Raw genomic sequence first — 57671 nt, forward strand, 5'->3', positions numbered from 1 at the left:
CTACTTTGAGCATTCCTGTTTCATTCTCTACACCCACTTATTCACAGTAATATGTTTTCTAGAAAAACTCCAGTTTTCAAGATGGATGAGGTTTATTAATACAACTCCAATTATTATGGTCATTGATAATTTGGACGATCGCTTCATGCTGACTGCTACCGGACTCTGAAATTTCTACTTGATGGCTCCCTAAGGATTCAAGTCATGCAAAAATCACTGAAGCTATTGTCATATAACAATCTGCAAAAAAAGTCGTAAATTCGGATTCTCAATAAACTTTGGGAAAATACCTGAACTTCCCAGCTTATTGCAAATAAAATTTAGACTAAACGACAAAGCCAATTTTGAAAGCCACTCTCTGACTAGGTTTGAAATACCTGAATTCTTACATGGCTCCATAAGTTAATGAGTAAAGTTCAGAATTCCATTTCATGGTTTTTTTGGTCTTATTTAGCGATAAGTCTAGTAATATTACTGTTTTTTTCAAGAAAAATTTAAGTTAGATATAGTACCTGTTACGTATTTATTTATAGTTTTTAAGTATTAAAAATTCAATCTGTAATTTCTTTCATTACAAATAATGATTAGAAAAACCTTGGTTAGAAATCAGCCAGAGGTCGGCAACTTCGTAGGCAAACTGAGGATTTTTGCTGAATTTATAACACTCAGCTTTGTAATAGCAGCAGTATTATGCAACTATCAGGATGCGATGTCTACGACGGGCTATGCCTACGCCCAGACTCCCAATCCTCAAACATTACCCCCAGGTCGGTTAGAGGTATTCCTGAAACTCCGTTACTGTTGGATGTGCTGCCCAAGCCACCAGACAAGAATCAATTGCTTCCATCCTCAAAACTACCAAATCAGCCGATTCTACAGCAAAATGACCTTAATGCCAGATTTCGGGTTGATCGCATTGACGTTGTTGGCAGTACAGTTTTCAAAGCAGAACAGTTTGCCGCCAGTCTTATGAATTGGGCTATCGACAACCTCTGGTACAAAAACCAAACCAAGAGTTAGCGGTAGGACTATCGTTCTCACGCCAGTCAAGTCAAACAGCGTTGGGTATTGATAATATTGGCCCATTTCAACTGTCACCTGGTGCAGATGCACAGGGAAGAACTAAAATTTCTGCTTTACGTTTTTTTCAGGAGTATACCCTGCAACTGACATCCTTCATTGATCTTGGCAAAGGCTGAAATATCAAGGGCGAAAATCCATCACCGAGTACGCTTGTTAGTACTGGGTTGGGGCTGTTGTGCAAACAGGGTGATCACTTCTTCGCCCGCCTAGATTGGGGCATTCCCCTGATCTCGATGGACGGTGAAAGGCGATCGCTTCAGGAAAATGGACTGTACTTCTCGGTGCGGTATTCACCGTTTTGAGGGAGGCGATTGCTCAGTTGGTGGTGTTCAAGTGAAACGCCATTTAGGGAACCCTATTTATATAAGTATTGAAGGAAACTTAGCGATGAAAGCACCCTCTGTTTACTGGGGTTTGATCAATGTAATGCTGACAGGCGGGATGTGCCTCTGGTGTGGCTTTGCCAACGCCCAAGTCACCGCAGATGGCACTGTCAATACCACTGTCTCCCAAAGTGGTAATAACTTCACCATTACTAACGGTAGTGCTGCAAATAGTAACCTTTTTCACAGTTTCCAGCAGTTTACTGTTCCCACAGGCACTTCAGCCATCTTTGATTTAGTCAACACACCTAATATATCCACCATATTCAGTCGGGTTACAGGAGGTAGTATTTCTCATATTGATGGCGTGATTCAAACCATCAACAGCAACAACCCCGTTAGCCTATTTTTGCTCAATCCTAGTGGCATTGTCTTTGGACCCAATGCCCAACTGAATATTGGTGGATCGTTTATTGGTACAACTGCAAATAGCATTAAGTTTGCTGATGGAGTAAAGTTTAGTGCTACCAACGCAACAGCAGCACCCCTGTTGACAATCAGTGTGCCAGTTGGCTTGCAGTTTGGGTACAACTCAGGCGCGTTGGCGCAGCCCGCCGTAGGCATCGCAGTACAGAACTCAATTAATGATATCTCCCAAACTCCATTAGGCTTACAGGTGAGTTCCGGAAAGACCCTTGCCTTGTTGGGAAATGGGATTGACATAGCAGGGGGCGTTCTCAAAAGTGTGAATGGCTCCATCGAACTCGGTAGTGTCCAGTCAGGACAAGTTAGCCTCAGTCCAACAGGTCAGGGTTGGGCGTTTGATTATTTCAATGTTCAGAGACTGAGCGATATTCAGTTAAGTCAACAAGCACTGATAAATGCAACTGGGTTTGGCAACAGTGCGATTCAACTACAAGGTAAAAATATTCGTCTTTTAAATGGTTCCACTGTTTCGACTAATAATTTAGGTGCCATGTCATCGGATCGAATTACAGTCAATGCCACTGAAACATTCCAACTTATCGGAACAACTCAGGATGGAACCACAAGCAGCCTATTGATCAGCAACGCGAGCAATCTGGGTAAGGGTGGAGATATTGTCATATCAGCAAGACAACTTTTGTTTCAGGATGGGGGAGATATTCTGACTCAAACCTTAGGCCCAGCAGCAAGTGGTAACATTACAGTGAATGCGTTAGAGTCCATTCAAATGAGTGGGTTTAACCCTGCCAGTCCGGGGGGAAATACAGCGATTTTAACGCTCTCTTATGGTTCGGGAAATACAGGTAATATCACGCTATCCACCCAAAAACTAAGTGTTACTAATGGTGCTGGCATTGCGTCATCCAGCTTCCAAAAAGGCAACAGTGGCAATGTTCAGATTAATGCCTCCGATTCCATTGATGTTGCTGGGATCAATAATGTCAACCTTTTGCCGAGCAATGTGAGTTCATCAACGATTGGTACTGGCAATGCAGGTAATGTGACTATTAAAACTTCACGATTAACCGTACGTGATGGAGCTAATGTTACCTCTTCAACTGCCGGAATCGGGAATGCTGGAAACCTAAAAATCAAGGCTTCAGACTTTATCGAGGTGAGCGGCGCGGCATCAAGTAGTACGTTGACTAGTGGAATTGGGGCTTATGCGCTCCGCCTTGATCCAGTCTCCCGCGCCGCTTATGGACTACCTGACATTCCCAGCGGTAATGCGGGTGGGGTAATTTTGATAACGCCGCAATTACGCATTTCGGATCGGGCACAAGTGGGGGTAAAAAATGATGGCACAGGCAATGCAGGCAATTTTGAGGTCTATGCTGATTCAGTTACTTTGAAGAATCAGGGAGCAATTACTGCCGCGACGCAATCTGGAAACGGAGGAAACCTAGTTCTCAATGTTAAAGAATTGTTGCTCATGCGCGGTAACAGCAAAATTTCTGCTGAAGCCAAGAGCATAGGTAACGGTGGTAACATCTCAATCAATGCACCCGTCATCGCCGGATTAGAAAACAGTGACATTATCGCTAATGCCATCAAAGGTCGGGGGGGCAATATCCAAATTAGCACCCAAGGAATTTTTGGATTGCAGTTTCGTCCCCAATTGACACCTGAGAATGACATCACTGCCAGTTCCCAATTTGGGTTGAGTGGCACAGTTCAAGTTAATACTATCGGTGTCGATCCAAATTCCGGTTTAGTAGAACTACCAGCAAATGTCACCGACCCATCGCAGCAAATCGCTACAGGCTGCGCGGGCAGTGAAGGTAGTCGCTTTGTGGCAACGGGACGGGGTGGTGTGCCGCAAAATCCCAATCAACAAGTGATCAGCGATCGCACCTGGGACGATGTGCGAGATTTATCTGCTTACCGAAAAACTGGCAATGTCACTCCCCAAACGCATGTATCACCAAAGGTTCTCGTTGAAGCCACTTCTTGGTACCGTAACGCTGATGGCAAAGTTGATATTAATAGCGGCTCCATTTCCTACCCATGTGCAGCAACCATTAACCTGTGCTGCTTCAACTAAGAGTTAACCACAAATAAAGTTAGCAACAGTTCCATTTTGGGAAACCTAAGCACACAGGTCAAAATGGAGATGGGGTAGTGAAAGTAATTTCTGCTAGGTTTGGTTTCATCAGTGGAATTTTAATATGGGCGATTTGGAGTAGTTCTGCAAATGCTCAAATAGTTACCGATGGAACTCTCAACACCACAGTATCCCAAAGCGGCAATAACTTCACCATTACCAACGGCAATCGTGTCGGCAACAACCTGTTTCACAGCTTCAGCCAATTCTCTATTCCTAGCAAGGGTTCTGCATTCTTCAACAATGCCGCAGATGTGCAAAATATTTTTAGTCGTGTGACTGGGGGCAGTATTTCTCACATTGATGGTTTAATCAAAGCCAACGGTAGCGCCAATCTTTTTTTACTCAACCCGAATGGGATTATTTTTGGTGCTAATGCCCAATTAAATATAGGCGGTTCGTTTATTAGCACGACAGCTAATAGCATCAAATTTGCTGATGGAAGTGAATTTAGCGCCATTAATCCCCAAGCTAACGCATTATTAAGTATTAATGTTCCCATTGGACTGCAACTAGGTCATAATCCTTCAGCGATACAAGTCCAAGGTACAGGACACTTAGATAGCCAGAGAGATTTTCCTCCTGTGATTCGCAATCCTAGCCCAACAAGATTGCAAGTACAGGCAAGAAAAACTTTGGCGTTGGTGGGTGGTAATCTGAATCTGAATGGCGCTACCCTGACTGCCGAAACAGGGCATATAGAATTAGGTAGCCTGGGAGATGCAGGATTAGTTAGTTTAGTGCCAACCACTCAGGGCTATAAATTGGAGTATGACAACGGGCAAAGCTTTGGTAACATTCAACTAGCACAAAAGTCACTATTAGATGTCAGTGGAGTAAATGCGGGTTCAGTTCAGCTTCAGGGACGAAATATTCGCTTGAGCGATGGTTCGTTAGTTTTAGCGCAGAATTATGGAAGTCTTCCTGGCGGAGACATTCGTTTTCAAGCATCAGAAGCCATTGATATCATTGGCGGAACATCTGCTACCACAATTACGGGTGGGATTAGCAGTGACACCTTCAGTACTGGAACTGGTGGAAATATAAGTATCATTACTCCCCGGTTAACACTCCAACAGGGTTCGACGATAGGTAACATTGCATACGGAATAGCTGACAGTGGCAACATTCAGATTGAAGCGGCAGCAATAGAGATATCCGGCTTTTCACCCGTGAAGTCCATTGTGACAAGCATTGTCACTGGCACATACGGTACTGGGTCAGCAGGTAATATCTTCGTTAATGGAGATAGATTAGTAATATCTAGTGGAGGTACATTGGCTTCATATACGTATAGCAGTGGCTCTAGTGGTAAAGTGGCAATTCGCAATCAAAATACCACAGTCACTGGGAAAAGCCCTTTTGAAATTCCTAGTAACATTAATATCACTAGCTTCGCGACCGGAAATACCAAAGATTTAATACTAGATACTGGGAAGTTACAAATCTTAGATGGGGGAACAGTTGGTTCATTGGTATTTTATGCTGGGAATGGAGGAAATGTCAGCATCAATGCTACCGAAGCGATCGCAATTAGTGGTAGCAGTTCCAACACCCACAGTAGCCTCGCCTCATCTGCCATCCGTTTAAGTCCACAATTGCGTCAATTCTTAGGCTTACAGGATATACTGACGGGAAATGCAGGTAGTGTTAGTGTTACTACACCCAACCTAATACTGAAGGATGGCGGTAGTGTGAGCGTGACTAGTCAAGGCAGTGGCAATGCTGGCAATCTCAACATCACCGCAGATCGCATCCAATTAAAAAATCAAGGCTCAATCCAAGCACAGACAGAATCTGGTAATGGTGGCAACATCGGCTTACAAGTGGGAAATTTGTTGCTGATGCGCGATCGCAGCAATATTAGTGCTACAGCAGGCGGCAACGGTAATGGAGGTAATATCAATATCAATGCACCGATCATCGCCGGATTAGAAAACAGCGACATTATCGCTAATGCGGTGAAAGGTCGGGGGGGTAATATTCAAATCAGCACACAAGGGCTTTTCGGACTGAAGTTTCGTCCCCAACTGACACCAGAGAATGACATCACTGCTAGTTCCCAATTTGGGGTTAGTGGCACGGTTCAAGTCAATACCATTGGCGTTGATCCAAATTCTGGCTTAGTCGAACTGCCAGCAAATGTAATTGATCCATCTCAGCAAATTGCCACAGGCTGCGGGGACAGTGAAGGCAGTAGCTTTGTGGCAACGGGACGGGGTGGTGTGCCGCAAAATCCCAATCAACAAGTAACGAGCGATAGCACTTGGAACGATGTACGCGATATCTCTACATACCGCAAAACCCAAAAGGTACAAGCACAAATATCATCATCCCCAGAGGTTTTTGTCCAAGCTGCTTCTTGGCGACGTAATGCCCAAGGAAAAATCGAGTTAGTTGCAGATAAATCTCCTAACTATGTGCAGCAACCATTAACCTGTGCTGCTGTTCCCAGGAGTTAATTGTCCGTTAAATATCATCAATAATTATTTATGATTTTCCTAATTAAGCAACGTCGTTGGCTGTATATCAGTCTTACTATCTTGAGCTTATGTTTAGCAGTTAGTATGACACCTGCAAAAGCATCTGACTTTTCACGGGATCTGAAAAACCTTTCTCCAAACCTCTCTTTTGCAAAGACAGAGGCTTTAAATTCTCCGCCTTCCCTACAAGGGTTGGGGGCTGGGGGATTAGGTTTAGCGTTAACTTTTCCACATGACGTGAAAAGTCAGGCAAAAGCATCTGTGCAAAATCTGCCACCGTCCACTTCTGTCTCATCTTCTCAACCTACCAACTGGCTAGAACAAGGACGGAACCTCTATCGTTCAGGACGCTTTAGCGAAGCAGTGACGATTTGGCAAAAGGCAACCCAGCAGTACCATACCCAAGGCGATCGCCTCAACGAAGCTCTAAGTTTAAGTTACCTCTCACTAACACAACAGGAACTTAATCAATGGCAAGCAGCCCAACAATCTATTGAGCAAAGTCTGAAACTATTGCAAACAGCTAAACCCTCTGCTGATGCAATTCTTTGGGCACAAGCACTTAATACGCAGGCAAATTTGCAATTGCATACTGGCAAAGCTGAAACTGCCCTGGAAAGTTGGCAACAAGCGCAAAAGTTTTATGAGCAAGCAGGCGATAAAATGGGCAGCCTGGGTAGTCAGATCAACCAGGCACAAGCTTTACAAACTTTGGGATTTTACCGCCGCTCCAAACAACAGTTAGAGGTGCTGACTCAAAAACTCCAAGAAATGCCGGATAATGAAATCAAAGTTATCGGATTGCGATCGCTTGGTTCAGCTTTGCAAATAATTGGCGATGGCAAAAGTCAACAGGTGTTAGAGCAAAGTTTAGTGATCGCCGACAAAATTGCAGCCAAACCCCAATTAAGTTCTATCCTTATAAGTCTGGGCAAAACTGCCGTTGACTTGCAAGATCCGGAAGCAGCATTGGATCACTTTGAACAGGCTCAACAGGAAGCCACCAACCCAAGCGATCAGTTAGAAGCGCGTTTAGCTAAGTTCAAACTTTTCCTCGATTACGACAAACCTGAGCTTGCTATCCCACTCGCACCTCAACTACTCCAACAACTTAGGGAACTGCCCCCCAGTCACACCTCCCTCTACGCAGCGATCAATTTTGTTGCCACCTTGGATCGCCAGTCAAATCCTGACCAAATCCTACCGCTCAAAGATTTGGCGCAACTGATGGCAGTCATAGTCCAGTCTGCACAGCAAATCCAGGATGCACCAGCCCAAGCTTATGCACTGCATCAGTGGGGAAAACTCTATCGTCGTAGACAGCAGATATCTCAAGCACAGGAATTAGCTCAGAAATCTCTCGATATTGCCCGTCAACTCCAAGCTAACGATATCATTGCTCAATCTGCCTGGCAGGTGGGACAGTTGTATAAGCAACAAGGCGATCGCGCAAAAGCAATTACTGCCTATACAGAAGCGGTCAATGCTTTAAAGGCACTGCGGGGGGATTTGGTGGCTATCAACCCTGATGTCCAGTTCTCTTTTCGCACCAGTGTAGAGCCTGTCTACCGGGAACTGGTTGATTTACTTTTAGATAATCAACCGAGTCAAGCAGCACTGATACAAGCTCGTGAATTGATTGAGGCACTCCAAATTGCCGAACTCGATAACTTTTTTCGGGAAGCCTGTTTAGATAGAACTCAACAGATTGATCAGGTTGATCCCACTGCAACCGTCCTTTATCCGATCATCCTGCCAGATCGTTTAACAGTAATCCTCTCAAAAGCAGGGCAACCACTCCGTTCCTATGTTACTCACAAATCTCAAGCTGAAATTGAACAGACTCTAGACAATTTTCTGGTTGCTCTTAACCCTGTCTCGGATTCCAAAGACCGGGATCGAGTGTCCCAACAGATTTATGATTGGTTGATTCGTCCAGCAGAAGTAGATCAAGCATTCATTGATACCAAGACATTGGTGTTTGTTTTGGATGGTCGGTTGCGGAATATCCCCATAGCAGCTCTTTCTAACGGTAAGCAATATCTGATCGACAAGTATGCTGTGGCGCTCTCACCAGGATTGCAACTGATGGCTATGCGATCGCGTCATCAAAACCACATTACTGTGATCGTGGGTGGCATTAGCCAATCTCGCCCTGGCTTTAGTGCTTTGCCCGCTGTGGAATCAGAAGTGAAACAAATCTCTAAGGCGGTATCGTCTTCTCTGTTGCTCAACCAAGAATTCACCAGTCAAGCCCTTGCTAAACGAGTAAAATCCAGTAGCGCAGGTGTTGTCCACCTAGCAACCCACGGACAGTTTAGTTCCCGCCTCGAAGATACCTTCTTGCTCACTTGGGATGGAGAAGTCAACGTTAAGGAGTTATCTGAACTTCTGAAAAATCGGGGTAGTGATCCATCGAAAGCCATTGAATTACTGGTACTAAGTGCCTGTGATACAGCAACAGGAGACGATCGCGCCGTCCTGGGACTGGCGGGCTTGGCTGTCAAATCCGGCGCTCGCTCAACTATCGCCACCCTATGGCCCGTCAAAGATCAGGCAGCTGCGATGCTCATGACTCGCTTTTATGACCAACTGCGACAACCCAAAATCACTAAAGCTGAAGCACTAAGACAAGCACAAATTAGCCTAATTCGCCAAACTGATTTCCACGATCCGTTCTTTTGGTCTGGCTTTGTTTTGATCGGCAACTGGATTTAATTAAGTAATAATACTGATTTAGCTAAAAGATAATAAGGCTATTTTTTACAGTTTTTTCGCTAAATCTCGCCTATACTGCAAGTAGAAGTTACCGAATTTGACTGTTGGTTGGACTTATTCTCTGAGCTTCTGTCCATAGTCCAAGGAAACGTATTTTGTATCACATTTCAATTACATAAGGTAAAACATTATGAAACGTCGGTATTTAGCTAGTACATTGAGTGTCATCGCTCTGATCGCTAGCAGTGCCTGGACTAGTGCCCATGCTGTTACATTTACTCCGCCCACCAACAGTGGCTCTCCTAGTCAAGCAACGGGAGGAGCTTCTCGGGGTAATATGTTTACTCCTCCCGCCGGGAAAGGTGCGCCCAGACAAGCAACTGGAGGAGCTTCTCGTGGCAACCTTTTTACACCTGCCCCCGGTAAGGGTACGCCTCAACAAGCAACTGGAGGAGCTTCTCGCGTTGGTACTTACTACTTGAATCCATCGACTGTAAGTACAACAGAACCAGCAGCGCTAATCGCCCTCTTGCCCCAAAGCTTCTATGGCACAACAGTATCTGAACGTCCCACAATTCTGGTGTATCTACCGGCTTCCAATGCCCAAGAAGCCGTGTTCAGCCTCAAGGATGAAGCTGGCAACATGCAACATCAAATGAACATTCCAGTCGCGGGGAAAACTGGGGTAATCGCGATCAAATTACCAGCCAATGCACCCGCTTTAACAGTTGGCAAAAACTATCAATGGTTCCTAGCACTCAAAGTAGATGGACAACTCAGTCCGAGTACGCCTTACGTCAATGGTTGGGTTCAGCGTATCCAGCCTGGCGCTAAGTTGGCAACAGCAATGCAAGAGCAAGATGCTCTGAAGCGGGCCACTACTTTGGGTAAAAACGGTGTTTGGTATGACTGTGTGGCAACACTTGCAACGGTATACACCGCCCAACCTAGCAATGCAACCCTCCGCAAACAATGGGAAGAACTTCTGTCCTCAGTGAGTTTGAAGGAGATTGTAACAGCGAACTTATTAGCATCTACTAACTAATACCAGGTCAATCCTAGAAGGTGCAACGCAAAAAAATAGAATCATAATCAGAGAGCAGGGGAAGCAGGGGAGGCAAGATAATGACTAAATAAGCAATTAAAGACCATAAAAATTTAGGAATTTACAAAATTGTTTTTGAAGCAGCAATGAAAATTTTTCAGGTATCAAAGAAGTTTCCTGTAGAAGAAAGATATTCGTTAACTGACCAAATTCGGCGCTAAGACGCTCCTGGGGTCGCTACCGCTTACCTAACACGTTTTGTGTGTGCCAACATGGCAGAAGCTTGGCGAAAACGCCATGAATCTGGAAACAAGACGAGAACTTTACAGTAATTACAACCAAGTTTTATCAGGTTCTAGTAAGTATGATTAATAATCCATCACCTTGATTGATGAATCATTAATCTCCCCCTGCTTCCCACTTTTTCGCGTTCCTTTATCAACGTTGACCAAGATCAATGAACTGTATGGCACAAATATGTGGCGCAGATTTCAGGCTTTTATCCAACGCACTCGCAGCGTTTTGATTATTACTCCCAGTGTTGCTTTGACGATTATGGTTGGGCAATCATTGGGACTTTTCAATTTACCGGAATGGAAAATTCGCGACGAATGGGTTCGTCAGCGATGCCAAGGGCGGGCTACGCCAACGCCACAGGCGATCGCTGATGAGATTGTGATTGTCACAATCGATGAGCGCGATATCCAATCGGTGCGTAAATGGCCAGTTCCAGACTGGGCGCTGGCACGATTACTAGAAAAAATCCGGGCGCAGCAGCCCCGCGCCATTGGATTGGATCTCTATCGAGATTTACCGGAAGGAAACGGACATGAGCAACTTGTTCAAGTCTTTCGCAACACTCCCAATTTAATTGGAGTTGAGAAAATTACCGGTGAACGCGTCAATCCCCCACCGGAATTGAAAAAAAAGGATCAAGTAGGATTAGCAGATTTGGTGTTGGATGGCGATCGATTCGTGCGTCGTGCGCTCCTGACAGCTGAAGATGCTAAAGAGAAAAACACCATTAAACCCGGACTAGCAACCCTTGTAGCCCTTAAATATCTCGAAGTTGAAGGAATTAGCTTAGAAAGCATTGACCCCAAGCAGCAAAAGTTTCAGTTGGGCAAGGAAATTTACCTGCCACTGCAAAATCAACAAGCAGGTTATACCGATGCCGACTTCGGAGGCTATCAAATTCTGCTCAACTGGTATGGAACCGATACAGCATTTCGTACAGTTGCTATGCGCGATGTCTTAGCAGGGCGAATTCCAGCAGATTTAATGCGCGAGCGCATCGTATTTATTGGATCAATCGCCTCCAGTACCAATGATTTCTTCAGCACACCCTTCTCTTCCTGGGTATCTGCTCAAAAACCGACTCCAGGTGTCGTTGTTCATGCCAATATTGCTCATCAACTAGTACGAGGGGCAAAAACAGGAAAAGCCAGCCTGCATGGCGTTTCTGGCATTTCTCTATCACTTTGGATTGTTTTTTGGTCTGTCATCGGTTCTACGGGCAGTTGGTGGTTAGCTAGTGCGCGTACCGGGCGACGGATTCCTGGTGGTAAAATTCTTTGGGCAACTGTAGCCATCAGTGGAGCTTACATCGGGGGTGGCTATGGAATGTTTTTGCATGGTGTTTTAATTCCGGTAACACCTGCCTTAGCAGCGTTTATCGGTAGTGTGATTACAACAACGAATGCCTATAAACAGCAGAAATTAGAAGAAACAAATCGCCAACTAGAAATTGCCAACAGTCAACTATTAGATTATTCCAAAACCCTGGAGACAAAAGTTGAAGAACGAACTCATGAATTGGTTGAGGCAAAGCAAACTGCCGATGCTGCCAATCAGGCCAAGAGTGAGTTTCTCGCCAATATGAGCCACGAACTACGCACACCTCTCAATGGCATCCTTGGTTTTGCCCAGGTATTAGAAGGAGCGCCAAACATGACAGTTAAAAACCTCGAACGAGTCAGCATTATCTCCCAATGTGGATCACACCTCCTAATGCTGATCAATGACATTCTCGATCTCTCGAAGATAGAAGCGAGGAAATTGGAATTAGTTGTCACCAGTGTGCATCTGCCCAATTTCTTACATGGTGTGACAGAGGTTTGTGGTATCCGGGCTGAACAGAAAGGGATTGCATTTAATGTCTTAATTAGCGATCGCCTACCACTTGTCATTGAAGTTGATGAAAAACGGCTGCGGCAAGTGTTAATTAACTTGCTGGGCAACGCGATCAAATTTACAGACAGCGGTGGCGTCATGTTAAAAGTAGAGTTATTAGAGACTGGGCAAGAGTCTTCCCAATCTCCAATCGCCAAGATTCGTTTTCAGATTGAAGATACGGGTATTGGGATGTCACCAGACCAACTCAAGAAAATCTTTTTGCCCTTTGAGCAAGTGGGTGAAGCAGGGCAGCGATCTGAAGGTACTGGCTTGGGATTGGCGATTAGCCAAAGAATTGCGGCATTGATGGAGAGCCAAATTCAGGTGCAGAGTCACCTGGGCGAAGGAAGTCTATTTTGGCTGGATTTGACAGTACCACTACCACTTGCTCATGATTGGCATGGAAAAGTGATGTCTACGACGGACGTAGATGCAACCCCAACTCCCCAGAAAATTACCGGGATTCGGGGTAGTGCGCCTCAGATTCTGATTGTCGATGATGATCGCAACCACCGTTCCATGTTGACCAGTTTGCTGCAAGAAATTGGCTGTCGAACCCTAGAAGCGACCGATGGCAAACATGGGTTACAGGTGGCAGGTGAACACAATCCAGATGTAATTCTGCTCGATTTAGCCATGCCCAATATGGATGGTTTTGAGCTAATGGTTCACCTACAAGCGAATCCGCAAACCCGTTCTATTCCGATTATCGTCTCTAGTGCCAGCGTCTTCGAGTCAAATCGCCAGCGGAGTTTAGAGGCAGGGGCAACAGCATTTTTGCCCAAACCCCTCCAGCTCGACGAACTACTCAATAAACTGCGATCGCTGTTGGGAGTGGAGTGGATGTATGCCCAATCTTCGCCTCCCAAAGGTGAGCAAGTAACTACTAGTGAATGGGTTCTACCATCTCAGGATGTTTTGCAACAACTCTATCATCTGGCAATGATGGGGGATATTTCGGCGATCGAGGGAATGTTAGGAGAGCTAATTGAGCAAAACAGTCAGCTAGCTCCCTTCGCGGCAGAGTTAAGCAAACTCACTGCTAATTTCCAAACCGGAAAAATCCGTAAGTTCCTCAAATCATTTGTCGCAACGGAGTTACATCCATGATCGTCGATTCTCTCTCGAAACCCATACATATTCTATTCGTGGATGACAATCCAAACAATCTCAAGCTGCTATCTGAAGCGATTCAGGGGTGTGGCTGGAAAGCCTTGATGGCAACAGATGGAGAGTCAGCGATCGAACAAACAGAATATGCTCATCCCGATCTCATTCTCTTGGATGTGATGATGGCAGGTATTGATGGATTTGAAACTTGTCGCAGGCTGAAAACTAATCCCATCACTCAGAATATTCCGGTGATTTTCATGACTGCCCTGTCTGATTCTACAGACAAGGTGGCAGGACTGGAAATTGGTGCAGTTGACTACATTACCAAACCCTTCCAACAGGAAGAAGTCATTGCCCGTTTAAAGTTACACCTGAAAATTTCCCATCTCACTCGCACATTAGAAGAACGTGTGCAAGAGCGCACCGCAAAATTAACTCAATCTTTACAACAGTTACAACAAACCCAACTACAACTGATCCAGAGTGAGAAAATGTCCACTCTCGGACAGTTGGTTGCAGGTATTGGTCATGAGATTAATAATCCGGTTGGTTTTGTTGGCGGAAATTTATCCTATATTGAAGAATATGTAAATAATCTGCTTCGCCTGGTCAACCTCCAACAGCAGAAGCTACCGCAGCCAGACCCGGAAATTCAAGAGCTTGTTAAAGAAATCGACTTGGAGTATTTGGCAGAGGATCTACCGAAACTACTGGCATCAATGCACCAGGGAATTACCCGTCTTCAAGATATCAGCCTCTCTTTGAGAACTTTTGCTCGCGCAGATATGTCATCTCAGGTGGAGTTTCAGATTCACGAAGGAATCGATAGCACTTTAATGCTGTTGAAACATCGACTCAAAGACAAGGGAAACCGCCCTCAAATCCAGGTTGTAACACAATATGGTAAGTTACCTGCAATCAGCTGCTATCCCGGACAACTGAACCAGGTGTTCATGAATATCATCGCCAATGCCATTGATGCATTTGATGAACTCAATCAAAACCATTCTGATCAAAAGATTGCTGCTTGCCCGAACATCATCACCATTACTACATCAGTTGAACCTCAGCAACAAACCGTCACAATTTGCATCCAAGATAATGGCCCCGGTATGCTTGCTGAAGTGCAAGCTCGAATTTTTGAGCAATCTTTCACAACCAAGCCCGTGGGCAAGGGAACCGGGCTGGGATTAGCGATTAGCTACCAAATTATTGTTGATAAACACAATGGACAAATCAACTGCTTATCAATGCCTGGTGAGGGGACAAAGTTTATTATTACTCTGCCCATATGACATCTCCATACACTGATTTGTATTACCCCAGAATAGTGAGTAATGGCTTTGCCAAAACTTACCCTTTGAATTCTCCTTTAGAGTACAGCGATCGCTCCTTCTACATGGCTAAAATCATCTATTTTGCCTGAAAGTATTGTGTAGCGAGGATTATTGTTTTTTCTCTGGGGAGAGTGATAAAAGAGCGATAAATAGGACTTACGCATTGTACAAATTAACTCTAATGGATTGGGAACGTGGCTACACAAGCCTTTGGGCTTTTCTTGGTGCCATTCGATTCTTAGTTTTAGGTTTTGTTCCTCAACCCGAACTTCCCTTAATTCATAAAGCCAATGAAAATCAAGGTTTATGATTTTTATTTTATGAGAGTAATAGAAGAGGATTAACCAATATCGTGGTCTAAGCAAAAATTATCAGTGTCTTCCTGAAATGAGTAAGGCGATCATCTAGGATGTTATGACTTGGATCATACTGTGTGGTCTATCTGTTTAAAGATTTAATGTATAAACGGTTTATAACTGTATTTTTTTTGCAAAGAATTATCTATTCTGTAATATTTCAGAAACTTTACACTAAAAAAGGAATAAACTCTTCAAATTTTAAGTTGTTCAGTGTAAGCTAATTATGTAAATATATTTCTCATGTTTCTCACAAAAGTCTTTTAACCACTCGCACTGATTACGCTAGAGGAGGTGTAGCATAAATTACAAATTTTTTTGGTATTACTTGAAAGACACTAAACACGCCTGGAAAAAGATTGACTTTAGTATTTTTCAAGCAAGCTCAAGCAATATTCTTTAACAATACCTTCGTCAAAAATAGAGCTAGTATAGCTTTTGCCGAAATAGCCCAATATAAAAGCGTGCAATACTTTTAGGCAAAACGTAAAATCCTAGTCTAGACAGATAGGACAATATAAAGTCCTGACATAAAAACATACAGGATTTTACTGGCTCAGTTTTTTGCCTTATGGTAAAAACAAGTCTGTATTATCTAGATTTGCTATATGCCAATAGTTGTAAATTGGCCAAGGTATTGTTTAAGTGAGATTTTCATTAACTAGTTAAATCTCAAAAAATTTTAATGTGCTTTATACTTTTTGTTGTCTCTTGACTGTACTCTGGGCGAAGCCAGCTTTTTAATGCTGGAGGTTACGCACTGTAGACTGAAGTTTGGACGCTAAATGCACATTGTGTAAACCTTTGATTAACCTTATAGAGTTAATCTAGTATCGCAGTTGTAATCTTTTTGCTCTCAGGCTTTGATCACACAACTGTTACGGATTAGTTTGCCTATAATTTCCGACTTAGTGGAACTACATACAATTATGTCACACCATTTTACAAACGACAAGGCTGTTGAAAAACTAGGAACTAGAAATGTCTGAAATATTGTGTTCTGATGCCTTGGAAAAGCCGTAAACGCTCCTTACCAAATAAAAATACCTGTTTATATAAACAAATATGCGTTTGAAAAAGTTCTTTTCACCTAAAAAGCTTAAGGTTTCACAGCAGAAGATAACAGTATCAAATAATACTTTTTGTATTTTTTAATTTAGATCGATAACTAAATTCTGTGTTGGAGGTTAGAAAATGCCACCAGTGCTTTCTGGGCAACATGTAGGCGAAAGGCTCTTATACATTTTGAGTGCAACGCTTTCAGAAAAAGAATTACAAAACTTATTGGCAGAAATGGAGATTGTGGAGCCACCAGTGGCGAAGCAGTTCTGGCAATCTGCACAGACGAATCCTGGTATCTACATTATCCTTACAGGTAAAGTCCGACTGTTGGATAGCTCTGAGAATTTAATTACTAGCTTTGGTGCATGGTCTGTTTTCGGCGAATTGACTCTGTTTCCTGAAGCTAACTTTAGTCCTTATGTAGTCAGAGCTTCGACAAGCTTAAAACTTGGCTATTTCAGACAAGACGCATTGCAAATATTGATAGAGAAGTATCCTAACATAGGCGATCGTCTACGCGCCCGTGCAGAACTTTGGGATTTGCTGTTGTTATGTCGCCAAATCTCACAACTTCCGTGCCATACATCACAAGTTTCAGGAATGCTCAGAGCTTTATCTCTGTTTGAGCGACACCAGCTAGAAACTGGCACTATAAGTCCACAAATATCCCAAGATTCGCAGTTGTGGCTATTGTACAGAGGTCAACTGCGGCATTCTGAAGGCCATTCTTTGACACCAGGCACAATCTTTGCCCAACCAAAACAAGGAGATTGGCAAGCAACGCAATCGACAATTGCTTACATCCTGAAAAACGACCATAGGCAAATAGCACTAGAATACTTCCCGGAATTAGGGAACTGGGGATTAGAGATTGAGGATTTGAGACTGGAGACTAAAAATAGATCTTCCCAATCTCCAAAATCTAAAATCATTCCTTTTCCCCAACGAGAGAAGCAGTCACAACAACAGCCAAAAAAGTCACGTTTTTACTTTCCTAGTCCAAAGGTGCAAGTGGGGCATTGGTGGAAACGCCTCACCAAGAGCTATCCCTTCTATGCCCAACAAAGCGCTGCCGATTGTGGCTCTGCTTGCTTGGTGATGATTGGTAACTATTGGGGCAAGCATTTTAGTATCAATCGTCTGCGAGAGATGACCAACGTCAGCCGCAATGGTGCATCTCTCAAGGCCATGGCAGCAACAGCAGAAAACCTGGGTTTTGCCACCCGTCCGGTGAAAGCCACTTTTGATAAATTAGCAGAACAACCTTTACCTGCAATTCTCCATTGGAAAGGCAATCACTTCATTGTTGTCTATGAAATCACGAAAAAGCGGGTGATTGTGTGTGACCCTGCTCTTGGTCAACGCAGCCTGACAAAAGCTGAATTTCAAGCAGGTTGGAGTGGTTATGCATTGTTAGTGCAACCTACAGCCCGATTAAAAAATACTAAAGACGAAAGTACAAGCTTCTGGAAATTTTTTGAGTTAATCAAACCTCACTATCGGACACTATTAGAAATCTTTATAGCTTCTGTATTAATCCAATTATTTGGACTGGTAACGCCAGTATTCACCCAGTTGTTGCTTGATAGAGTACTTGTGCAACGCAGTGTTACAACCTTAAACGCCATTGGTTTGGGGATGATTATTTTTGGGTTGTTTGGTGTCGCTGTCAATGCTCTACGGCAATATCTCCTATTTCATACTGCTAACCGCGTTAGCATCTCCCTACTTGTAGGTTTTATTAAACATACCTTCCGCTTACCACTTTCCTATTTCGAGTCGCGTTACGTTGGGGATATAGTCTCACGCATCCAAGAAAACCAGAAAATTCAGCAATTCCTGACTGGTCAGACACTCTCCATCTTGCTGGATATGCTGACATTAGTAGTTTATCTGGGCTTGATGTTCTCCTATAGCTGGCGGATGTCATTATTCGTGCTGTTTACTGTACCGCCATTTTTTATCTTGGCGTTGGCTAGCACAAGTATTTTGCGCCGCATCTCTAGAGAGATTTTTAATGCAGGTGCCAAAGAACAAAGTTATCTCATAGAATCCTTAAGCGGAATTCGTACCGTCCGCTCATTAGCAATTGAACAGACTGTGCGCTGGCGTTGGGAGGAACTGCTGAATGATTTGATCAAAAAAGCTTTTAATGCCCAGATAATTGGTAATCACCTGCAAATTATCAGTGGCGTTATCCAAACCTTTGTGAATACTGCATTGTTGTGGTATGGAGCAACCCAAGTAATTAATGGCGAACTCACTATTGGACAATTAGTTGCTTTCAATATGTTGGTGGGTAACGTCTTGAGTCCTTTCCAGCGGCTGTCTATGCTGTGGAATCAATTGCAGGAAATCGTGATTTCCACCGAACGTATTAATGATGTGTTGGAAGCGGAACCAGAAGAAGACTTAGAAACTAAACCCCGGAAGTCATTGGGTAAACTCCACGGTAATATTCGCTTTGAGAATGTCACCTTTCGCTATCACTCGCAAAGTGAGACTAACGTACTAGAAAATCTCAACTTTGAAATCCAGCCGGAACAGATGGTAGCAGTAGTGGGGCGGAGCGGTTCTGGAAAAACAACCCTTAGTAAATTGATTTTAGGTTTATACCCACCGACAGATGGCAAAATACTCATTGATGGTCGCGACATCACTAGTGTTTCCTTGCGATCGCTCCGTTCTCAAATCGGCGTTGTAGACCAAGATACTTTTCTGTTTGGTGGGACTATTCGCGAAAACATCGCGATCGCTCATCCAAATGCCTCTTTTGAAGAAATTATCCAAGCTGCAAAATATGCCGGAGCCAATGATTTTATTCAAAAACTACCGATGGGTTACGAATCCGAAATTGGTGAAGGCGGCGGTATGCTCTCTGGTGGACAGCGCCAACGCCTAGCGATCGCTCGTGCTTTGCTCGGAAATCCTCGGTTATTACTATTTGATGAAGCCACCAGCCACCTAGATTCGGAATCAGAACGAATTATTCAAAACAACCTCAAAACAATTCTTCAAGGACGCACAAGTGTAATCATTGCCCATCGCCTCTCTACAGTCCGCAACGCTGACTTGATCCTGGTTTTAGACCAAGGTGTTTTGGTAGAAAACGGTACTCACGACGAATTAATCGCGAAAAAGGGTCATTATTACTACCTGAATCAACAACAACTGGCTCAAGTCAGTTGAGATTGAGTATGGAGCATTGCTCAATAATTAATAGTTTTTCTACCCTACTCCCTCATATATATATGTACCTTTATCAGAAATAAAACCATGCCAAATTCCAATAGATCATCTCCACTTCCTAAAGATGAGCCAGATGAGCATCAAAGTTATATACAGCAAGAGGAATCTGTAGAGTTTAACGAGCAGACAGAGGCAGAAAATCATAGTCAAGATTTGTACTATGGTACTGAAAAATTGCTCAATGCCTTACCTCGAATTTGGACTCGTGGTTTGTTGTATGTACTCATCGCCTTTGCGGGTCTGTTCTTACCTTGGGCAACTCTCTCGAAAATAGATGAGACTGGCAGCGCCAGAGGGCGTATAGAACCTAAAGGCGCAACTCAAAAATTAGACGCTCAAGTTGGTGGGAGTGTCAAAGCAGTTACGGTTAAAGAAGGAGATACAGTCAAAGCCGGGCAGGTTCTACTAGAACTGGAGTCTGATATTTTGCAAACGGAACTGCAAGAAGTTCAGAGCAAATTGCAAGGGTTACAAAATCGGCAATCCCAACTGGAACTGCTCAAAAATCAACTCTTAATGTCAACTAACCTCTTAGAGCAACAAAATAAATCCCAAGAATTAGAAAAAATGGCTCAAGTTAACCAGGCGCAGCAAAACCTGGATGCCAAACTCAGTAGCTATAATCTGCAAAAGTTAGAAAAACAAGCATTAGTTAAGCAAGCAGAGCAGCAGATTTACACTACTCGCGATGATCAGCAATCGGCTAAAACTCGTCTGGGTATAGATTCTAGACAAATTGCCCGCTTTAACAAACTCGTTAACAATGGTGCAGTTTCTGCAACCCAAATTGATCAACTCAAAAAAGAAGAACAAGAAAGCAAACGACTCTACAAGAGGGCTGTATCAGATATCAAACAAGCACAATTGCGTTTAGCGGAAGAGCTAAATCGTTATCAAGTAACTATCAAGACGTTGGAGTCGGATATCAAACAAGCAAAACTGCGACTGCAAGAAGAACAAAGTAGCTCTAAAAGTGTGATGCAAGCCGGAGAACTGGCTGTAATGAAAAATCAGGAACAGCTAAAAGACCTACAGACGCAAATAACAGCAGTGCAATCAGAAGTGGCTCAGACTAAAAGCCAGATTACATCTATAAAAGTTCAAATACAGCAACGAGTGGTGCGATCGCCGATTAATGGGGTGATTTTTGAATTACCCACCACTAAGCCAGGAGCGGTAGTACAAGCTGGTCAAAGGATTGCCCAAATCGCGCCTAAGAATGCAGACTTCGTACTTAGAGCAAATATGCCTAATCAGGATAGTGGTTTCTTGAAGATAGGAATGCCAGTGAAAGTCAAGTTTGATGCCTATCCCTTCCAAGAGTATGGCATCGTGCCAGGGAAAGTTACTTGGATCTCTCCTGACTCGAAAGTTAACAAAACACCCCAAGGGAACATCGAAACCTATGAGCTAGAAATCACCTTAAAACAGCAGTATGTCCAAAATGGCAACAAACGTATTCTATTAGGTGCCGGTCAGACAGCAAATGCTGAAGTCATCATTCGCCAACGGCGGGTGATTGATTTTGTTTTAGATCCATTCAAGAAACTGCAAAAAGGCGGTTTAGAGATTTAGTCACAGCGATGCCTACGGTGGTCACTGAGCCTGTCGTACCCCTACGGGGAAGCAAGCTACGCGCAGCGTCTCGTAGAGAAGTACAGCAAGCTACACACTGGAATTAGGAAATACGACAAGGGAGATAAGGGAGACAAGAGAAATAATCAATGCCCAATACCCAATGCCCAACACCCTTAATTATTGAAGATATCATGTTATGCCCCACAATTTGACCATTTCCAGTTCAGATATTATTCACAGTCTCAAACTCTCCTGTCAAATACCTGAGGTAGTTGAAGCAATAGCATCGCAAAGCATTATTGCCGAAGCAGCTCAACAGCTAGGAATTACAGTCACACCAGAAGAACTACAGCAACAAGGAGATGACTTACGGTTCGCCAAGAAGCTTGTCAAAGCTAAAGACACCTGGACATGGCTAGAAAAACACCACTTGTCTGTGAATGAGTTTGAAGAATTAGCCTACAACAACATCCTTTCGTGGAAGTTAGCGAATCATCTATTTTCTGCTCAACTCGAAAAGTACTTTTATGAACGCCAATCAGATTATGTCGCCGCCGTTACCTACGAAGTCGTCTTTGAGGATCGAGATTTGGCTTTAGAACTTTTTTATGCCCTAGAAGAAGGCGAAATCAATTTTCCAGAAATTGCTCGTTTATATATCGCAGAACCAGAACTTCGCCGTGCTTATGGATATCAAGGACTCCGATACCGCAAAAATTTTCGTCCAGAGTTTGCAGCAGCTGTATTTGCTGCTACACCACCAGAAGCTCTCAAACCGATTACGACTTCCAAGGGGGTGCATTTAATTTGGGTGGAAGAAGTCATTCAACCCCAATTAAATGAACAGTTGCGCCAAAAAATCATTACAGAATTATTTTCTGATTGGTTAAAGCAACAAATCAACGCTATGAAAATAGTCACTCAGATAGACTCAGATGCAAATGTGCGATCGCAGCAAAAATTTGCCAGATAACTTATTTACCAAGACCAAAGAAGTTATTAAATTCCAAATGTTTTTGTAGCTAACTATCTCACCTAACTTTTGGTGGATATCTCTAGATTTCAAAAATGCTATCAATGTTGATATTGTTTGTTTAAAAATTTAATATTTTTCTGCTTTTAGTATTTTGTAAATACGTCCACAAAGTGCTGTTTGAACGCGATTAAAAAATAAGTTAAATCGCTACAAACCTTGCTAGACATAAACAATTTCAGTTACTGTCTAAATTTACTATTTAAATTTTTTAATTTCATTTAATTGTGTAAATACTTTTTAAGTATAAATATATTAATTTTATTAATCAAAAAATTATTCAAAAACCTATTGACTTTTTTAAAGAATAAACTATAGTAGTTATGTAGACAAAAACAAATTGGCTACAGCAAAAATTACCAAGAAAACTTACAATTTTCAGGAGAAACTCAAATGATTATTTCTGATCTGAACTACTTGGAAAATACCTGTGAAGAAATTTTCGGTGGTCGTGGTACTGCCATCGCCAACACCTACAGTGCATACAAGAGAGTTAGATCTGATGTTGTAGAAAGCTATACCAAGACAGTTAGCACTTACTTGGGTGCTTTAAACGGAAACGTTGCTGAAGCAGTATTTAGCGCTGATGCTACTGGTCCAAATACCTTCTCAAGCGTCATTGGTGGTACACAAACCGAAACTGATCGTTCTGAAACTTTCGTTAACGCTATTTCTGCTACCAAATAGCTAATACTTGATCCAACTGGATTAGTTAAGCTTAAGCCTAAAAACAAAAGCAGGTTAGAGAGAGTATGAAAACCAACATTCCAGAGCAATTGTTTTGTTGGGTTATCTTGTACTCTACTCAACCTACTGTTGGATGTTCAGAAATTGCTGGAAACTATTTTGAGTTATAGTTTTCAGCAATTTCCTAAATTTCAGTCAATGTTAACACAGTTAATCAGACAGTTGCAAGACTTACCTCTTTATGGCAGCCTGATATCTCTTCGTTGATGTAGCAAGCCTGTTGTCACCGCCAAATCCTTTGTAAATGGCAAAGATGTCGGCGGCATTAATATTGCCATAGCCACCTCTCAACCTTGGAAAAATTGAGTAGCACTAGGGCGGTAGCATTCAATGCTTATGCCAAGTCGAGTAATGCTAGCGCCTCCAAAGTTCAGCCTCTATGACGGTTCTCAATTGCATGGAATACAAACCTAACTCTTGCAGTGTTGGGGAGTAGGCCTCAAAGCCTCTCTTTTTTAGGAGAGAGGAATGGAAGTGAGGTCAGACTGTATTGCATCTAAACGAGAAGCGCTATCATCACAAGTGCCATAGTTGAACTTCAATATCACAGGATCTGTAAAGTCAATATTGCCGATCTAGCAGGATAAGGAGGAAATGTTATGAGCAGTATTTATGTCACAAGTTTGTCCTACGTCAACAAAAGTGGTGCTGGCGGTAGGATGAATGTAAGGGCTAATTCCTCTACAGGTTTGACCATTAACAAGAGTCAAGAAGTTTTTTTAGCTGGAGGAAGATCGAATAAAACTACTGTGGCAGTCACGGATTCCTCCATTGAAGCTGACGGGAACGATTTGCTATTGGGAGGTAAAGGTAACCATACTCTCGTCGGCGACTTAAACACTGATACACTTACCAGAGATGCTGATGACAATTTATTTGAATTTAACGCAGAAACTTCTGATTCTTTGCTTTCTGATGTAATCAGTGATTCCAATAATTCCAATCTATCTGAAGGTGATAGCATTAGCATCGGAGCAAATAAAAACCTGTCAAATGACTTGGGATTTGCAGGCTTCGATTTACTAGGTGATGGAGAAATTAACAACACCTTAGTTCAATTGAAAAATAGTTTCCTGAGCGGGGCTAATTCATTCTATTTTTAGGGCAGTTTTTATGAATTATTTAGGAAAAAAGTAGATGATAGTCAAATTTACAACTTTACTTTAAGAGATAAAAAATATGCCAATCTTACGAGGAACTAACGGCAACGAGGTATTAAGTGTCCCACGAGGAGACACTAATACTAATGATTACACTATTTTTGGTATTAGTGGTAGTGATACCTTGACTGGGGGAGGCGGTAACGACAACATTTTTGCAGGTTTCAGTGGCAATTCCATACTCAATGGGGGAGCTGGCAATGACAAATTGTTTGGCAACCTCGATAACGTTACCCTGAATGGGGGTAGTGGTAATGATAACCTTAATGGAAATCTTGGTAATGACTTCTTAGATGGGGGTAGTGGCGATGACACCCTCAATGGAGGTCTTGGCAATGACACTCTTTATGGGGGCCTCGGCAATGATGCTCTCTTCGCAAGTCTTGGAGATGACTTGCTTTTTGGGCAGGCTGGCAATGACACCCTGAATGGAAGTGATGGTAGTGACGTACTATTTGGGGGTGATGGTAATGATAATCTGAGTGGAGGTACTAACGGATCTCCTAATGCTCCTCAAGGATTCTTTGAGGACTTTCTGGTTGGGGGTGCTGGTAGTGACACTCTAAATGGATTTGGCGGTGGTAAAGGAAACTTTGAGAGAGATGTGTTAGTAGGTGGCGGTGCGGTTGACAAGACCGGCACTATCACAAATTTTTCTCCCGATGGTGCCAAAGACGTATTTGTGCTTGGGGATGCAAATGGCCCTTTTTATACAGCTGCTGGCTCAAAGGACTATGCGATTATTTATGGCTTTGAGAAGGGTGTTGATCAGTTGCAACTTAGCCCAACAGTGACTTATGCATTTGGAACTGGATCTATTTTCAGTAAGCTTGATACGTTGATTTTCGCCAAACTTCCTGGCGGTCCTGACCTGATTGCGATTGTGGCAAATGTTAACCTTGTCCGCTAGGTATACTTCGTTATAACTAGAGAATGAAATTAACAATACCTTGATTGTGGTAAGAGTAATTTAGATGCGATCGCCTTGGACAACCGATATTAGTGTTCAAATTATGAGATTATGCGATCACAACGCCCAACTCAACAAGATAGTGTTGCATACACTCATATATCTTTCCAGACAAAGTAGATAACAAGATAAACAGAAAATATCATGCGGTCACAGACACTATTTTTACAGCCAATTGTAAATCCAATTCCTAATCCCAACCCTAACTTTGCTGACGCTCAAGGAGCTGCTTTTTTCTCCAACTATAGTCAAAAGCCCTCAGGAACTTTGACTACCACTCAAGCAAAGACGCTGGTTCAAGGTGGCCTTGCTGCTGCTATGATTCAAGCCAAAGCTGTTTTTAACTATGATCCGACTTTTTCTTTGCTCTTTAGTGACAGTAATGGCATTGGATTAGATGGTACTTACGTAGGAAGTGCCAAGAGTAAAATGGAAGTGGTTGCTAGTTTTAAAGTTGGTGCTAATCGAAACTTCTCTTTCGATTTTTCTGCAAATTTAGCACTAAAAGCTAAAGAAATTGAAAATTCTGCTATTGAATATAACCAGGCTAAGGGAAAAATTGGTTTCTTGGTACTAGACACTACAAATTATAAGAAACCTAAGATATTAGATTATTTTGGTATCCAAGGTAAGTTAATTTCCTCTGAGCACACTGCTGATTTGAAATCTAGCTGGAGTAATAAAGTTACTATTAAAAGTCGCCCACAAACTATTGATATTGACGGCAACAATGGCAAAGACTCCCTCATAGAAAAGGCCATTGGTAGTTATAAAAAGACTTTTCAGCATAACACCAATATAACAATAGTAGAAATGAATGCCACTAATATTACTTTTTTAGGAGATACTTTAATCAATAATTTAGGTCAAAATGTTATTTATGGCACGATTGGAAAAGATAATCTTAAAGGAACTAACAGTGCAGATAAAATTTATGCCAGCTTAGGAAATGACAAGGTAGATGGAAAGAAAGGCGATGATATCCTCGAGGGCGGTCAAGGTAATGATACTTTAAATGGAGGTCAAGGCAATGATAAACTTTATGGCGGTTGGGGTGATGACGTTCTGATTGGTGGTAAAGGGAATAATCTTTTGGTTGGTGGCGACGGTCATGACACATTTGTTTTCAACGGTGGTGATAGCTTGCTGAAAGATGAGTTTGATATCAAAAGCTTGGTGAAAGGTGCATTAGATATCATTCAAGATTTACCATTTGGTATCGATAAGATTTTCACCGGTGGTGATAGCTTGTCGAAAGGTGAGTTTGATGTTATTAAAGATTTCCAAGTTGGTATCGATAAGATTGAAATCGACGGTGGGGATAATATTAATCCTAAAACTTGGTTAAATCAAATGTTTTCTCAGGGAAAAATAACCAATACTAAAGATGGTCTACTTTTCAAGTTGAATTCTGAAGAAACTCAAGGAACATTACTACTATCAGGTGTGAATTCTAAGCAGTTTAACTCTGACTCAATAATATTTACTTAGAGTAATTATCGAGAATTTTAATATTGAAATATACTTATTTGCAAGAAATAATTTGCATTATTATATATGTTTACCAATGGAAAGCAAAAATATCTCAAAATTACAAATAAAATCTCTCGTTGAGATAGCGGTGCAAAAACACCAATCAGGTGAATAAAATGAAGCTGAGTTACTAGATCAACAAATATTACAAATTTAATCTGAATGTGATGAAATCATGTTTTGGTGCTGTCAAGCATTGTATAAATATTTACCTTAGCATGATGATGTATTTGTGCGAATTGCCAAAGATTTAGGTAGTTGCAAGTTTGTATTTATTAAATATGAGAAAAGCGAATATGTGTTGGAAGTCTTTCAGTAGCATTTAAGCCGTGCTTTTCAGAAATACGGGCTGAACTATCAAGACTACTGCATATTTTTGCCGCGTATGGATATCAACACGTTTGCAGGTATGACAGCGATCGCAGATGTTTTCCTAGATAGCATCGGTTGGTCTGGATGTAATTCTACCTTGGAAGCGATCGCCTATAATATACCAATCGTGACTTTGCCAGGAGACTTGATGCGGGGACGGCATACTCTGGCTATCCTCAAAATGATGGGCATAGAAGAAACGATTGCGGTGACGAAAGATGAGTACGTGAAAATTGCAGTCCGTTTGGGGCAAGACGCTCAATATCGTCAGCACATTTCCCAACAAGTTTCTGAAAATAAATATAAGTTATATGGTGATTTAAAACCAGTCAGAGCATTAGAGGACTTTTTTTAAAGGTACTCAACAAACCTCGGAGATTTACTGCACCTGAAGTAGCTGAAATCCTCCAGCTTGCAGTTCAATATGAACGAGTTAATCAGCTAGCCGAAGCCGAACAGCTATATCGTCGAATTCTGGAAAAACAACCCGACCACCCTGAAGCCTTATACAGACTTAGTATATTAATGCAACGACTGGGGCAAACCCAAAGTGCTGAACAGTTGCTGAGTGCTGCTTCTCAATATCAGCCTGATTCTGCCAAAATTTGGTTTAATTTGGCTAATTTGCGTCAAGCCCAAGGACAGTTATCAGAAGCTGAGTCAGCTTACAAAAAAGCTATTGCTCTGCGACCAGATAGTGTGACAATTTGTAATAATTTAGGTTACACGCTGGAAAGATAAGGTAAGCTTGATGAAGCGATCGCACTACAACCAGATTTGGTAGAAGCTCATTATAACTTGGGGGTGATACTGCAAGAACAAGGAAAAGAAGCAGAAGCTTAGGCGTAGCCCGTCGTAGACATCACTTACTATCAAAAAGCTTTGGAGTTCAATGCCTAACACCAAGAAGCCAAGATGAATTTAGAACAGATTTATCAAACCCAGCACCAATAAATTATACAATTTGACTCACTACAAATTTGTAGTAAAACGAGTGGTCTCACCTGACGGCAAATGCTAACTTAGCTAGAACACCAGTTCAGTAAACTCAGAAAAACCTCTCCTTCTATCTCTTCTCTTTTAGTTAGGTAAGGAAGCTGGGTAATTATATTTTTGATTACTGAATCGATGCTCTACTAGAAAAAAAGTTTCTAGTAAGGACTTTAGTGTGGCTGAAATCCCTACTCTAAACTTTTTAGGATTGACAAAAAGAATCATGTTCAAGGAGAAAACAAGAATATGTCCCTAGAAATTTTAGAAAAAGTCAAAAACTTCCTGATAAGACTCGTTAAAGACGAAGCTTTTCGCACTCAATTCATGAGTGATAAAATCGACGAAGTGACAAAAGTTATGGAAGAAAATGGCTATAATTTTTCTCAAGAAGAGTTTGAAACAGCTTCCATTAAAATATTGGAATTAAAAGAACTAGGTCTGTTTGAAGACCTCAGCGAAGAGGAATTAGTAGGAGCCGTTGGTGGGTTTGCGAATACCAACGATATAGTTGCTCGGCCATTGTATGGTGTTGTAGTTTCACCTCTCAAAGAATGTGCAAAACCGCCAATTAAATGTATTCCCAAAGAATGTGCAAAACCGCCAATTAAATGTATTCCCAAGCCACATCCAATTCATCCACAGCCCCTCTATGGCATAGTAATAGCTCAATCTTAATGATCATAATTATGCTCCCAATACGGTTTGGTTAAGATGCACAGTCCTTAAAGATCCCTGTATTTCCCCTTTAAAAAAGGGGAATATAGCCATTCTGAGCAAACCTTTTTAAGGGGTTGCGAAGATCGAATCTATCGGAACTGTATTGACTACGATCCTCCTAATTCAACCATTATCCGGTTAAAGTCAACTTCTAAAATCGAGATTGAGAGTTAACCTATGGCATATCAGCGCAAAAGCTACGCAGTCTGGGAAATTACCTTAAAGTGCAATTTAGCTTGTAGTCACTGTGGTTCCCGCGCCGGACATGAGCGCACCAAAGAACTCTCCACAGAGGAAGCTTTGGATCTTGTCAAGCAGATGGCAGAAGTTGGAATTAAAGAAGTTACTCTCATCGGTGGTGAGGCATTTCTGCGTCCAGACTGGCTGGAAATTGCCAAAGCTATTAATGAGGCGGGGATGCTATGTGGTATGACTACAGGCGGTTATGGCATTTCCTTAGAAACTGCACAAAAAATGAAGTCAGCAGGGATTCGCACTGTCTCTGTTTCCATTGATGGCTTAGAAGCAACTCATGACCGCCTGCGGGGAAGAAAAGGCTCTTGGAAATATGCATTTAAAACCATGAGTCATCTGCGAGAAGTGGGTATTTCCTTCGGTTGCAACACCCAAATTAACCGCCTGTCAGCGCCAGAGTTTCCGCGCATCTATGAGTGTATTCGTGATGCAGGTGCCCGTGCTTGGCAAATTCAGCTGACTGTGCCAATGGGGAATGCAGCCGACAACGCAGACATCCTTCTCCAACCCCATGAACTGTTAGATATCTACCCCATGCTCGCCCGTGTTGCGCGTCGTGCTTACCAAGAAGGTGTGCAACTGCAAGCGGGAAATAATATTGGTTACTACGGCCCTGATGAACGACTATTGCGGGGACGGGGAAACGAGCATGAATTCTCATTTTGGCAAGGTTGTGGTGCGGGACTCTCCACCTTGGGAATTGAAGCTGACGGAGCGATTAAAGGTTGTCCCTCGCTGCCTACTACCGCCTACACAGGTGGTAATATTCGAGAGCGATCGCTCCATGACATCATTGAAAATACAGCAGAATTGCGTTTAAATCTGGGAGCGGGAACACCTGAAGGTACAAAACACCTGTGGGGTTTCTGTAAAACCTGCGAATACGCTGAACTTTGCCGTGGAGGTTGCAGTTGGACTGCCCATGTTTTCTTTGACAAGAGAGGTAATAATCCTTACTGCCATCATCGTGCTCTTACTCATGCAAAACAAGGGATGAGAGAGCGTGTAATTCCCAAAGTGAAAGCGCAAGGCTTACCCTTTGATAATGGTGAATTTGAGCTAATTGTCGAGCCTACAGACACTCTTTTGCCAGCAAACGACCCATTACACTTTATTGCTGACAGCATTCAATGGTCAGAAAGTTGGCAGCAAGAACCCGAAGTTTCTTATACCATTTCTTTGTGAGGCTGCGCCAAATTTTCTTTCTTTGTGTCCTTTGCGCCCTTTGCGGTAGCCTGTCTTGAAAAGTTCAGAGACGCTCGCGGACTCGCTACCGCTGCGCTAACGGCGGGAAACGACGCGATACACTTTTCGCTGCGGCAAGCCGCTTTGCGTCTACGTTTCTTATATAGTTTGGCGCATCTTCATACAGAATTGGTATTATTCCCTAGCGAGATCATAAATTATGATAGAAAATTCCGAAATTACCACAATCTCAGAGAAAAAAACTAACCTTGAGTCATCACCATCTGAAGAATTAGAGAAAATCCCCCTGCTTCCACGTTCAGCTTGGAATAGTCAATTAACCTATTTGAAAGTGCTGTTAAAAGCAAAGCAAGTCCTAGATAAAAGCTCATTGTAAGCGCATAAAGATTACGGCTAACCCATTTCTAGGCAATTTGCCTTTAATGTGTTCTAATTGCACATATTCATGGCTTAATGAGGCGTTCTTCGGTCTTGAGATGGGGCGCGACTTCCCATTTGCCTTGTAGCAGTGTATCTAGGATTGGATTCTCAATCGTAATAGTTTGCTTTACCTTTTCACCTAACCGAGTTGCGGTGAACTCCAGCACCGATTTACTCAACTCAACTTCAAAGACACGAACAACATCAAGCAGCTTTAAGGCTTTTAAAGCTGTTTGTGCATTAGCAAAACGGTCTTTGAGCTTGGGTTTAACCATCAACTCCAACCAGTTAAGAAAGTGCAGACTTAACTGGGGTAACAGATGATGGAAGTTGATGATATAAGCGGTAAAAACACATTTTGTCCTATATAAGTAATTACACTGCTGACTTTGTAAGTACTTAAAATTACAATTATGTCTAAGTGACACAGTACTAAGTCTAATCGGATAACCAAGCCGATTGGCAGCCCCTTGTCTATTTTTAGGAGCATTAAAATGAAATCAATTCTTGAGTTAATTGAGCACAAGAATCAGGTGTATGCTCAGTTGCCATTCTTTGAGTATATGAAAGACGAGATGATTGACCCACGCCAGAGGCTGGCATTTGCACCTGTGATTGTTCCACTCGCCCTGGAGTTCAGTGAGTTGTGTAAACGAGTTCTCAGAGATGAGCCAACGACTAATTACATTCAACAGATGGTCAATGTGCATACGCACGAAGAACATTTCCACTGGCAATGGTTACTGGAAGATATGGACAAGATGGGGATTGACTATCCTATGCGGTTCAGTGATGTGGTGCGATTCATTTGGAGTGAGGATACCAAGGTTTCCCGTTCCATGTTTCCTCTGTTTGAGCGGTATACTCGTGGGGCAGATCCGATCATAAAATTGGTTGCCATTGAGGTATCTGAGGTGACAGCGAATGTCTTTTTCCGTTCAACCATGTCTGCGGCCCTGCAACTGCAAGAAATAACTCAAACAGAGTTCCGTTACTTTGGTATGCGTCATAACCATATTGAAAATACCCATACTCTCCATACTCCTGCTTCTCTGCAAGTAATGAAAGAGATTCAGGTATCAGAGGAGATTCGTCAACAAGCACTTGAGTTGATTGATGTGGCATTTGAGTATTTTACAGAGTTGATCAATGAGTTTTTAGTCTATATTAAGACCCATTCTTATCAAGAACCCTTTTCTAAAGTCTACCAACCAGAGCGATTACTAACAGCTGTCTAAGCTATCTGCTCAGTTTTCAGTCATTCTGCGATGGTAAAGGGTTCTAAGCCTTTTATCATCGCTTCTTTAATGGTGACTGCTACTGTATAAATTAGCATTGCGCTCTTCCTAAATCGGTTGAATTGCTCCATCTTAGTCAGTGGCTCGGCTGATCAAGCGATATTTTCCTGGCGTTGGTGGAGTCCATTGAAAGATGAATCGTTGCCATGCATATTGCAACCGTGCTTCAACTTCAGCAGCTTGCCAGGTGATGCCATGAACCGAGCGAATGCCGCTAGATGCCCCATGCCCAGCCCCAATGTGTTTGAGGTTGAAGATTTAATACCTCATTTTGGTCAGAGTATTATCAGCTGCTTTCAGACTAACTTTGCTGCATGAGTCAACAAACTCTCGTCCAAAAATTACTGGATAAATTGTGATATTGCGAGTGGATTAGGGAAAACTGAACTCAGGTTATCCAGTCGCAACAATTATGGTAGAGAATCGAGTTGATGTTCCCGGCTATCAAATTGGTGAAAACATTTACACCAGCACTCGCACCCTGGTTTACCGAGGTTGGCGAGAGGCTGATCAAACCCCAGTTGTCATCAAACTCCTTAAAAGTTGCTATCCCAGTCTGATTGAATTGGCTCAATTCAAAAATCAGTACACGATTGCGAAAATCTTAAATGTCCCTGGGGTTGTCCAGGTCTACAGCCTGGAGAGTTGCCAAAATCGACTTGCCCTTATCTTGGAAGACTTTGGCGGAGTTTCTTTGAAGGAGTACACTACTTTTAGAAGCAAAGGACTCAGCCAGACAGAAAATCAGGAAAATTCCTTACCCCTTCATCCTTCTTTACTGACTGAGTTTTTACAGATTGCGATCGCGCTTGCCGATATCCTGGGTGATCTCTACCATTACCAAATCATCCACAAGGATATCAAACCCGCCAATATCCTGATCAATCCTACCACCAAGCAGGTCAAACTCATCGACTTTAGCATTGCCTCACTGCTGCCAAGAGTTACTCAACTTTCAATCAGCCCGACTGTTTTAGAAGGAACCCTCGCCTATCTTTCGCCCGAACAAACGGGGCGAATGAACCGGGGGATTGATTACCGCACTGACTTCTATTCTCTCGGAATCACATTTTATGAACTGTTAACGGGGCAATTGCCGTTTCAATCCGATGATTTTATGAAATTGGTGCATTGCCATATCGCCAAACAACCCGTCGCTGTTGATCATCTCAATCCTGCCATTGCTCCCCAGCTATCGAAAATTGTCAATAAACTGATGGCGAAGAATGCCGAAGACCGCTATCAGAGTGCATTAGGGCTAAAGCATGATTTGGAAACCTGTTTGGAGCAATTGCAGGAAAGCGGCAATATTGTGCCGTTTGGGCTTGGGCAACGGGATGTTTGCGATCGCTTTGCAATTCCGGAAAAACTCTACGGCCGTCAAGTAGAAGTAGCAGTCCTGCTAGCAAGCTTTGAGCGGGTGTGCCAAGGAACTTCTGAACTAATGCTGGTGGCAGGCTCCTCTGGCATTGGTAAAACGGCAATTGTCAACGAAGTTCACAAACTTATCACCCGTCAGCGGGGATATTTTATCAAGGGCAAATTTGATCAATTTAATCGTAATATTCCCTTTTTTGCTTTGGTGCAAGCGTTTCGGGACTTAATGGCACAACTCTTGACAGAGAGTAATATCCAAATTGAGCAATGGAAAACCCAAATTTTATCCGCATTAGGTGAGAGTGGTCAGGTAATTATTGAAGTGATTCCAGAACTTGAATGCATCATTGGTAAACAGCCCTCTGTTCCTGAATTATCGGGCAGTGCTGTCCAAAGCCGCTTCAATTTGCTGTTTGTGAAATTCATTCAAGTATTCACAACCCAAGATCATCCCCTAGTCGTTTTCCTCGATGACTTGCAGTGGGCAGACTCCGCTTCATTAAAGCTGATGCATCTGTTGATAAGTGAAGCAAGCAACTCTTATTTGCTCGTGATTGGAGCATATCGGGATAATGAGGTTTCATCTGCACATCCCCTGATGTTGACCATTGAACAGATGCGTCAAGAAGCGATTACAGTTAGTAGTATTGTCCTTTCTGTGCTCACCCAGACCGACTTCAATCAACTGATTGCAGATACCCTCAAATATTCACCAGAACAAGCAGTAGCGATCGCAAATCTGGTGTATCAAAAGACCAAAGGCAATCCATTTTTCACTAACCAGTTTCTGAAATCGCTGTATGAAGATGGGCTGATCAGGTTTGCTACCAAAACAGGCAGTTGGCAGTGTAATATTGCTCAAATCCGGGCGCTTTCTTTTACAGAAGATATTGTGGAATTTGTGGCGTTGCAACTCCAGAAATTACTACCGCAGACTCAGGATGTTCTTAAACTGGCTGCGTGTGTAGGCAATCAGTTTGATTTAGAAACCTTGTCGGTTGTTTGTGAAAAATCTCCAGCACAGACCGCTGCGGATCTGTGGCCAGCTCTCAAGGATGGATTAATCTTGCCCAGTGGGGAAGGGTATAAACTCTTTCAAGATGAGTCCGCCGTTATCAGTAATTTGTCATTCGTTGAGAACAACCTGCCAATGACAAATGACCCTTACGGGTTCGGCAGTTGCTACAACGGAGGGAACCTCCGCAACGCACTGCCTCACAATAGACAACTAACAAACCCGCAAATCACAAATGGCAACGGATCGATAACTATTACTTACAAATTTATCCACGATCGCGTTCAACAAGCCGCTTATTCACTAATTCCGGCGAATCAAAAACCAGCAACTCACTTAAAGATTGGTCAATTGCTGTTAAGCAATACCCCGGAAACTGAACGAGAAAAGATCATTTTTGAAATTGTCAACCAACTAAATATTGGGATAGAACTGATAAAAGCCCAGCCTGATCGCGATCAACTGGCACAACTCAACTTGCTGGCAGGACGGAAAGCCAAGTCTTCCACGGCTTACCAGGTAGCAATTGAGTATTTGACCACGGGGATTCGTTTATTGAGATCAGACTGTTGGCAAAGCCAGTATGAGTCGGCTCTGGCACTGCACGAATCAGCCGCTGAGGCTGCTTACCTTTGTGGCGCATATGAACAGATGGAGCAATTGGCACAAACAGTGATGCAGCAAACCAAAACTCCACTAGATCAAATCAGCATTTACGAAACCAAAATCCAGGCGTATACAGCTCAAAATGATGTGCTAGGCGCGATCGTGATCGCCCGCCAGGGAATGAGTCAGTTTGGCGTGGTTTTCCCAGAAACACCCACCCCCCAAGATATTCAGCAAGCCCTTCACGAAACTGCTGCTCTGATTAACAGACGTGACATTGCTTCCTTGGTTAACTTACCCGTCATGACAGCAAAAGACAAGCTGGCAGTCACCCGCATTGTGGCAAACGTTGCTCCAGCCGTTTACATCGCCGAGCCAAATCTGTTTCCCCTACTCATCCTCTCCCAAGTCAAAGCATCGATTCAGTATGGCAATGCTCCATTTTCTGCCTTCTGTTATGCCTGCTATGGTATTCTTTTAAACGGAATTCTTCAGGATATTGAAACAGCCGATCAAGTTGGTAACCTTGCTTTGGCACTAACTGACAAATTTAATATTAGCGATATCAAACTCAGTGTATTTTATGTCGTGGGTGCTTTCATCACCTACTTGAAGTCTCCTCTGCAAAAATCCTTACAGATTATGCTGGAGAACTACAAGATTGCCCTGGAAACTGGAAACGTATACTACGTAGGCTTCAATACGAAAGACATCTGCCAGTATTCCTATTTCCTGGGTCGAGAACTGAACTCATTAGAGCAAGACATACGGGCTTATAGTCATGTTTTGGAAAATTTTAAGCAAGTTACAACCCTCAACTACTGCCGCATCTTTTGGCAAGCAGTTTTGAACTTGCAAGGGCTTGCTAAAAATCCCTGCATTCTGACCGGTGAGGCACTTAACGAAGCCGAATTTGTGACCCAACTGGTTAATGCCAATGAGTTTACTGGGCTTCACTACTTCTGGCTCCACAAGTTGATTCTCTGTTATCTGTTTGAAAACCTCTCTCAAGCAGTGGAAATAGCCGCTCAAGCCAGAGAATATCTAGTTGCAGGCATGAGCTATGCCACTGTGCCGATGTTTTATTTCTATGATTCACTAACGGCTCTGGCAGAGTATTCTACGGCTACAGCTTCTAGGCGAGAAACACTGCTGGAACGAGTCAGAGACAATCAGGGAAAAATGCAGATTTGGGCGCACCACGCACCCATGAATTATTTGCACAAATTTGAACTGGTAAAAGCCGAACAATACCGAGTGTTAGGACAAATGGAGCAGGCACTGGATCTCTATGATCGCGCGATCGCCGGAGCAAAAGTTAATGGATACATTCAGGAAGAAGCCCTCGCCAATGAACTGGCTGCCCGATTTTACCTGGAATGCAACAAAGAAGCGTTGGCGTACCCCTGGGGGGAAGCAAGCTACGCGCAGCGTTCCGCAGGAAAGCCCACCGTTGGCGTTCGCGTTAGCGTCTCTGAAAGAGAAGCCTCTCGTAGAGAAGGTATTGCTTTAATGTACCTGGCAAATGCCTATTATAATTACCTCAACTGGGGAGCGGTAGCCAAAGTCAAGCAGTTGTCACATCAATATCCTCAATTATTGGCTACGATCTTTCAGCAGCAGGAAACTGGTTCTTCAACCCCCACCCAAACCACTACAATCGGATTGGAACACAGTAGTTCCAGTGGGTCTGAAGCGTTAGATTTAGCAACTGTAATCAAAGCCTCTCATGCACTTGCTGGAGAAATTGAGTTAGAAAAGCTGTTAACAACCCTGATGCAGGTAGTGATCGAAAATGCCGGAGCTGAAAAATCCGTACTCCTGCTGCTTCAAGAGGATAACTGGGTGGTTGCGGCTCAAAGAACCAGCAACCCGACTGTCGAAACGGCGATGCCTACGGCGGCAAACTACGCAAATCCAATTCCTCAGTCAGAGGAGCAATCGAATGAAAACCTTGGGATAATCAACCATTCTCCCTTTCCTCTTTCAGCTAGTCAGAATATTCCCAAAGCAATTGTGAACTATGTCTCGCGTACCTCTGAAACCCTAGTGATAGATGATGCTCGTACAGAAACTACCTTTGCCAAAGATCCTTATATTATTCAATGGCAACCCAAAAGCTTGCTGTGTACGCCCATTCACAATCGTGGTCAGCTAATTGGCATCCTCTACCTAGAAAACAGTTTGACAACTGGAGTTTTCACCCAAAACCGTCTTGAGATTTTGCGGCTGCTCACAGCACAAGCTGCCATCTCGCTGCAAAACGCCATGTTGTATACTAATCTAGCCGTGGCAAAAGCCCAACTAGAGGACTATAGCCATACATTGGAAGACAAGGTGCAGCAGAGAACTCTTGAGTTGAATGATAAAAATCAGCATCTCTTAGAAACCTTAGAGGAACTTCAACACACGCAAACCCAATTGATTCAAACTGAAAAAATGTCTTCGTTGGGACAAATGGTGGCAGGTGTTGCCCACGAAATTAATAACCCTATTAACTTTATTTATGGCAACCTCACCTATACCAATGAGTATTGTCAAGATTTACTGCGCTTGGTTGAGCGCTATCAGCACTACTATCCTCAACCGTTGGCTGAGATTCAAGAGGAACTAGAAGTAATAGATTTCAAGTTCCTCAAATCAGACCTACAAAAATTGCTGCAATCAATGAAAGTGGGAGCGGATCGCATCCGCCAAATTGTCCTTTCTCTCCGCAACTTCTCGCGCCTAGATGAGTCCCAAATGAAACCTGTCAACATTCACGAAGGCATCGACAGCACCTTACTAATTTTACAGCACCGTTTAGAAGAGAAAGCAGACCGTCCTGCAATCGATGTGATTAAGGAATATGTACAGTTGCCAGAAGTTAACTGTTATGCTAGCCAACTCAATCAGGTGTTTATGAATATTCTCAGCAATGCTATCGATGCATTGGATTCATCATTTACAACGAATGAAAGGGCAATTACAACTGAACATAAACAAACAGCAATTCCCACCATCAAAATTCGTACCAACATGACTGATGCCGATACAGTAAGCATTCAAATTGCAGATAATGGGTCTGGTATGTCTGAGGAAGTGAAGCAGCGTTTATTTGACCCATTTTTTACAACAAAACCTGTTGGTCAAGGAACAGGCTTGGGATTATCGATTAGCTACTCTATTATGGAAAAACATGGGGGACAACTAAATGTAATATCGTCACCAGGAAAAGGAGCGGAGTTTTTCCTTTATGTCCCCTTAAATAATACCAATTCTCTGTGAGGCTGCATAGACGCAAAATGCCCGTTTCCGGCGCTGCTCAAACGCTGATTTGGTCGCATATTTACTGTGTTGGGTGTTATATTATCTCTCGTAAAATACTCAGCGGCTGACCAATCATTGCTTCTGGATGTATGCGATCGTGCAGAGGAACTCTGACTTAGTACCAAAATCGAATTCAAAAATTGGGCAACAATTAGGAAAATAACTAGAAACAAGAACAATACCTATGATTTATATTCCAGGTTGAGAGGATGTTTTCTATACCTATTCAAATTTTCTCACTGATGATCAAATCATTTGGGAAGCCTTTTAGTAACTTCTCTGCACAACGCGCTACCTCGCCTTTGCATGTTACTCAAAAATGATGAATTATGTTCAATTTCAGCAAAACTCTAGCTTTTATTTGACTCCCGACTGCACCCGCCAAAAATTAGCATAAATCCCGTTTTTATCCAACAATTCCTGATGAGTTCCCGACTCTATAAACTCTCCATGTGCCATCACATAAATACAATCAGCATTGCGGATAGTGGAAAGCCGATGGGCAATTGCTATGGTCGTTCGATTAAAAGTAATTCGTTCTAAAGAACGTTGAATAGCAGCTTCAGTTTCATTATCTACTGCTGATGTAGCTTCATCTAAAACTAATATAGGCGGATTCTTTAAAACAGCCCTGGCGATCGCAATTCTTTGTCGTTGTCCACCAGATAATTTTTGACCTCGTTCTCCGACCATTGTCTCATAACTTTCAGGGAGCCGCATAATAAAATCATCAGCTTCGGCAATTTTGGCAGCTTCAATTATTTGTTCATCGCTAGCATCAAAAGTACCGTAGGCGATATTTTCAGCAACAGTACCATGAAATAAGAATATATCCTGACTGACCAAGCCGATACTGCGACGTAAATCCCGTAAACTTAATTTTTGGATATCAATCCCATCAATAGTAATCGTTCCAGAAGAGATGTCATAAAATCGCAATAATAATTTGACTAAAGTGCTTTTACCAGAACCTGTAGAGCCAACTATAGCAATAGTTTTGCTAGAGGGAATATGTAAGGATAGGTTTTTAATTACTGGTTCTCTATTTGGATAAGCAAAAGTGACTTCCATAAAATTAATTTCACCACTGAATTTAGCAATATTTAAAGATATATTTCCTCCAATAATGTTGATGGGAGCATCTAATAAATTCAAAACACGATTGGCAGAAGCCATTGACCTTTGATATTTGTCAAATATTTCTCCTAATGTTACTAAAGGCCACAATAGCCTCTGTACTAAAACGAGTAAAACACTGTAATTACCAATGGATATTTTCCCAGCATATGTCTCCATACCTCCCCAAAACAATAAGGCTGTGAACCCTACTAAAACTAGCATTCTGATTAACGGTACAAATGCAGCAGAAAGTTTAATTGCTTCGGTGTTACTTTTTCTATATGCTTCGCTATCTCCTGCTAATCTAGCGCTTTCATAATCTTCAGCAGTGAAACTTTTAATTGTATTAATCCCACTGAGATTATTTGCTAGTCGCGAATTCAAAAAACCTACCTTTTCCCGCACCTCAGCATAACGGGCTTCCAGACGCTTTTGATAAGTAAAAGAACCCCAAACAATAAATGGTATTGGCAACATTACTGCTAGAGTAATGGAAGGAGATAAAATCAATAAAGCACCACTAATTAAAACAATCAGTGAAGTGCTAATTTGGATGATGTCATTGGCTCCAAAATTCAAAAAATCTTCTAGCTGGTTGATATCATCATTCAAAATTGACATCAAGCTCCCAGTGCTGCTTTCTTCAAAGTAGGCTGAATCTAATTCTTGTACATGATTGTAAGCATCCAAGCGTAAAGTATGCTGGATATTTTGAGCTAAATTACGCCAAAGTCTATCATAAGCGTACTGAGAAAGTGATTCAAATATCCAAATAATGATAGTGATAAATGAAAGCAATAAAAATTGCGAAAATATATCTTTAATTCCCAACTTTGCAATTAGGGAATCTTGCTGCTTTACAAGAATATCTACCGCAGTACCAATCAACCACGGTGGTGCTAAGTCTAAGAGCGTATTAATGATAGAAAATGTTGTTGCTTGCCAAATTTGTTGGTGATACCAACTTCCATAGTTTAGCAAGCGTTGTAAAGGATGGGCTGAATTCCTACGATTTTTAGATACTCTAGGAGATTTTGATGTTATTGTCACGACTATTTATTCTTTGTAGTTGGGTAATTGATCAGAGCAATATTTTTAGTACACTATGGCGGAAGTTTGCCTACCTTTAAGGTTAAGCACGGGGACGCGCAGCCGAATATTAGGGAGAAAAATACCTGGATTGAGATCGTTGGGTACAGACTGCGGGAGTACCAGAACGGGCTCGTTCTTGGAACAAAGCACAGAGTCCAACTTTTCGCAGTTATCTCGATGCTTTTGCTACTGGGATCAATGCTTATGCTTCTCAAAATCCTAAGTTGATTGATGATCAAGTTGAGGTGGTGCTACCAGTCAAGGCAGAAGATGTCATGGCTGACTTACATCGGGTACTCAATTTTACCTTTGTGGTCAATCGGGAGGAAGTATTAGACCTGAGCAAACAAAAGTTACAAGCAGGATCTAATGGTTGGGCGATCGCACCAACTCATACTACCAATGGGAAAGCGATGTTGCTAGCAAACCCACACCTACCTTGGTCAGATTTATTTTTGTGGTATGAAGCCCAAATCACTGCACCAAGAATTGATGCTTATGGGGCAACACTTGTAGGTATTCCTGTATTAGCGATCGCATATAACAACAACTTAGGTTGGACTCACACCGTTAGGGACTTCCAGAAAATAAATTATCCAATTTCACGCCCATCAAAACGATTTTCTCTCCAAGAGCTAAGTGCTAGAAAGCTCCCCTGCCCTGAAAGTGTTCGCGTAGCGTCCCGCAGGGATGGAATATTTTTTTAATTGGAAGTCCCACAGCGTGCTGTTTCACCGTATCAAGGATATTGTTTGCACACTGTTATACTTTGGTGCTTACGAAACAGGGGACTTTATCGACGGCGCCGCATTTTATTATTGGTAAGTGCCTTAGATATAGCTGCTATATCAAATATCTATCTTTAGACATACTTCTTTAAAAATGCCTTGTTACTCAGTACACTTCGCACGGTGGATTGACTTAAATCTACTTAGATATGTTATAATTTGTATTGTGCTTCTAAGTTATCAACCAGGAAATTATTTGCTGGTTTAAGCTAAAATAGCTTAATTTCAAGCTAGAAAGCCAATTAAAGCAAACTTAGAAATTTTTTAACACACAACCGTTCCTTAATAAAAGTTAAAGTTTTGTTAATGATAACTCAGATATATTTAAAATCTGAACTTTCAGGAGTTGCTGAGGTAGGTATGTTGAATACCGAGCAGTAACTTGACTGAATGAAAAAGGAATTTTACTGTCATTCTGAATAGAGTGTAGTGAGTCATTTTGGTTTTTAGTCATTTTATGGTTTGAGATTAATGCTAAAAAACAGCTAGTTGAGGATTAATCATTCCTGTAATCTCAAATGTCAGCCTTGAGATAGACAATAATAGACAATATGAGTAGTTTACTAAGATAGAAGTTTTGCAAAGTTTAACAGTCGGAAAATTGCGAGAGACAAACATAGTGGAGTTAATTAAAATTTAGATAAACTTCCTAAAAGTCCACTGTCATTCTGAACAAAATAGAATGTAACTAGTTTAGTGATACAAGGTTTGATACTAATGCTAAAAAACAGCGAACTAACGATTAATCAGGGTTCTAATCTAAAATTGAAGCTTGGAGAGCAACAATACGATCAGTTTTGTCGGCTAGAATTTTCGCGGAATCGTACAGTTGGAAAGCCACTAGAGTTAAACATAGTGGAATAAATCTGAAATCAGATGAATTTTCCAAATTTAAAGTCAATAATCCCCGGAAGAAACAGGCAAGTATTATGCCAATATATTGCTAGTGGGAATAGTTGACTAGTTTTAGGTTATGCCTAATTAAAGGTTAACCCACCTACAGAATTTACCCAAATGAATGGTATTGTTTAAAAGCATTGCCAGTTAGTAAAAAAAGTAAGCTTTTTTATTGAAAGCTAATTTTGTACTGTCTTGAATCTGAAAGGATAAAGAGCATAATTGCTTGCTGGCATACATTAGGGTAAACCGGAATTATTACCGAAATCTCACAATTTTTTCATTGGAATAAGGTCAACACACATGAATAAAGTTCAAGCATCATTTGAAGCTACAGAAGCTGCATTTCACGTGCAAGGTTACGAAAAAATCGATTTTAGTCTTGTCTATGTGAACGGTACATTTGATATTAAAAACAGAGAAATAGCAGATAGCTATGCAAAATTTGGTCGCTGTCTGACTGTAATTGATGCCAATGTTCATGAACTTTATGGCGAGCAGATCAGGTCATATTTTAGACACTATGACATTGAACTGACAGTATTTGCCATCATCATTACAGAGCCAGCTAAAACCCTTGCAACTTTTGAAAAAATTATTGACGCTTTTTCGGACTTTGGCTTAGTTCGTAAGGAACCAGTCTTAGTCGTCGGTGGTGGTTTAATTACTGATGTGGTTGGATTTGCTTGCGCTGCTTATCGTCGCAAGAGTAACTATATTCGCATTCCTACTACGTTGATTGGTTTAATTGATGCAGGTGTAGCGATTAAGGTTGCAGTTAATCATCGGAAGGAAAAAAATCGCTTGGGAGCATATCATGCACCTTTAAAAGTGATCCTGGATTTCTCATTTTTGAAAACCTTGCCAACGGCTCAAGTTCGTAATGGGATGGCAGAGTTAGTGAAAATTGCTGTAGTTTCTAACTCGGAAGTCTTTGAACTGCTATATGAATATGGCGAAGAACTGCTTTCCACTCACTTTGGACACGTGAATGGTACACCGGAACTTAAAGAGATTGCCCATAAAGTCAACTACGAGGCAATCAAAACTATGCTAGAGTTAGAGACTCCTAACTTGCATGAAATAGACCTTGATCGCGTCATTGCCTACGGTCATACTTGGAGTCCAACCTTAGAATTAGCACCTCACATACCGCTCTATCATGGTCATGCAGTTAATATAGATATGGCTTTGTCTGCAACCATTGCAGGACAACGGGGCTATATTACAACAGAGGAGCGCGATCGCATCCTAGACTTGATGAGTCGTATAGGTTTATCACTCGATCATCCTCTATTAGATGGGGATTTATTGTGGTATGCTACCCAGTCTATAAGCTTGACACGAGACGGCAAACAACGCGCAGCCATGCCTCGTCCAATTGGTAAGTGCTTCTTTGCCAACGATCTCACCCGCGAAGAACTTGATGCTGCCTTAGCTGAACATAAAAGTCTTTGTGCTAGATACCCTCGTGGTGGGGAAGGGATTGACGCTTACATTGAAACTCAAGAAGCGAAGCTCTTGGGGGTGTAAAGACATGACTAGTGTTGTAGGACGAGAGACTGCTAGACCGATAACGCCACACAGCATCTTAGTAGCCCAGCTACAGCAAACCCTCGAAATAGCAGAAAAGAGCAACATTCCCGTAGAAATATTAGATTCTCTGCGGCAGGGGGTGCAATTAGCCGCGGGTTTAGATCCCTACTTAGATGATTACACTACCCCCGAATCGAGCGCATTGACAGCATTAGCGCAAAAAACCAGCGAAGAAGACTGGAGCAAACGCTTCAGCGATGGTGAAACAGTGCGTCAACTAGAACAGGAGATGCTGTCAGGACATCTTGAAGGACAGACATTGAAAATGTTTGTTCACATGACTAAAGCAAAGCGCATTCTAGAAGTGGGAATGTTCACAGGGTATTCAGCCTTGGCAATGGCAGAGGCACTACCAAATGATGGGCAACTTATAGGTTGCGAAGTTGACCCCTATGTTGCCCAATTTGCTCAAGCTTGCTTTAGTGAATCTCCCCACGGCAGCAAAATCGTTGTAGAAGTAGCACCTGCCCTAGAAACACTCCACAAGCTAGCAGCGAGAAAAGAATCATTTGATTTAATCTTCATCGATGCCGATAAAAAGGAGTATATAGAGTACTTCCAGACCATCTTGGATAGTGACTTACTAGCTGCTGATGGTTTAATCTGCGTAGATAATACTTTGTTGCAGGGACAAGTTTATCTACCACCCGAACAACGTACCGTCAACGGTGAGGCGATCGCTCAGTTCAACCGTGTTGTCGCCGCCGATCCTCGTGTAGAACAAGTTCTGTTACCCATACGAGATGGTGTGACCCTAATTAGACGTATAATAGCGTAACGAAGACTGGGAATTGGTTTGTAGAGACGTTGCAATGCAATGTCTCTACAATAAACACAAAGGGAAGACTTATGGCACAATCAATCTCCTCATCTCTGCCTCAATCTACAACGCCCTCAACGGGTGTTAGGGTAAAGGTAGTGGGTCTATTCAAGACTCTCGGTACTTTGACATTATTACTAATAGCCTTACCGTTCAATGCTTTTATAGTATTGATATCTTTGCTGTGGGGCATTGTGCAGCCGTTTAGGAAAAAAGCTGTAGTAGCTGCCCATCCTCAGACTATCTTGGTAAGTGGAGCCAAGATGACCAAAGCATTGCAACTTGCTCGCAGCTTCCATGCAGCAGGACACAGAGTTATTTTGATTGAAGGTCACAAATACTGGTTGTCTGGGCATAGATTCTCAAAGGCTGTAAGTCGTTTTTATACAGTTCCAACACCGGAAAAAGACCCAGAAGGCTATATCCAGGCGCTAGTTGAAATTGTCAAAAAGGAGAAGGTTGACGTTTATGTACCTGTATGCAGTCCTGTAGCTAGCTATTATGACTCTTTAACAAAACCTGCATTATTATCAGAATACTGCGAAGTTTTTCACTTTGATGCAGATGTAACCAAGATGCTAGATGATAAATTTGCCTTCACTGATCAAGCGCGATCGCTTGGTTTATCTGTCCCCAAATCTTTTAAAATCACAGATCCTCAACAAGTTATCAATTTCGATTTTAGTCAAGAAACCCGCAAATATATTCTTAAAAGTATTTCTTACGACTCCGTTCGCCGCTTAAATTTAACTAAACTTCCCTGCGACACTCCAGAAGAGACAGCAGCCTTTGTTAACAGTTTACCCATCAGTCCAGAAAAACCTTGGATTATGCAAGAGTTTATTCCTGGTAAAGAATTATGCACTCATAGTACAGTCCGGGACGGGGAATTAAGATTGCATTGTTGTTCAAACTCTTCTGCATTTCAAATCAACTACGAAAACGTCGAAAATCCCCAAATCCGTGAATGGGTTCAACACTTCATCAAGAGTTTGGGATTGACTGGACAAGTGTCTTTCGATTTTATCCAGGCTGAAGACGGTACAGCTTACGCTATTGAATGCAATCCCCGCACGCATTCCGCAATCACAATGTTCTACAATCATCCTGGGGTTGCAGACGCCTATCTTGGTAAAACTCCCCTAGCTGCACCTCTGGAACCCCTAGCAAGTAGCAAGCCCACTTACTTCATATATCACGAAATCTGGCGACTAACTGGTATCCGTTCGTGGAAACAATTGCAAACATCGGTTAATACACTAGTGCGAGGCACTGATGCCATTTACAGTCTTGATGATTCTATACCATTTTTGACTTTGCATCATTGGCAAATTCCTTTACTTTTGTTAAAGAATCTGCAACAACTCAAAGGCTGGGTAAAAATAGACTTCAACATTGGCAAACTGGTGGAATTAGGTGGCGATTAAAATAATTCGTAATTCGTAATACTCGCCTCCGGCGAGAAGCCAAGCTACGTAATTCGTAATTAAGTTAGGAAGATAAATCATGCCAGTACTTCGTATCCTTCATTTAGTTGGGTCTGCACATAATGATTTTTACTGTGATTTGTCACGCCTTTACGCCCAAGACTGTCTAGCAGCAACGGCAGATCAATCCCACTATGACTTTCAAATTGCATACATCACACCTGATCGCCACTGGCGATTTCCTCCCTCCCTCAGTCGAGAAGATATCGCTAGCACCAAACCGATGACTCTGTCTGATGCCATACAGTTTCTAACAGCACAAAACATTGACCTTGTGTTACCACAAATGTTTTGTATTCCTGGAATGACTCAATACCGCGCCCTATTCGACCTGCTCCAGATCCCTTACATAGGCAATACTCCTGATCTGATGGCAATAACGGCCCACAAAGCCAGAACCAAAGCAATTGTTGAAGCAGCAGGAGTGAAAGTGCCTCGTGGAGAACTGCTCCGTCAAGGATACCTTCCGACAATTACACCTCCAGCAATCGTCAAACCTGTAAGTTCCGACAACTCTTTAGGGGTGACCTTAGTCAAAGAGGCTAGTGACTATGACGCTGCTTTGAAGAAAGCATTTGAATATGAAGATGAGGTGATCGTAGAAGAATTTATCGAACTCGGTCGAGAAGTCAGATGCGGTATCATTGTCAAAGACAGGGAGCTAGTGAGTTTACCCCTTGAAGAGTATTTGTTAGACCCCCACGAAAAACCCATCCGCAACCATGCTGATAAACTCAAACAGACGGACGATGGCAACTTGGGTTTTGCTGCTAAAGATAATAAGAAGTCTTGGATTGTAGACCTTAACGACCCAATCACCCAAAAGGTTCAGCAAGTGGCTAATAAATGTCATCAAGCTTTAGGTTGTCGCCACTATAGTTTATTTGACTTCCGAATCGATCCACAGGGACAACCTTGGTTTTTAGAAGCCGGTTTATATTGTTCTTTTGCTCCAAAAAGTGTGATTTCTTCTATGGCTAAAGCAGTGGGAATTCCTCTAAATGAGTTATTAATAATGGTTATCAATGAAACTTTGGGCAGTAATAAAAAGGCGTTGCAGAATTGCTCGTGAATTTATCAGCAAAGGTTTTTCTGCTTATAGTGTGTAGGTGAGTGATCGCTACCTCTCTCGACTCGATTGTGACTACCATTGTAAAATTGGTCGAGTCCAAAGGTCTTTTTCCCGCTTTTGGCAATGAATGAGCAATCCATCACGGCAATCATTAGACCTCTTGCAAAAGTCGGTCAGCAAGATTCAGTTTGAGAGAGATGAAGCTCATAATTGTAGAGAGCAGCAATCAGATTAAACCTTAAACTAAATCTTTTTAGACAATTTCTATAGGTAAGGGACAAAATTTTAAACACCTTCAACTTTCGATTTACGTGTTCACCCCCCCTTTTAAGGGGGGTTAGGTGAAAGTCAGTCTGGGTACATCGGTGAGAGGTTAAGATAATATTATTTTTGTCAATTATAAATTATGCTGAAAATTTGGAAAAAGCAGAGGTATTAAGTTAACTATTGTACTGAACTTATAGGTAAAAAATGAATGAAACGCCCTAGATTATGCGTAGGCGTAGGCATCACTTGCTCAAAAATAGTGTTTCCAACCCCACTTTTCAGCCATATTTTGAGTACTCTTGCTTATTGACAAATGGTATCCGACCTTAACCTCTCACGAATGGTCTGGGTAATACTTTCTCAATCTAAAATCTAAAATCCAAAATGGTATAATTAGTTATTGAACAAATCCAAATCCGTTATTGCACCGACACTGCTAGAAGATACCAAAAAGGCATATTTTGCCAATACGCCTTTAGTGTAACGGGCTGAAGGAGGTTGCCAATTTGCACGGCGACGAGCTAATTCCTCCTCAGATATGTTCAACTGCAAGAGGCGTGCAGGTGCATCAATGGTAATACTATCGCCTTCTTCTACAAGGGCGATCGCACCTCCAACTGCGGCTTCTGGAGCAACGTGACCAACTACCATGCCGTAAGTGCCGCCAGAAAAGCGCCCATCGGTAATTAATCCCACAGCATCACCTAAGCCAGCCCCAATAATTGCCGAAGTGGGAGCTAGCATTTCCCGCATACCTGGGCCACCTTTGGGCCCTTCGTAGCGGATGACGAGAATATCACCAGCTTGAATTTTACCCGTCAAAATTGCATCTAAAGAAGCTTCTTCTGATTCAAACACGCGGGCGGGCCCAGTAATTACTGGCTTTTTCACCCCGGTAATTTTAGCGACAGCTCCTTCCGTTGCAAGATTACCTCTAAGGATGGCTAAGTGTCCTTGAGCATACATCGGGTTATTCCAAGGACGGATCACATCTTGGTTGGCGGATGGTTCTGCTGGTACATCTGCCAAGACTTCTGCAACTGTTTGACCACTGATGGTGAGGCTGTCTTTGTGTATTAAGTCATGCACAAGTAGCATTTTCATCACTTGAGGAATGCCACCAGCTTTATGCAAGTCTGTAGCCACATACTTACCACTAGGTTTTAAATCACATAAAACAGGAACACGGGCGCGGATAGTTTCAAAGTCATCCAGGGTTAACTCTACATTAGCAGCGCGAGCGATCGCTAAAAAATGCAATACGGCATTGGTCGAACCACCTACCGCCATAATTACAGAAATCGCATTCTCTATAGATTGGCGGGTGATAATTTGGCGGGGTAAGATTTGCTTCTTGATGGCTTCGACTAAAACAAATGCCGATTTTTCCATACTATCAGCTTTTTCAGGATCTTCAGCCGCCATTGTTGAGGAATAAGGCAAACTCATCCCCATCGCCTCGAAAGCTGAAGACATGGTGTTAGCTGTGAACATTCCCCCACATGAACCAGCACCAGGACAAGCACGGCTTTCAACTTCTAATAGTTCTTTGTCGTCAATCTTCCCAGCGCTATATTGACCAACAGCTTCAAAAGAACTAACAACGGTTAAATCGCGTCCGTTATAGTGTCCAGGTTTAATGGTGCCACCGTAAACAAAGATAGCGGGGATATTCATCCGGGCGATCGCTAACATTGCCCCTGGCATATTCTTATCACAACCGCCAATGGCCAGCACACCATCCATACTTTGTCCAGTACAGGCGGTTTCAATCGAGTCAGCAATTACTTCCCGCGACACTAAGGAATATTTCATCCCTTCAGTTCCCATCGAAATCCCGTCGCTGATGGTAATTGTGCCAAACACTTGTGGCATCGCCCCAGCACTTTTAACGGCAACTTCTGCCCTTTGTGCTAGTTGATTTATCCCCAGATTGCAGGGGGTGATAGTGCTATAGCCATTGGCAATACCGACAATAGCTTTATTGAAATCTTCATCTGTAAAACCAACTGCACGCAGCATAGCTCGATTAGGCGATCGCTGCACTCCTTGCGTCACAACTTGACTTCTCAAATTCTCCGACATAGTTACATCTTCCTATGACTTCCATGTATGAGTATCATAGGTAGCAATTTTTCCGATGTCCAATATATATTTATAAATATTTGAGACTTATAAAATATCAAAACTATGGAACTACGACACCTGCCCTACTTCATTGCTTTTGCGTGCTACGTTTTATTCTTAATTACTAAAAATTTGATACCACTTTTTAAATTGTCTTTTAAGCATTTTAAGCTTTTTGAGGACATATGCAGGCAGCAATCCAAACATCAAAGAAATAGGTTGATGCGAATATGCTTTTATAGTATAGTGTGGGCGTTTATCCATCTTCCAATTGTCGTACCAAGGATAATCACTAATTAGATTAATCTCGTCAACTTTATCCTCATAAGCTGACTTAACTACTTGTTCAAAAAGTATAGTGCCAGGAGAAAATTTGGAATAACTCTCATCGTAAGCCAGCTTCCAAATAATGGTTGAATGCTTCAACTTAATCGCTAAATTGATCGCAATTGTCTTACCTTCAGCTTCAAGTAATTGCCATTCAAGCCAACCAGCTTCTGATAATCGGCGTGTAAGATTAGTGTAAAATGATACATCTATTGATGAATTTGCAATTAAATGTCCTTTAGTTCTTTTCCAACTGGCAGTTTCCACTTCTATTAATTGAGGTAAATGTTTTTCAGTGGCATCGCTTCCTTTAAGGAAAATAGTTTTCACACCTTCTAGTTGATAGAGTTTCTTTCCCGACCTTTTGATAGTACTTTTTAAATTACCATTGAGGTTTTTTCGATATTCATCAAAACAGCCAGTTATTTTTAAGTGAGCTCCCATCATCTTATCAAGCTCTTTAATGAGGATAATATCTGACATCCCTTCTAAAGCAGCAATAGTCGGTGAGTTCTCCGGTAAACGGTTAAATACCATGCCCAGATGATGGGGACAAAATTGTCTGGCAGCATCAATAAGGACTGGAATAACTATATTTTCAAGCCCCAATGCGGCTACAATATCAAGCGAACATGATTGCGAAGCCCTACGTGTAACTAATAACGAAAAATTGAATCCACAGAACCGTTGTCGAGTTACAATTAGCGGCAAAACACCTACTAGCTCCGAATCGTTATAAGCAAATACACAAAACCATGATTCATCAACTTCCACATAGTGTTCAAAATATGATGATACCCATGCATAGGATGTCATTGGTAACTGTTGAGTAGATTCAAAAACAATCTGATTCCAACTGTCTGCATGGAGCTTGAGTTCTTCAAGGTTTTCAACAATCTGTATTTTTAATTTTTCCTTAGTTAATAATTTTGATTGTGTTAATGCTACCATAGTTATAAATCTCTAATTATAAAGTTTTTGCATAATAAGTGTAAAGCTACGAGTTTAAGAAAAATAATGTCTCTAAAAACCGGACTTATACCGCCAAACGAAAATGTAGGAGTTGATTTTACAGAAAACAAAATCAACTGAAGTTAATTAATTTCTATTATATATAAAAAAGCTGTTTGTGTCAAACCCAACCATTTTAAAAAGAGACAAAATCCCGGATTAAAGTTTTTATTTTTGGGTTTTGTTATGGACTTTATTGTTGCCATATATGGTAGTTTTAGAGTAACTAAAACATTTCCAACTGTTAATATCTGCTATTTTCTATAACCGTGTCTTTGCGTCTTCCCATCACACCATTTTTTTGTTTGAATAATCGCAGTTTGATTAGCTAACTCAGATTGGGAAAAATTATACAACAAGATGGCAATACATTGACCAGCTAAAATAAGTGCAACTTATCTAATTTTTTCTTTTCTCTGTTTCAGAATCCGCCCATCCTAAGTAAGTAATTGTTAGCTATTTAGGTGCTGTTGATTGTCCTTTGTTATTTTTGCTGCTTTGCATTAGCTTGACAACACTTTATAAGGGGTTGTTTAGCTAAATTCTCTAAATCTACTGACTTAAGCAAATTCATCCACTCCACCGCTAAAGTTGGATCTTCAGGTTTGGCAAGACGCAATTCAGCCAGAGTAGTCAAGGCATCGTACCAAATACCATTCTTAGCATAGAGGTTTACCCGTTGCTGAGGAGTTGCTTGTTTCGGGCTATCTACTAATTTAGGATTTAGATTAGCCCGTTGCACCCATCCTTCCACATACTCCCGTTCTGGAGGTTGTTGTGGATTGCAAATGATTTTCATCTTAAAAAACCAGTGATACATCTTGTCTATTTGCAATGGGGGAGTAGTTGAGTTTAAGCGAATGCTAATAATTCCTGGTACTTCTGGTATTGTTACTGTTGTTCGGTAAAGAGTTTGACTTAGTTTACTTGACTCATCTTTAAGAACAAACTCAATGGAATTAATTGCAGATTTTTGATAAGGGACAAAAAACCAAAAACTTGGATATTCCTCAGTCGTTAAGCCCCAAACTTTAGTAACAGAAACTGCTTCTGTTTGTCTTTGATTGAGTGTCTCTTTGTATACAGGTACAAGTGCAATGGCAGACTGATTACTAACACCACAACCACGACTTGCAGCTCCGCCGCGATCGCCTGTTGCACCCCTGTCTGGAGGAGGTGGAGGAGGCGAAAATGTAATTGGAATGGCAGCAACTGGTGTTATCCAAATCATTGGATAATAGCCGATAATTCCCAACAAAGCCATCCTGAATATAGAGATTAATTGTATTTTTTGCCAATAGCTTTTCATAGAGAATCAGAAGTTCAATAATTTTTGATTTTTGATTATGCAAAACTTATATACGAATACTTATCAAAATTTATCTGTGAGTTTCATATTTTAGATTGGCTTTGTTATTAATTTTAAATTTTATGTTTAAGTAAGTTATAGCTATTAAACTATTACCTCCTAAAGCTAACATAGCAGGAATGAGGGGAACCCAACAACTATATGCAATTAAAAATGCAAAACAGCTAGCATATAAACTCGTAATAGCTATCCCTCCTGCCAAGCTTATGTAAGTGAATCGGTGCAGATAAGCAGTAAGCAAACCCCCTAAAAAAGACCAGCCCCAAATCCAAATTACTTCACCCCAAAGTGGCCAAGTCCACAATAGAGGTCGTCCGTCCAAAGCAGCACTGAGCAGTTGACTGACCATCTGGGCTTGTAAAAATACTCCTGGTATTGCCTGTAATTTCCCTTGAGGAGTGGTGTAGGGAGTTAACCAGTAATCATGAAAAGTTTCTGCTGTTGTGCCAATAATGACTATTTTGCCTTTGACTGTATTGGCATTTAGCTTACCCGTTAGCACTTCTCCCAAGGTAATATGTGGTGCGTTGGCGAAGCCTGCCGAAGGTATCGCTTCTGGGGAACCAGAGGAACGATAATTTAATAAAATTTGGTTTCCAAAAGCGTCAATCCCTTGATAACCTCCGGTATGAGATTCTATTGGTTTAAATCTCAGCTTCCCTAATTGCCACGCGCCATCAGGGTGAAATTGCAACTGAATTCCCTTGGCGTCCAGGTAACGGTATGCAAGTTGAACACTCAGGGCATACTGGGTAGTACAAGGAGATGAGGGTGAGGGCATTAACGATAGCAGATGGCGACGCACGACATTATCTGAATCTACGGCAATATCGCTAAAACCTAGACCCACTGAAGAAACTTCTGGTGGTGGTTTCACACCTGGTTTTCCTGCTTGGGAATCGTCGAGTTGACACACTGCCACAAAGCGATCGCTTTTTCGCATTCGTTCTGCCAATGCTGGATAATCCTTACCCACTGGATAATCTCGGTATATATCCAAACCAATAACTTGTGGTTGATATGTTTCTAATTTTTCTAACAGTTGAGCAAGTGACTTGTCTGACAAGGAACCCTGAGGTTTTTCCTGTTTTTGCGCCTGCACATCTTTTTCAGTCACAGTGACAATCAGTAGGCGTGAGTCTGGTTTCTCAGGAGGACGCAAGCGTAACAGTTGGTCAAATGCACTTAGCTCTAATGGTTGCAGCACACCCGAATACCGTACCCCCATTAATATTCCAGTCATTGCCATGCTGATCAGTAGGAGAAATGAGAAGCCAAGCCGATTTGTGATTCTTTTAACAGGGGTGGTTTTAGATAAAGATGTCGGAATATTACGTGCATTTCTAAACAATTCCCCCCAATTCAATGGCATCTCTGCAGGATTTTGACAGATGACAGGCAACCATGTCGCGCAGGGAAATTGATTTTCTAGCCCCTGTAACCTTTCTCGTGCCTCCCTCACAGCTAAATACAACGAGTTTCCCCGCGCGAAGGCTTCCAAAAAATACTTTAAAAACTGCTGCGCCACCCGATCAGGTACAGGCTCTCGCATCACGATGATTTCGGGAATATGCAAATCTGCAAACTCCCGTGCCAATCCCAAGCCATCACAGGAATTGAAAATCGCCAGTTGTAGACCTCGTTCTACTGCCTTTCTCAGAGCATACTTTAACTGGCTAATTGTTAGACTTTCAGTTTGATTGACGTAGATTTTTCCTATTTCATTCGTTTCTTGAGTAAAACTGTGTCCGGCAAAAAATAGAATCTGCCAATGCTGCTCCCATAGCTGGTCAGTAAGGTCTTGGCATTGTGGTTCAACTAAAAAAGTGATGTCTGCATTGGGTAACAAATTAAGCAGCGCCTGGTCTGCTTTGGTATCAATTCCTTGGCTGTTACCCAAAATCGCTAAGATTTTTACTTTGTCGGATGTGGTTGTTATTCGGTTGACTTGTTCGTAGGCGGGAGCGCTCAAAGCTATTTCTGCTTGGGGATAGCGTTCCAGCAAATCCCAAAGATGCCAGGGAAGTTTCTGTAATCGGAAGTCTTTGGTTTGTAAAAGCACACGGATATTGTCCGCAACCATGAGTTTTTCCAACCATTTCTCGCGGATAGGACGAAAGGAATCGGAAGCAAGCCAAGTATTAAAACGTACTTTAAATTCCTCAGTCACCCGTTGGCAGTCTTCTAGGGTAGAGACTTGGTTATGTTCCTTAGGTAAACCAATAGGACGAGATGGCAACCTTAAATTACGATAAATAGATTGCCAACGGTGATAATCGCGGGGAATTTCTGGGTTGGGGGGAAGTGCACCCGTGATTTCCACGATAGGGCGGGCATTTTCATCACCAATCTGTAGGGTCACGGGAAATCCTTGTTCAAAGTTTCCCTCCCCTAACTTTAAGATGACTAACTTACCCACAGGTATGGTTATTGTTCTTACCCGAATAATATTTTTCTTGTTCATCATCATCTGCGGGTCAGTCTGTGACTTGTTCATAGCTATCTACTATTAATTCATATTCTGTGAGTACTTCTTTTACTATTTGACAGATACAGGAGAGTTAGACGAAGTAACTCTAGCCAATTTAAAAGTTATTAACTCTGACTTAATGCTTCGTATAGAAAAACAACTAGAGTCATTGTTACAAATTAAGTGTATTGCAGTGGTTGTTGAACCAATAGTCAAGAGTATTCCTCCTATGCACTGAGAATATTTACTACCTGATAATCAAGCGATCGCCCCTGAACATATAGCAGTCCTATTTGATTCCTGAAAAATATAGACAAGCACGATCTCACATTTTCGCGTTGCTCCCTTGCTTTTGTTGCTGCTGTTTGCTTCGGGGTGGACGGTATGCCTCCGTCCTCTAACCAATCAAAAAATCATAGTATCCCTTGACAAAATTATATTACATATACTACAAATAGATGTTAATACAAAAGCTTTCTTAAAAGGCAAAATCAAAAGTTTTGATCACAAAAGAAAACTGCTCTGTCAATTTGTGCGAAAAGACAATTAATTATTTCCTTACCTAAACCTTTGTACAAGTGAATAAATGCTGCTGACAATCACAACAACACATTCCCCAGCAACGGAGTTAGGCTACCTGTTGCATAAACACCCAGACCGTTGTCAGTCCTTTGACCTAAGTTTTGGAAAGGCACACATCTTTTACCCAGAAGCTAGTGTAGAGCGATGTACTCTGGCGTTGTTGTTGGATGTTGATCCTATGAAGTTGGTGCGAGGACGCGGTGCAAGGCTAGAACAATATGTAAGCGATCGCCCTTATGTTGCTTCTTCATTTTTAAGTGTAGCGATCGCTCAGGTGTTTAGTACAGCTTTAGGAGGTCGTTGCAAAGACTTACCAGAATTGGCGCAAACCCCTATTCCTTTGGTAACAAAACTATCGGTCTTACCTTGTCGCGGTGGTGAAGAGTTTCTGCGGCAATTGTTCGAGCCGTTGGGCTATAGTGTCAGTGCTGAAGGTCATAGTTTAGATGAGAAATTCCCTGATTGGGGGCAGAGCCAATACTTTACCGTCGAACTTCAGCAAACCTTGCCGCTTAGTGATTTGTTAAGTCATCTCTACGTTCTAATTCCGGTGTTGGATGACGATAAGCATTACTGGGTAGGCGATGAAGAAATCGAAAAATTATTACGTCACGGTGAAGGCTGGTTAACTACCCATCCAGCGCGAGAGCAAATTACCAAGCGTTACCTGAAACGACAGCAACGCTTAACTCGTCTAGCATTAGCTCAACTAATAGAGTCAGACAATTTCGATCTTGATAGTGCTGAAGAAAGCCATGCTAAACAAGAGGCGGCGGTAGAAAAGCCGATTAGCCTGAATCAGCAGCGCTTGGATGCTGTGATTACGGCGCTAAAACAAAGCAATGCAAAGCGGGTGATTGATTTAGGGTGCGGGCAAGGCAATCTGTTGAAAATACTCCTTAAAGACGGGTTTTTTGAACAGATTACAGGTGTCGATGTTTCCTACAGAGCGCTAGAAGTTGCCCAAGAACGATTGGATCGTCTGCGCCTGACGCGTAACCAGTGGGAACGCGTACAACTGATCCAAGGCGCACTCACTTACCAAGATAAACGCTTTAGTGGCTATGATGCTGCTACGGTGATTGAGGTAATTGAACATCTTGATTTGCCGCGACTGGGAGCATTTGAGCGAGTTTTGTTCGAGTTTGCCCAACCCAAAACGGTGCTGGTGACAACGCCGAATATTGAATACAACATCAAATTTGAGAATCTCCCGGCGGGGAAACTGCGACATCAAGACCACCGCTTTGAATGGACGCGATCGCAGTTTCAAAACTGGGCAAACCAAGTAGCAGAAAGCTTTGGCTACACTGTGGAATTTCAACCTATAGGGACGGAAGATCCAGAAGTCGGTTCACCCACACAGATGGGGGTATTTAGAAGATGAGTTGGCATGACCCTCGGTCTACCCCAGAACTGATAGAACTGGCTTTAAAGTCAGAAAATGACAATGTAGTTGGAATTTTGCACTTTCGTGGCAATCACGAAGTTTTTGCAGCTGCGTCAAAGTTGTGCAAGAGTCAAAACATACAGGAAAGACAATTAGGTGCTGATATATTAGGTCAGCTTGGGATACCCCATCGGACTTTTCTTAATGAGTCTTTAACGATTTTACTAAGATTGCTTGAATGTGAGCAAAATAGTGATGTCCTTAACTCAATTGGAATTGCACTAGGACATCTGCACGATGCCAGAGCGATCGCCCCATTAATTCGACTCAAAAGCCACCCCAGCCCATCTGTGCGTTATGGAGTTGTCTTTGGTCTTCTGGGATATGAAGATGAATTAGCAATCAGCACTCTGATTGAATTGTCTTCAGACCAGGATGAAGACGTGCGAAATTGGGCAACTTTTGGATTAGGTTCGCAAATTGAAACTGATACAACAGCTATTCGCGAAGCACTTTATCAGCGTTTTATTAATGAGAATACAGATGAAAATTATGAAATTTATGGAGAAGCATTAGTTGGTTTAGCCAAAAGAAAAGACTCACGAATATTAACTCGATTGATAGAAGAATTATTGTCTGATTATGTTGGTGTACTTGCCGTTGAAGCAGCAGAAGAATTTGCCGACTCAAGACTTTATCCAGCTTTGATGCAATTACAACAGCGGTGGAGTGAAAATAAAGACTTGCTAGAAAGCGCTATAAATAATTGCCAGGAGCAAACTTAATGAAGCTGACTATTCCCGAACTATCCCTAATTGTCCTCATCGGTGCTTCTGGTTCCGGGAAATCGACCTTTGCGCGTAAGCACTTTCAACCTTTTGAGGTGCTGTCTTCCGACTTTTGTCGCGGGTTGGTGTCCAATGAAGAAAATAGCCAGTCTGCTACCAAAGATGCCTTTGAGGTGCTGCGTTTCATTGCTGAGAAGCGGCTAGCAGCAGGTAAACTAACAGTAATTGATGCTACTAACGTGCAGATGGAAGACCGCAAACCCTTACTGCAAATGGCACGGCAGTATCACAGTTTTGCGATCGCCATCGTCCTCGACCTCCCAGAAGAATTATGCCACGAACGTAA

Annotated in this window: 36 protein-coding genes and 5 pseudogenes (1 of these 41 running past the window's edge); 32 read left to right on the forward strand and 9 right to left on the reverse strand. The window is 42.1% G+C overall.

Going from position 1 to position 57671, the window contains the following annotated elements; translation table 11 throughout:
* The first annotated feature begins 690 nt into the window (after positions 1–690).
* The 22 genes and pseudogenes from V7L29_RS00485 (at position 691) to V7L29_RS00595 (ending at position 30474) form a co-directional block, all read left to right on the forward strand.
* Positions 691–1020: a hypothetical protein gene (locus V7L29_RS00485; protein ID WP_334734171.1), complete on the forward strand. Its 330-nt coding sequence runs from the start codon at positions 691–693 to the stop codon at positions 1018–1020.
* A pseudogene (locus V7L29_RS35335) lies at positions 966–1385 on the forward strand (ShlB/FhaC/HecB family hemolysin secretion/activation protein); the annotation flags it as partial. The gene V7L29_RS00485 and the pseudogene V7L29_RS35335, both read left to right, overlap by 55 nt.
* Entirely contained in the window at positions 1348–3936 is a 2589-nt protein-coding gene (locus tag V7L29_RS00495) for an S-layer family protein (RefSeq protein WP_334734173.1), read from the forward strand. The pseudogene V7L29_RS35335 and the gene V7L29_RS00495, both read left to right, overlap by 38 nt.
* Before the next feature lie 77 nt (positions 3937–4013).
* Positions 4014–6458 carry an S-layer family protein gene (locus V7L29_RS00500; RefSeq protein WP_334734174.1) on the forward strand — a complete coding sequence of 815 codons (2445 nt, stop codon included), beginning with the start codon at positions 4014–4016 and terminating at the stop codon, positions 6456–6458.
* Positions 6459–6488: 30 nt separating this feature from the next.
* Entirely contained in the window at positions 6489–9197 is a 2709-nt protein-coding gene (locus tag V7L29_RS00505; RefSeq protein WP_334734175.1) for a CHAT domain-containing protein, read from the forward strand.
* Positions 9198–9387: 190 nt separating this feature from the next.
* Positions 9388–10242, forward strand: coding sequence for a DUF928 domain-containing protein (locus V7L29_RS00510; RefSeq protein WP_334734176.1), 855 nt, complete (start codon positions 9388–9390; stop codon positions 10240–10242).
* 477 nt (positions 10243–10719) lie between these two features.
* Positions 10720–13527, forward strand: coding sequence for a CHASE2 domain-containing protein (locus V7L29_RS00520; protein ID WP_334734222.1), 2808 nt, complete (start codon positions 10720–10722; stop codon positions 13525–13527).
* Positions 13524–14825 (forward strand): hybrid sensor histidine kinase/response regulator, encoded by a 1302-nt coding sequence (locus tag V7L29_RS00525; RefSeq protein WP_334688704.1) that lies wholly within the window; start codon positions 13524–13526, stop codon positions 14823–14825. The genes V7L29_RS00520 and V7L29_RS00525 overlap by 4 nt, the downstream gene beginning before the upstream one ends.
* The gene (locus V7L29_RS00530) at positions 14822–14956 is read left to right on the forward strand and encodes a hypothetical protein (protein ID WP_334734177.1); all 135 of its coding nucleotides are present in this window, start codon (positions 14822–14824) and stop codon (positions 14954–14956) included. The genes V7L29_RS00525 and V7L29_RS00530 overlap by 4 nt, the downstream gene beginning before the upstream one ends.
* A gap of 92 nt (positions 14957–15048) precedes the next feature.
* The gene (locus V7L29_RS00535; RefSeq protein ID WP_334734178.1) at positions 15049–15177 is read left to right on the forward strand and encodes a hypothetical protein; all 129 of its coding nucleotides are present in this window, start codon (positions 15049–15051) and stop codon (positions 15175–15177) included.
* Positions 15178–16417: 1240 nt separating this feature from the next.
* Positions 16418–19474, forward strand: coding sequence for a peptidase domain-containing ABC transporter (locus V7L29_RS00540; RefSeq protein ID WP_334688706.1), 3057 nt, complete (start codon positions 16418–16420; stop codon positions 19472–19474).
* Positions 19475–19561: 87 nt separating this feature from the next.
* Positions 19562–21109: an HlyD family efflux transporter periplasmic adaptor subunit gene (locus V7L29_RS00545; RefSeq protein ID WP_334734179.1), complete on the forward strand. Its 1548-nt coding sequence runs from the start codon at positions 19562–19564 to the stop codon at positions 21107–21109.
* Positions 21110–21308: 199 nt separating this feature from the next.
* Positions 21309–22085 carry a peptidylprolyl isomerase gene (locus V7L29_RS00550; RefSeq protein WP_334734180.1) on the forward strand — a complete coding sequence of 259 codons (777 nt, stop codon included), beginning with the start codon at positions 21309–21311 and terminating at the stop codon, positions 22083–22085.
* A gap of 453 nt (positions 22086–22538) precedes the next feature.
* On the forward strand, positions 22539–22832 hold the full coding sequence (locus V7L29_RS00555; protein ID WP_334734181.1) for a hypothetical protein: 294 nt from the start codon (positions 22539–22541) through the stop codon (positions 22830–22832).
* A gap of 659 nt (positions 22833–23491) precedes the next feature.
* Positions 23492–23995: a hypothetical protein gene (locus V7L29_RS00560; protein ID WP_334734182.1), complete on the forward strand. Its 504-nt coding sequence runs from the start codon at positions 23492–23494 to the stop codon at positions 23993–23995.
* A 76-nt stretch (positions 23996–24071) separates the two neighbouring features.
* Complete coding sequence (locus tag V7L29_RS00565; protein ID WP_334734183.1) at positions 24072–24962, forward strand: calcium-binding protein; 891 nt, start codon at positions 24072–24074, stop codon at positions 24960–24962.
* Positions 24963–25166: 204 nt separating this feature from the next.
* The gene (locus V7L29_RS00570) at positions 25167–26513 is read left to right on the forward strand and encodes a calcium-binding protein (RefSeq protein WP_334734184.1); all 1347 of its coding nucleotides are present in this window, start codon (positions 25167–25169) and stop codon (positions 26511–26513) included.
* Positions 26514–26940: 427 nt separating this feature from the next.
* Complete coding sequence (locus V7L29_RS00575; RefSeq protein ID WP_334734185.1) at positions 26941–27282, forward strand: O-linked N-acetylglucosamine transferase family protein; 342 nt, start codon at positions 26941–26943, stop codon at positions 27280–27282.
* A 47-nt stretch (positions 27283–27329) separates the two neighbouring features.
* Positions 27330–27770, forward strand: a pseudogene (locus V7L29_RS00580) (tetratricopeptide repeat protein).
* Positions 27771–28166: 396 nt separating this feature from the next.
* On the forward strand, positions 28167–28595 hold the full coding sequence (locus tag V7L29_RS00585) for a Nif11-like leader peptide family RiPP precursor (RefSeq protein WP_334688714.1): 429 nt from the start codon (positions 28167–28169) through the stop codon (positions 28593–28595).
* Positions 28596–28814: 219 nt separating this feature from the next.
* The gene (locus tag V7L29_RS00590; protein ID WP_334734186.1) at positions 28815–30077 is read left to right on the forward strand and encodes a nif11-class peptide radical SAM maturase 3; all 1263 of its coding nucleotides are present in this window, start codon (positions 28815–28817) and stop codon (positions 30075–30077) included.
* Between the two features lie 220 nt (positions 30078–30297).
* Positions 30298–30474, forward strand: a complete 177-nt coding sequence (locus V7L29_RS00595; RefSeq protein WP_334688716.1) for a hypothetical protein — start codon at positions 30298–30300, stop codon at positions 30472–30474.
* A gap of 67 nt (positions 30475–30541) precedes the next feature.
* Here the strand turns inward: V7L29_RS00595 and V7L29_RS00600 are convergent, their stop codons facing one another.
* Entirely contained in the window at positions 30542–30793 is a 252-nt protein-coding gene (locus V7L29_RS00600) for a hypothetical protein (protein ID WP_334734187.1), read from the reverse strand.
* A 219-nt stretch (positions 30794–31012) separates the two neighbouring features.
* Here V7L29_RS00600 and V7L29_RS00605 point away from each other — a divergent pair, with 219 nt between their 5' ends.
* On the forward strand, positions 31013–31756 hold the full coding sequence (locus tag V7L29_RS00605; protein ID WP_334734188.1) for a hypothetical protein: 744 nt from the start codon (positions 31013–31015) through the stop codon (positions 31754–31756).
* Positions 31757–31908: 152 nt separating this feature from the next.
* Here the strand turns inward: V7L29_RS00605 and V7L29_RS00610 are convergent, their stop codons facing one another.
* Positions 31909–32043: a hypothetical protein gene (locus V7L29_RS00610; RefSeq protein WP_334734189.1), complete on the reverse strand. Its 135-nt coding sequence runs from the start codon at positions 32041–32043 to the stop codon at positions 31909–31911.
* Between the two features lie 185 nt (positions 32044–32228).
* On the opposite strand from V7L29_RS00610, the gene V7L29_RS00615 reads away from it, so the two are divergent.
* Complete coding sequence (locus tag V7L29_RS00615) at positions 32229–38081, forward strand: trifunctional serine/threonine-protein kinase/ATP-binding protein/sensor histidine kinase (protein WP_334734190.1); 5853 nt, start codon at positions 32229–32231, stop codon at positions 38079–38081.
* 399 nt (positions 38082–38480) lie between these two features.
* On the opposite strand, the gene V7L29_RS00620 is transcribed toward V7L29_RS00615, so the two are convergent.
* A complete protein-coding gene (locus V7L29_RS00620; protein WP_334688720.1) occupies positions 38481–40292 on the reverse strand; it encodes an ABC transporter ATP-binding protein in 1812 nt (603 codons plus the stop codon).
* Between the two features lie 86 nt (positions 40293–40378).
* Here V7L29_RS00620 and V7L29_RS00625 point away from each other — a divergent pair.
* From V7L29_RS00625 to V7L29_RS00645, 5 genes and pseudogenes are all read left to right on the forward strand, one after another.
* A pseudogene (locus tag V7L29_RS00625) lies at positions 40379–40906 on the forward strand (penicillin acylase family protein); the annotation flags it as partial.
* 1416 nt (positions 40907–42322) lie between these two features.
* Complete coding sequence (locus tag V7L29_RS00630; RefSeq protein ID WP_334734191.1) at positions 42323–43552, forward strand: sedoheptulose 7-phosphate cyclase; 1230 nt, start codon at positions 42323–42325, stop codon at positions 43550–43552.
* A 4-nt stretch (positions 43553–43556) separates the two neighbouring features.
* Complete coding sequence (locus tag V7L29_RS00635) at positions 43557–44393, forward strand: O-methyltransferase (protein WP_334734192.1); 837 nt, start codon at positions 43557–43559, stop codon at positions 44391–44393.
* Positions 44394–44464: 71 nt separating this feature from the next.
* Entirely contained in the window at positions 44465–45862 is a 1398-nt protein-coding gene (locus V7L29_RS00640) for an ATP-grasp domain-containing protein (protein ID WP_334734193.1), read from the forward strand.
* Positions 45863–45941: 79 nt separating this feature from the next.
* The gene (locus V7L29_RS00645) at positions 45942–46994 is read left to right on the forward strand and encodes a D-alanine--D-alanine ligase family protein (protein WP_334734194.1); all 1053 of its coding nucleotides are present in this window, start codon (positions 45942–45944) and stop codon (positions 46992–46994) included.
* Between the two features lie 173 nt (positions 46995–47167).
* Here V7L29_RS00645 and V7L29_RS00650 read toward each other — a convergent pair.
* The 6 genes and pseudogenes from V7L29_RS00650 to V7L29_RS00670 form a co-directional block, all read right to left on the reverse strand.
* Positions 47168–47311: pseudogene (locus tag V7L29_RS00650) on the reverse strand (IS5/IS1182 family transposase); the annotation flags it as partial.
* A gap of 343 nt (positions 47312–47654) precedes the next feature.
* Positions 47655–49346, reverse strand: a complete 1692-nt coding sequence (gene ilvD, locus V7L29_RS00655) for a dihydroxy-acid dehydratase (protein WP_334734195.1) — start codon at positions 49344–49346, stop codon at positions 47655–47657.
* Positions 49347–49505: 159 nt separating this feature from the next.
* Positions 49506–50666, reverse strand: a complete 1161-nt coding sequence (locus V7L29_RS00660; RefSeq protein ID WP_334734196.1) for a GNAT family N-acetyltransferase — start codon at positions 50664–50666, stop codon at positions 49506–49508.
* Between the two features lie 176 nt (positions 50667–50842).
* Positions 50843–51163: pseudogene (locus V7L29_RS35340) on the reverse strand (ISLre2-like element ISCst1 family transposase); the annotation flags it as partial.
* A gap of 47 nt (positions 51164–51210) precedes the next feature.
* Complete coding sequence (locus V7L29_RS00665; protein ID WP_334734197.1) at positions 51211–51990, reverse strand: DUF928 domain-containing protein; 780 nt, start codon at positions 51988–51990, stop codon at positions 51211–51213.
* A 115-nt stretch (positions 51991–52105) separates the two neighbouring features.
* The gene (locus V7L29_RS00670; protein ID WP_334734223.1) at positions 52106–54514 is read right to left on the reverse strand and encodes a CHASE2 domain-containing protein; all 2409 of its coding nucleotides are present in this window, start codon (positions 54512–54514) and stop codon (positions 52106–52108) included.
* A gap of 637 nt (positions 54515–55151) precedes the next feature.
* Between V7L29_RS00670 and V7L29_RS00675 the strand changes: the two genes are divergently transcribed.
* The 3 genes in view from V7L29_RS00675 to V7L29_RS00685 are tightly spaced (each overlapping or abutting the next) and all read left to right on the forward strand, a layout consistent with a single transcriptional unit that may run on beyond the window.
* Positions 55152–56534, forward strand: a complete 1383-nt coding sequence (locus V7L29_RS00675) for a 3' terminal RNA ribose 2'-O-methyltransferase Hen1 (protein WP_334734198.1) — start codon at positions 55152–55154, stop codon at positions 56532–56534.
* A complete protein-coding gene (locus V7L29_RS00680; RefSeq protein WP_334688735.1) occupies positions 56531–57322 on the forward strand; it encodes a HEAT repeat domain-containing protein in 792 nt (263 codons plus the stop codon). The genes V7L29_RS00675 and V7L29_RS00680 overlap by 4 nt, the downstream gene beginning before the upstream one ends.
* Positions 57322–57671, forward strand: partial view of a polynucleotide kinase-phosphatase gene (locus tag V7L29_RS00685; RefSeq protein ID WP_334734199.1) — the start only. Its footprint extends 2236 nt past the window's final position; only the first 350 of its 2586 coding nucleotides appear in the window; the start codon lies at positions 57322–57324; its stop codon lies beyond the right edge, outside the window. Before V7L29_RS00680 ends, V7L29_RS00685 begins: the two co-directional genes overlap by 1 nt.

The sequence above is a fragment of the Nostoc sp. genome, from assembly GCF_036916575.1.
In the GTDB taxonomy this organism is placed as follows: domain Bacteria; phylum Cyanobacteriota; class Cyanobacteriia; order Cyanobacteriales; family Nostocaceae; genus Nostoc.

Bases quoted from the DNA above. Each gene is read 5' to 3' on its own strand.
- V7L29_RS00485 (WP_334734171.1), top strand. From the start codon at position 691: ATGCAACTATCAGGATGCGATGTCTACGACGGGCTATGCCTACGCCCA.
- V7L29_RS00495 (WP_334734173.1), top strand. From the start codon at position 1,348: ATGGACTGTACTTCTCGGTGCGGTATTCACCGTTTTGAGGGAGGCGAT.
- V7L29_RS00505 (WP_334734175.1), top strand. From the start codon at position 6,489: ATGATTTTCCTAATTAAGCAACGTCGTTGGCTGTATATCAGTCTTACT.
- V7L29_RS00510 (WP_334734176.1), top strand. From the start codon at position 9,388: ATGAAACGTCGGTATTTAGCTAGTACATTGAGTGTCATCGCTCTGATC.
- V7L29_RS00520 (WP_334734222.1), top strand. From the start codon at position 10,720: ATGTGGCGCAGATTTCAGGCTTTTATCCAACGCACTCGCAGCGTTTTG.
- V7L29_RS00525 (WP_334688704.1), top strand. From the start codon at position 13,524: ATGATCGTCGATTCTCTCTCGAAACCCATACATATTCTATTCGTGGAT.
- V7L29_RS00530 (WP_334734177.1), top strand. From the start codon at position 14,822: ATGACATCTCCATACACTGATTTGTATTACCCCAGAATAGTGAGTAAT.
- V7L29_RS00535 (WP_334734178.1), top strand. From the start codon at position 15,049: ATGGATTGGGAACGTGGCTACACAAGCCTTTGGGCTTTTCTTGGTGCC.
- V7L29_RS00540 (WP_334688706.1), top strand. From the start codon at position 16,418: ATGCCACCAGTGCTTTCTGGGCAACATGTAGGCGAAAGGCTCTTATAC.
- V7L29_RS00545 (WP_334734179.1), top strand. From the start codon at position 19,562: ATGCCAAATTCCAATAGATCATCTCCACTTCCTAAAGATGAGCCAGAT.
- V7L29_RS00550 (WP_334734180.1), top strand. From the start codon at position 21,309: ATGCCCCACAATTTGACCATTTCCAGTTCAGATATTATTCACAGTCTC.
- V7L29_RS00555 (WP_334734181.1), top strand. From the start codon at position 22,539: ATGATTATTTCTGATCTGAACTACTTGGAAAATACCTGTGAAGAAATT.
- V7L29_RS00560 (WP_334734182.1), top strand. From the start codon at position 23,492: ATGAGCAGTATTTATGTCACAAGTTTGTCCTACGTCAACAAAAGTGGT.
- V7L29_RS00565 (WP_334734183.1), top strand. From the start codon at position 24,072: ATGCCAATCTTACGAGGAACTAACGGCAACGAGGTATTAAGTGTCCCA.
- V7L29_RS00570 (WP_334734184.1), top strand. From the start codon at position 25,167: ATGCGGTCACAGACACTATTTTTACAGCCAATTGTAAATCCAATTCCT.
- V7L29_RS00575 (WP_334734185.1), top strand. From the start codon at position 26,941: ATGGATATCAACACGTTTGCAGGTATGACAGCGATCGCAGATGTTTTC.
- V7L29_RS00585 (WP_334688714.1), top strand. From the start codon at position 28,167: ATGTCCCTAGAAATTTTAGAAAAAGTCAAAAACTTCCTGATAAGACTC.
- V7L29_RS00590 (WP_334734186.1), top strand. From the start codon at position 28,815: ATGGCATATCAGCGCAAAAGCTACGCAGTCTGGGAAATTACCTTAAAG.
- V7L29_RS00595 (WP_334688716.1), top strand. From the start codon at position 30,298: ATGATAGAAAATTCCGAAATTACCACAATCTCAGAGAAAAAAACTAAC.
- V7L29_RS00600 (WP_334734187.1), bottom strand. From the start codon at position 30,793: ATGGTTAAACCCAAGCTCAAAGACCGTTTTGCTAATGCACAAACAGCT.
- V7L29_RS00605 (WP_334734188.1), top strand. From the start codon at position 31,013: ATGAAATCAATTCTTGAGTTAATTGAGCACAAGAATCAGGTGTATGCT.
- V7L29_RS00610 (WP_334734189.1), bottom strand. From the start codon at position 32,043: ATGGGGCATCTAGCGGCATTCGCTCGGTTCATGGCATCACCTGGCAAG.
- V7L29_RS00615 (WP_334734190.1), top strand. From the start codon at position 32,229: ATGGTAGAGAATCGAGTTGATGTTCCCGGCTATCAAATTGGTGAAAAC.
- V7L29_RS00630 (WP_334734191.1), top strand. From the start codon at position 42,323: ATGAATAAAGTTCAAGCATCATTTGAAGCTACAGAAGCTGCATTTCAC.
- V7L29_RS00635 (WP_334734192.1), top strand. From the start codon at position 43,557: ATGACTAGTGTTGTAGGACGAGAGACTGCTAGACCGATAACGCCACAC.
- V7L29_RS00640 (WP_334734193.1), top strand. From the start codon at position 44,465: ATGGCACAATCAATCTCCTCATCTCTGCCTCAATCTACAACGCCCTCA.
- V7L29_RS00645 (WP_334734194.1), top strand. From the start codon at position 45,942: ATGCCAGTACTTCGTATCCTTCATTTAGTTGGGTCTGCACATAATGAT.
- ilvD (WP_334734195.1), bottom strand. From the start codon at position 49,346: ATGTCGGAGAATTTGAGAAGTCAAGTTGTGACGCAAGGAGTGCAGCGA.
- V7L29_RS00660 (WP_334734196.1), bottom strand. From the start codon at position 50,666: ATGGTAGCATTAACACAATCAAAATTATTAACTAAGGAAAAATTAAAA.
- V7L29_RS00665 (WP_334734197.1), bottom strand. From the start codon at position 51,990: ATGGCTTTGTTGGGAATTATCGGCTATTATCCAATGATTTGGATAACA.
- V7L29_RS00675 (WP_334734198.1), top strand. From the start codon at position 55,152: ATGCTGCTGACAATCACAACAACACATTCCCCAGCAACGGAGTTAGGC.
- V7L29_RS00680 (WP_334688735.1), top strand. From the start codon at position 56,531: ATGAGTTGGCATGACCCTCGGTCTACCCCAGAACTGATAGAACTGGCT.